This window comes from Alteromonas sp. S167 (assembly GCF_036864375.1).
In the GTDB taxonomy this organism is placed as follows: Bacteria; Pseudomonadota; Gammaproteobacteria; order Enterobacterales; family Alteromonadaceae; genus Alteromonas.
The window spans coordinates 1-57,671 of the sequence record NZ_JAZETR010000009.1; the positions used below are offsets into that span (position 1 = coordinate 1).

Annotated in this window: 47 protein-coding genes (1 of these 47 running past the window's edge); 30 read left to right on the plus strand and 17 right to left on the minus strand. The window is 44.9% G+C overall.

The features are described 5' to 3' along the window. Window positions 1–518 precede the first annotated feature (518 nt). Both V7R35_RS13890 and V7R35_RS13895 read left to right on the plus strand, forming a co-directional pair. Complete coding sequence (locus tag V7R35_RS13890; RefSeq protein WP_334015509.1) at window positions 519–1,052, plus strand: PH domain-containing protein; 534 nt, start codon at window positions 519–521, stop codon at window positions 1,050–1,052. 242 nt (window positions 1,053–1,294) lie between these two features. Then, window positions 1,295–2,296 carry a branched-chain amino acid aminotransferase gene (locus tag V7R35_RS13895; protein ID WP_334015510.1) on the plus strand — a complete coding sequence of 334 codons (1,002 nt, stop codon included), beginning with the start codon at window positions 1,295–1,297 and terminating at the stop codon, window positions 2,294–2,296. A gap of 66 nt (window positions 2,297–2,362) precedes the next feature. Here the strand turns inward: V7R35_RS13895 and gpmA are convergent, their stop codons facing one another. Next, the gene (gpmA, locus tag V7R35_RS13900; protein WP_334015511.1) at window positions 2,363–3,109 is read right to left on the minus strand and encodes a 2,3-diphosphoglycerate-dependent phosphoglycerate mutase; all 747 of its coding nucleotides are present in this window, start codon (window positions 3,107–3,109) and stop codon (window positions 2,363–2,365) included. A 177-nt stretch (window positions 3,110–3,286) separates the two neighbouring features. Further along, window positions 3,287–3,748, minus strand: a complete 462-nt coding sequence (locus tag V7R35_RS13905; protein WP_334015512.1) for a cupin domain-containing protein — start codon at window positions 3,746–3,748, stop codon at window positions 3,287–3,289. Between the two features lie 349 nt (window positions 3,749–4,097). Here V7R35_RS13905 and acnA point away from each other — a divergent pair, with 349 nt between their 5' ends. Continuing rightward, the gene (gene acnA / locus V7R35_RS13910) at window positions 4,098–6,815 is read left to right on the plus strand and encodes an aconitate hydratase AcnA (protein ID WP_334015513.1); all 2,718 of its coding nucleotides are present in this window, start codon (window positions 4,098–4,100) and stop codon (window positions 6,813–6,815) included. Between the two features lie 73 nt (window positions 6,816–6,888). Here acnA and V7R35_RS13915 read toward each other — a convergent pair whose 3' ends face one another. After that, window positions 6,889–7,386, minus strand: a complete 498-nt coding sequence (locus V7R35_RS13915) for a hypothetical protein (protein WP_334015514.1) — start codon at window positions 7,384–7,386, stop codon at window positions 6,889–6,891. A gap of 138 nt (window positions 7,387–7,524) precedes the next feature. Next, entirely contained in the window at window positions 7,525–9,741 is a 2,217-nt protein-coding gene (locus V7R35_RS13920) for a GspE/PulE family protein (RefSeq protein ID WP_334015515.1), read from the minus strand. A gap of 546 nt (window positions 9,742–10,287) precedes the next feature. Here V7R35_RS13920 and rpsJ point away from each other — a divergent pair. The 12 genes from rpsJ (at window position 10,288) to V7R35_RS13980 (ending at window position 16,797) form a co-directional block, all read left to right on the plus strand. Continuing rightward, window positions 10,288–10,599: a 30S ribosomal protein S10 gene (rpsJ, locus tag V7R35_RS13925; protein WP_010179497.1), complete on the plus strand. Its 312-nt coding sequence runs from the start codon at window positions 10,288–10,290 to the stop codon at window positions 10,597–10,599. Window positions 10,600–10,617: 18 nt separating this feature from the next. Continuing rightward, on the plus strand, window positions 10,618–11,256 hold the full coding sequence (gene rplC / locus V7R35_RS13930) for a 50S ribosomal protein L3 (protein WP_131093693.1): 639 nt from the start codon (window positions 10,618–10,620) through the stop codon (window positions 11,254–11,256). 18 nt (window positions 11,257–11,274) lie between these two features. After that, entirely contained in the window at window positions 11,275–11,880 is a 606-nt protein-coding gene (rplD, locus tag V7R35_RS13935) for a 50S ribosomal protein L4 (protein ID WP_012516958.1), read from the plus strand. Then, window positions 11,877–12,176, plus strand: a complete 300-nt coding sequence (rplW, locus tag V7R35_RS13940; RefSeq protein ID WP_012516959.1) for a 50S ribosomal protein L23 — start codon at window positions 11,877–11,879, stop codon at window positions 12,174–12,176. The genes rplD and rplW overlap by 4 nt, the downstream gene beginning before the upstream one ends. A gap of 14 nt (window positions 12,177–12,190) precedes the next feature. Next, entirely contained in the window at window positions 12,191–13,015 is an 825-nt protein-coding gene (gene rplB / locus V7R35_RS13945) for a 50S ribosomal protein L2 (protein WP_334015516.1), read from the plus strand. 15 nt (window positions 13,016–13,030) lie between these two features. After that, window positions 13,031–13,306, plus strand: a complete 276-nt coding sequence (rpsS, locus tag V7R35_RS13950) for a 30S ribosomal protein S19 (RefSeq protein ID WP_012516961.1) — start codon at window positions 13,031–13,033, stop codon at window positions 13,304–13,306. 11 nt (window positions 13,307–13,317) lie between these two features. Next, entirely contained in the window at window positions 13,318–13,650 is a 333-nt protein-coding gene (gene rplV / locus V7R35_RS13955; RefSeq protein WP_071816771.1) for a 50S ribosomal protein L22, read from the plus strand. Between the two features lie 9 nt (window positions 13,651–13,659). Then, window positions 13,660–14,364, plus strand: coding sequence for a 30S ribosomal protein S3 (gene rpsC / locus V7R35_RS13960; protein ID WP_014947978.1), 705 nt, complete (start codon window positions 13,660–13,662; stop codon window positions 14,362–14,364). Between the two features lie 2 nt (window positions 14,365–14,366). After that, entirely contained in the window at window positions 14,367–14,777 is a 411-nt protein-coding gene (gene rplP / locus V7R35_RS13965; protein WP_014997065.1) for a 50S ribosomal protein L16, read from the plus strand. Continuing rightward, complete coding sequence (gene rpmC, locus V7R35_RS13970) at window positions 14,777–14,968, plus strand: 50S ribosomal protein L29 (RefSeq protein ID WP_012516965.1); 192 nt, start codon at window positions 14,777–14,779, stop codon at window positions 14,966–14,968. The genes rplP and rpmC overlap by 1 nt, the downstream gene beginning before the upstream one ends. Next, a complete protein-coding gene (gene rpsQ / locus V7R35_RS13975) occupies window positions 14,968–15,225 on the plus strand; it encodes a 30S ribosomal protein S17 (RefSeq protein ID WP_159627389.1) in 258 nt (85 codons plus the stop codon). The genes rpmC and rpsQ overlap by 1 nt, the downstream gene beginning before the upstream one ends. A gap of 225 nt (window positions 15,226–15,450) precedes the next feature. After that, window positions 15,451–16,797, plus strand: coding sequence for a 3-deoxy-D-manno-octulosonic acid transferase (locus V7R35_RS13980; protein ID WP_334015517.1), 1,347 nt, complete (start codon window positions 15,451–15,453; stop codon window positions 16,795–16,797). A 349-nt stretch (window positions 16,798–17,146) separates the two neighbouring features. On the opposite strand, the gene V7R35_RS13985 is transcribed toward V7R35_RS13980, so the two are convergent. Beyond that, window positions 17,147–18,970, minus strand: coding sequence for a cation:proton antiporter (locus V7R35_RS13985; protein WP_334015518.1), 1,824 nt, complete (start codon window positions 18,968–18,970; stop codon window positions 17,147–17,149). A gap of 227 nt (window positions 18,971–19,197) precedes the next feature. Here V7R35_RS13985 and V7R35_RS13990 point away from each other — a divergent pair, with 227 nt between their 5' ends. Both V7R35_RS13990 and V7R35_RS13995 read left to right on the plus strand, forming a co-directional pair. After that, window positions 19,198–20,046: a hypothetical protein gene (locus V7R35_RS13990; protein WP_334015519.1), complete on the plus strand. Its 849-nt coding sequence runs from the start codon at window positions 19,198–19,200 to the stop codon at window positions 20,044–20,046. 138 nt (window positions 20,047–20,184) lie between these two features. Next, window positions 20,185–20,772, plus strand: a complete 588-nt coding sequence (locus tag V7R35_RS13995; protein WP_334015520.1) for a hypothetical protein — start codon at window positions 20,185–20,187, stop codon at window positions 20,770–20,772. An 8-nt stretch (window positions 20,773–20,780) separates the two neighbouring features. Here V7R35_RS13995 and V7R35_RS14000 read toward each other — a convergent pair whose 3' ends face one another. Both V7R35_RS14000 and V7R35_RS14005 read right to left on the minus strand, forming a co-directional pair. After that, window positions 20,781–22,691, minus strand: a complete 1,911-nt coding sequence (locus V7R35_RS14000; protein WP_334015521.1) for a methyl-accepting chemotaxis protein — start codon at window positions 22,689–22,691, stop codon at window positions 20,781–20,783. Window positions 22,692–22,960: 269 nt separating this feature from the next. Then, window positions 22,961–25,150 carry a M3 family metallopeptidase gene (locus V7R35_RS14005; RefSeq protein ID WP_334015522.1) on the minus strand — a complete coding sequence of 730 codons (2,190 nt, stop codon included), beginning with the start codon at window positions 25,148–25,150 and terminating at the stop codon, window positions 22,961–22,963. 342 nt (window positions 25,151–25,492) lie between these two features. Between V7R35_RS14005 and V7R35_RS14010 the strand changes: the two genes are divergently transcribed. Continuing rightward, entirely contained in the window at window positions 25,493–25,879 is a 387-nt protein-coding gene (locus V7R35_RS14010) for a hypothetical protein (protein WP_334015523.1), read from the plus strand. 122 nt (window positions 25,880–26,001) lie between these two features. On the opposite strand, the gene purU is transcribed toward V7R35_RS14010, so the two are convergent. Together purU and thpR are read right to left on the minus strand one after the other, a co-directional pair. Continuing rightward, window positions 26,002–26,856, minus strand: a complete 855-nt coding sequence (gene purU / locus V7R35_RS14015) for a formyltetrahydrofolate deformylase (RefSeq protein WP_334015524.1) — start codon at window positions 26,854–26,856, stop codon at window positions 26,002–26,004. 115 nt (window positions 26,857–26,971) lie between these two features. Further along, on the minus strand, window positions 26,972–27,601 hold the full coding sequence (thpR, locus tag V7R35_RS14020) for an RNA 2',3'-cyclic phosphodiesterase (RefSeq protein WP_334015525.1): 630 nt from the start codon (window positions 27,599–27,601) through the stop codon (window positions 26,972–26,974). Between the two features lie 232 nt (window positions 27,602–27,833). Here thpR and hrpB point away from each other — a divergent pair, with 232 nt between their 5' ends. Continuing rightward, a complete protein-coding gene (gene hrpB / locus V7R35_RS14025) occupies window positions 27,834–30,437 on the plus strand; it encodes an ATP-dependent helicase HrpB (protein ID WP_334015526.1) in 2,604 nt (867 codons plus the stop codon). A gap of 70 nt (window positions 30,438–30,507) precedes the next feature. On the opposite strand, the gene V7R35_RS14030 is transcribed toward hrpB, so the two are convergent. Then, window positions 30,508–31,764 carry a lytic murein transglycosylase gene (locus V7R35_RS14030; RefSeq protein ID WP_334015527.1) on the minus strand — a complete coding sequence of 419 codons (1,257 nt, stop codon included), beginning with the start codon at window positions 31,762–31,764 and terminating at the stop codon, window positions 30,508–30,510. 229 nt (window positions 31,765–31,993) lie between these two features. On the opposite strand from V7R35_RS14030, the gene mrcB reads away from it, so the two are divergent. Next, window positions 31,994–34,351 (plus strand): penicillin-binding protein 1B, encoded by a 2,358-nt coding sequence (mrcB, locus tag V7R35_RS14035; protein ID WP_334015528.1) that lies wholly within the window; start codon window positions 31,994–31,996, stop codon window positions 34,349–34,351. Window positions 34,352–34,632: 281 nt separating this feature from the next. Here mrcB and V7R35_RS14040 read toward each other — a convergent pair whose 3' ends face one another. Together V7R35_RS14040 and V7R35_RS14045 are read right to left on the minus strand one after the other, a co-directional pair. Beyond that, on the minus strand, window positions 34,633–34,935 hold the full coding sequence (locus V7R35_RS14040; protein ID WP_334015529.1) for a hypothetical protein: 303 nt from the start codon (window positions 34,933–34,935) through the stop codon (window positions 34,633–34,635). A 399-nt stretch (window positions 34,936–35,334) separates the two neighbouring features. After that, window positions 35,335–36,249: a DUF808 domain-containing protein gene (locus V7R35_RS14045; RefSeq protein ID WP_334015530.1), complete on the minus strand. Its 915-nt coding sequence runs from the start codon at window positions 36,247–36,249 to the stop codon at window positions 35,335–35,337. Window positions 36,250–36,321: 72 nt separating this feature from the next. Between V7R35_RS14045 and V7R35_RS14050 the strand changes: the two genes are divergently transcribed. Continuing rightward, a complete protein-coding gene (locus V7R35_RS14050) occupies window positions 36,322–37,041 on the plus strand; it encodes an AraC family transcriptional regulator (RefSeq protein WP_334015531.1) in 720 nt (239 codons plus the stop codon). Window positions 37,042–37,073: 32 nt separating this feature from the next. Here V7R35_RS14050 and V7R35_RS14055 read toward each other — a convergent pair whose 3' ends face one another. Continuing rightward, on the minus strand, window positions 37,074–37,895 hold the full coding sequence (locus V7R35_RS14055; RefSeq protein ID WP_334015532.1) for a hypothetical protein: 822 nt from the start codon (window positions 37,893–37,895) through the stop codon (window positions 37,074–37,076). Between the two features lie 273 nt (window positions 37,896–38,168). Here V7R35_RS14055 and glnK point away from each other — a divergent pair, with 273 nt between their 5' ends. From glnK to V7R35_RS14075, 4 genes are all read left to right on the plus strand, one after another. Then, entirely contained in the window at window positions 38,169–38,507 is a 339-nt protein-coding gene (gene glnK / locus V7R35_RS14060) for a P-II family nitrogen regulator (protein ID WP_012516988.1), read from the plus strand. 33 nt (window positions 38,508–38,540) lie between these two features. Next, entirely contained in the window at window positions 38,541–39,788 is a 1,248-nt protein-coding gene (locus tag V7R35_RS14065) for an ammonium transporter (protein ID WP_334015533.1), read from the plus strand. Window positions 39,789–40,086: 298 nt separating this feature from the next. Further along, complete coding sequence (gene ggt / locus V7R35_RS14070; RefSeq protein WP_334015534.1) at window positions 40,087–41,778, plus strand: gamma-glutamyltransferase; 1,692 nt, start codon at window positions 40,087–40,089, stop codon at window positions 41,776–41,778. A 90-nt stretch (window positions 41,779–41,868) separates the two neighbouring features. Next, the gene (locus V7R35_RS14075; protein WP_334015535.1) at window positions 41,869–42,798 is read left to right on the plus strand and encodes a Dyp-type peroxidase; all 930 of its coding nucleotides are present in this window, start codon (window positions 41,869–41,871) and stop codon (window positions 42,796–42,798) included. Between the two features lie 129 nt (window positions 42,799–42,927). Here the strand turns inward: V7R35_RS14075 and hemL are convergent, their stop codons facing one another. The 3 genes from hemL to V7R35_RS14090 form a co-directional block, all read right to left on the minus strand. After that, a complete protein-coding gene (hemL, locus tag V7R35_RS14080) occupies window positions 42,928–44,208 on the minus strand; it encodes a glutamate-1-semialdehyde 2,1-aminomutase (protein ID WP_334015536.1) in 1,281 nt (426 codons plus the stop codon). Window positions 44,209–44,212: 4 nt separating this feature from the next. Further along, window positions 44,213–45,226 (minus strand): aspartate carbamoyltransferase, encoded by a 1,014-nt coding sequence (locus V7R35_RS14085; protein ID WP_334015537.1) that lies wholly within the window; start codon window positions 45,224–45,226, stop codon window positions 44,213–44,215. 117 nt (window positions 45,227–45,343) lie between these two features. Continuing rightward, entirely contained in the window at window positions 45,344–45,982 is a 639-nt protein-coding gene (locus V7R35_RS14090) for a TetR/AcrR family transcriptional regulator (protein WP_334015538.1), read from the minus strand. 218 nt (window positions 45,983–46,200) lie between these two features. Here V7R35_RS14090 and V7R35_RS14095 point away from each other — a divergent pair, with 218 nt between their 5' ends. The 3 genes from V7R35_RS14095 to V7R35_RS14105 all read left to right on the plus strand — a co-directional run bounded on the left by V7R35_RS14095 (window position 46,201) and on the right by V7R35_RS14105 (window position 51,486). Continuing rightward, window positions 46,201–47,340, plus strand: coding sequence for an efflux RND transporter periplasmic adaptor subunit (locus tag V7R35_RS14095; RefSeq protein WP_334015539.1), 1,140 nt, complete (start codon window positions 46,201–46,203; stop codon window positions 47,338–47,340). Further along, window positions 47,340–50,513 (plus strand): efflux RND transporter permease subunit, encoded by a 3,174-nt coding sequence (locus V7R35_RS14100; RefSeq protein ID WP_334015540.1) that lies wholly within the window; start codon window positions 47,340–47,342, stop codon window positions 50,511–50,513. The genes V7R35_RS14095 and V7R35_RS14100 overlap by 1 nt, the downstream gene beginning before the upstream one ends. Before the next feature lie 274 nt (window positions 50,514–50,787). After that, entirely contained in the window at window positions 50,788–51,486 is a 699-nt protein-coding gene (locus V7R35_RS14105) for a DUF2982 domain-containing protein (RefSeq protein WP_334015541.1), read from the plus strand. A gap of 2 nt (window positions 51,487–51,488) precedes the next feature. Here the strand turns inward: V7R35_RS14105 and V7R35_RS14110 are convergent, their stop codons facing one another. Next, the gene (locus tag V7R35_RS14110; protein WP_334015542.1) at window positions 51,489–54,605 is read right to left on the minus strand and encodes a hybrid sensor histidine kinase/response regulator; all 3,117 of its coding nucleotides are present in this window, start codon (window positions 54,603–54,605) and stop codon (window positions 51,489–51,491) included. Between the two features lie 268 nt (window positions 54,606–54,873). Here V7R35_RS14110 and parC point away from each other — a divergent pair, with 268 nt between their 5' ends. Together parC and V7R35_RS14120 are read left to right on the plus strand one after the other, a co-directional pair. Next, window positions 54,874–57,162 carry a DNA topoisomerase IV subunit A gene (gene parC, locus V7R35_RS14115; RefSeq protein ID WP_334015543.1) on the plus strand — a complete coding sequence of 763 codons (2,289 nt, stop codon included), beginning with the start codon at window positions 54,874–54,876 and terminating at the stop codon, window positions 57,160–57,162. Window positions 57,163–57,307: 145 nt separating this feature from the next. After that, on the plus strand, window positions 57,308–57,671 hold the 5' portion of the coding sequence (locus V7R35_RS14120) for a heme NO-binding domain-containing protein (RefSeq protein WP_334015544.1). 173 nt of this gene lie beyond the right edge of the window; 364 of the gene's 537 nt are visible here — the first part of the coding sequence; it begins with the start codon at window positions 57,308–57,310; the stop codon falls past the right edge of the window.

Consider the following 57,671-nt stretch of genomic DNA (forward strand, 5'->3'; position numbering starts at 1 on the left):
AGCGCCGATGGTAGTGTGGGGTTTCCCCATGTGAGAGTAGGACACTGCCAGGTCCCAATTCTAAAACAAAGAACCCAGCGAAAGCTGGGTTTTTTGTTTTAAGGACTAGCACTAACGTGCTACTCCGCGGTCAGCCATCCCGAAGGGGGCTCCCATGGTCTCGCAGAGCTCGACCGTTCATCACTTGCCGCATGCCATCAGGCATCCGACATGCACCTGCGGTGCAGCGTTCTTCACGCAGTGTGCGTCCAACCCCAAGTGAGAGTAGGACGGGCTGGCCCTCCAGACTGCCAGGTCCCATTTAAAGAAACCCGCCTTACGGCGGGTTTTTTGCTTTCTGCGTTACAAAAAATCTCAATTTCTTATTCAGACAATGCTAGGCATTTCAGGCATAAGCAGAGTAATGTAATAGGTTTTATAAATACGTAAAGTCGTTCGCTATAAATATGCTGACTACACGTAAAGATTAACGATAGCTACCGAGCTACCGAAAAAGCGACTTAAACAAGGAAATTGTTATGTCTGAAAGAATAATACTGAATGCTACTTTTAACCCTGCAGTAAAAACGTACTGGCTTATAAGTCTATTGTTGGTATCTACTATAAGTATTGTGGGTATTCCTTTCTTAATTATCTCTATCCCTATTTTCTTCCTGATCAGTAGTAAAGTGCTTGCTGCTATGTCTGCCATAGTGACCGAAAGAAAAATAGTGGTGAAGCGTGGCGTGTTTAACAAAGAAGAAAAGTCTATTCCTCTAGAGAAAATAACAGATGTTGCTATGGTGCAGGGCCCATTAATGCGAGTGTTTAACTTGTATCGGCTGTCTTTTGAAACTGCAGGGCAATCTGCGCAAGGCGCTTTGGTTTCACTAATTGGCATCAATGACGCAGATACGTTTAGAGAAACTATTTTGGCGCAAAAAGATAAGTTGTTAACAAGTACTAGTGTAGTGCCAGAACAAAACACTGATGAAAGCAGCGATATGAAAGAGTTGATAGAAAGCGTAAAACGTATAGAGCTTTTACTAGAGAAAGCACTAGAGAGTAAATAACACCGTGCAGAGGTAATAATTCTAGAAATATAGATGCACCTGCAACACGGCTTACAGAGTAATGCCTAAAGGCGGATAAAGTTGCCTTACGCATTTTGGTTCTGTTTTCTAAACTGCCGTCAGTATTTCTACACAGTGTTGTTAAATAAAACCGCTAATTCAGTCGACTAACTTTTAGAAAACTGTGTGTTTTTTGGTAAACTACCACGATTAATAAATAGTGAAGTAAATAGGACGAACTAATGGCCGTATTCGGTACAGTATTTATGCCACAAATGGCACTAACTACCTTTGTCAACGATAAGTGGACTGACACCGAATTTGTCAGCGCAGACAGTATTCAGATGCACCCTGGTGCCCATGTACTTCATTATTCAAGTACGTGCTTTGAGGGCTTAAAAGCGTTTAAGCACGAAGATGGCAGTATCAATATTTTTAGAATGGATAAGAATATTGAGCGCTTTGCTCAAAGTAGTCGCCTTCTTAACTTGCCTGAAATAGACAAAGCACAAGTTGAGAAAATGATCATCGATATTGTTGCTAAGTACGCCTCAGAAGTACCTGAACCTCCAGGTTCTATGTATATTCGTCCTACTCATATTGGTACAGAAGCTTCTATTGGTAAGGCTGCAGCTCCTTCTGCAAGCTCAATGTTATATGTATTGTTGTCTCCTGTTGGCGATTACTTTGCGGGCGGCGCTAAGCCACTTCGCTTGTTATTAGATGAAACGGGAATGCGATGTGCCCCTCATATGGGAATGGTAAAAAGTGGCGGTAACTACGCCAGTGCTTTACCTCCTATTCTTAAAGCTCGTGCAGAAGTTCAGGCTGACCAAATTCTATTTTGTCCGAATGGCGATGTTCAAGAAACGGGTGCAGCAAACTTCTTACTTATTGATGGCGATGAGATAATCACCAAAGGTCTAGACTCTACCTTCTTACACGGTGTTACTCGCGCAACGGTTCTTCAAATTGCTAAAGATCACGGCATGAAAGTAAGTGAACGTGATATTACAGTTGATGAACTACTAGAGCGCTCAGCAAAGCCAAATACTGAAGCTGCGCTTTCTGGTACGGCTGCTGTTCTTACTCCGGTAGGTACCTTTATCCATAATGATAAAGAATATCAGGTGGGAAGCGGTGAAGCAGGCCCTGTTACTATGAAATTAAGACAGGCGCTTAATGATATTCAATGGGGTAAAGCTGAAGATACCCACAATTGGTTAGTAAAAGTACCTAACTAGTTAGAAACAATATACGAATAAAAAAGCCTGCGTAAGCAGGCTTTTTTGTTTCTAAACGTGGTTAGCTTATTTTGCTTGCCCTTGTTTGGCCACTGCATCCATCATCGCTTTAATGGCGTCAGCGTCACCCAAATATTCTTTTGAGATAGGCTTCAAGTTTTCATCTAGTTCGTAAACTAGTGGAACACCTGTTGGAATATTAAGGCCTAGTACTTCTTCATCAGACATACCGTCTAAATACTTAACCAATGCACGCAGGCTGTTGCCGTGTGCTGCAATGATCACTCGCTTACCTGCTTGGATATCAGGGCGAATAACGTCATGCCAGTATGGAAGTACACGCTCAATAGTTAGCTTTAAACTTTCTCCACGAGGAAGAATGTCTGCATCAACATGGCTATAACGTGGGTCATGGCCAGGGAAATGCTCGCTGTCATCTTCTACTGCAGGAGGTGGGATATCAAAGCTACGGCGCCAAATTTTAACTTGTTCTTCGCCGTGCTTCGCAGCTGTCTCTGCTTTGTCTAGCCCCGTAAGTGCACCATAGTGACGCTCGTTCAAACGCCAGTGGCGTTCAACGGGCAAATAGTGTTGACCCATTTCTTCTAGCGCTATATTTAGTGTTTTGATAGCACGTAGCAATACAGATGTGTATGCCTGATCGAATGCGAAACCCGCATCTTTAAGTAGCTTACCTGCGGTTTTGGCTTGTGCTACACCAGTGTCGGTCAAGTTAACGTCGTGCCAACCAGTGAATCTGTTCTCAAGATTCCACTGACTTTCTCCATGACGAATAAGTACCAATTTATACATAGTTGGGTTACCTGCGGCGTTAGAGTGAAGGTCTGTTTGTAGCCCGTAAATGGACGTTCAGACGTATATTAAAAAACTTTCCGTATCATCCTTGATTAGGCCGAAAAAATCCAGTTCGACCACTGACAAAAGTGCAGCGGCATAACTGCAAAACACGGTGGGAATTCACAGCATATATTAAATAAATTTGGCAAGATCAGGGTGTGCTATATCTAACCATTGCTTCATAGCGGGTTCTTCAATAAAGCTAAAGTCGGCAAAGTCAAAGCCGGGTGCAACCGTACAGCCTACTAAAGAGTATTCGCCCATACTTTGTGCTGCTTGATAGTTACCGGCATTGACTACCTCTGCATACTCGTTCCCTTGGCCACCAATTCTTCGTTCCCATAACTGTTGTTGATGCAGTTGAAACAATTGAAGTGGTGCTCCTTCGTAATGATTCCATACCTCGTCATGTAAAACGCGATGGAAGCGGCTTACCTTCCCCTTCAAAAGAAGGAAGTAAATGTGGGTTAATGCCGGTCTGGTTTCACCATGTATATATGAAGAGGTCTCATTCTCTGAACGGAATACTTGTCGATAAAAGCCGCCTTCGGGATGCGGGGCTAGGTTATACCTTTTTACAAGAGGGTGGGTCATAGCAACATCTTTATTATTATGGGCGCCCTTTTTACCTCATCCTACTTTGGCTAAATGATTTGCGTGCCAAATAAGTATGTTAAGAGCTGTTCTAGTCAACAGTCAGAATACATTCTGTTAGTTCATTTGAGAATAGTAATGTTGCAATAATGTAAATTGTGAATCAAAACCCAGTATAACGTATTGAGTGCAACCTAAGTGTTTTTAACTATGAGGTAATGTGAACTTTTTTTCATCTGTAGTGCGTACAAATACATCACAATTGCAGCAGTATTAACTACTGCGCGTCTTGCACAGGTAGTGAGTGTAAGAAACAAAAACTGAACAGGCAATAAGGATGGATAGCGCAATGACATACAAGTCTTTTTCGCAGCTTGATGTGGAAGGTAACACTTTCAAAGCAGTTAGTTTCAATGACATTGGCGATAAATACGAATTAAGCAGATTACCTTTTTGTATAAAAGTATTGCTAGAGAACCTAATACGTCACGAAGACGAAGAGTTTGTTAGCAGTGAAGACATCGAACAAGTAGCTAAATGGGATGTCAGTAATCATGCCGACCATGAAGTGTCTTTTGTTCCCGCTCGAGTAATCTTACAAGACTTTACTGGCGTGCCTGCCATTGTAGATTTAGCAGCAATGCGTGATGCGGTTGATAGACTTGGTGGAGATGCCCAAGCCATTAATCCGCTAAACCCTGTTGAGCTGGTAATCGATCACTCTGTAATGGTTGATCATTTTGCAGAAGAAAATGCGCTAGAGAAAAACACAGACATTGAAATTCAGCGAAACAAAGAGCGTTATCAATTTTTAAAGTGGGGGCAGTCGAGCTTCGATAACTTTAAGGTTGTCCCTCCTGGTCGAGGCATTGTCCACCAAGTGAACCTGGAATACTTGGCGCGTTGTGCTTTTACAAAGCAAGAAGGTGATGACACTTTCGTCTACCCCGACACGCTAGTAGGGACCGATTCTCACACAACCATGATTAACGGCCTTGGTGTGCTTGGCTGGGGTGTTGGCGGTATCGAAGCTGAAGCGGCAATGCTAGGTCAGCCTGTTACTATGCTTTTACCTAAAGTGGTTGGATTTAAGCTATCAGGTAAATTGCCAGCAGGCGTTACTGCAACCGACATGGTATTAACCATTACTCAACAGCTTCGCGCGCACGGCGTAGTAGGAAAGTTTGTTGAGTTTTATGGACCGGGACTGAAGCACTTAACCACTGCCGATAGAGCAACCATAGCAAATATGGCACCTGAATACGGTGCGACATGCGGTATTTTTCCTATCGACGATGTAGCTTTAGATTATTTGAAGCTAACAGGACGTGAAGAATCACAAATAAAGTTAGTTGAATCGTATGCTAAGTTCAGTGGTCTATGGCACGACGATACAACCAAAGATGCTGAGTATCACGAAACGCTTGAACTAGATCTTGGCGAAGTTGTACCGTCAATTGCTGGTCCGAAGCGCCCGCAGGATAAAATTGCATTAGACAAAGCAGCCGAAGAATTCAAGACCTGGCATCGTAGCCAAATTGACGTAAAAGTAATGGATGAAGAAGCAGACTTTGTTGCAGAAGGCGGGCTTGGCACAACTGACGAAATTGATGAATCGCACGATTCGTTTGTAGAGTTTAGAGGAAGTAAATTCAATTTAGAGGACGGCGCAATTGTTATCGCAGCGATAACAAGTTGCACAAACACGTCAAATCCATCTGTTCTGGTAGGTGCAGGTTTGCTTGCGAAGAAAGCAGCTGAAAAGGGGTTAACACGCAAGCCATGGGTGAAAACCTCACTAGCCCCCGGCTCGCAAGTGGTAACCCAGTATCTTGAAGATGCGAATTTGATGAAACCTTTAGAAGCACTTGGGTTTAACTTAGTGGGTTACGGCTGTACAACATGTATCGGTAATTCTGGGCCGCTTCCTGATTCAATTACTGACGCCATTCGAAAAGCAAAACTTACTGTTACTTCGGTATTGTCTGGTAATCGTAACTTTGAAGGGCGTATACATCCTGACGTGGCGGCTAACTACCTTGCATCACCGCCTCTCGTGGTTGCTTATGCCCTTGCTGGTAACATGAATATCGATATTACTACTGAACCGTTAGGTAAAGACAGCGACGGTGCGCCGGTTTATCTTAAAGACATCTGGCCAACAGAAGATGAAATTCAGGAGTACATTGCAGAAAACGTTACTGGAGATTTATTTAAGGCTAAATACGCTGACGTATTTAAAGGCAGCGGTGAGTGGAACTCGTTGCAAGTAAGTAAAACATCGGTTTACGACTGGCCTGAATCTACGTATATAAAGCATCCTCCGTTTTTCGAGGTGATGGGTAAAGAGCCACAAGCTCTTTCAGCGATAGACAATGCTCGTTGCTTGGTGAAAGTGGGCGATTCAATTACAACCGACCACATTTCGCCAGCCGGCGCTATTGCTGAAGACAGTCCTGCTGGAGAATACCTAAAAGCGCAGGGTGTTGAGCCTAGTGACTTCAATTCTTACGGTTCACGTCGTGGCAACCATGAGGTTATGATGCGCGGCACCTTTGCCAACGTGAGGCTGCAAAATCAACTGGCGCCCGGCACAAAAGGAAGTGCTACTACCCACTATCCAAGTGGCGACAGCATGTCTATCTTCCATGCAGCAATGCGCTATAAAGACGACGGAGTTCCTGCCGTTGTGATTGGTGGCAAAGAGTATGGTACCGGTTCAAGTAGAGACTGGGCTGCCAAAGGGCCATCACTAATGGGTGTTAGAGCGGTTATGGCTGAAAGTTATGAGCGTATTCACCGTTCAAATCTTATTGGTATGGGTATTCTTCCGTTGCAGTTTAAAGAGGGAGATAGCGCTTCTTCACTCGATTTAAAAGGAAACGAACAATATTCAATTGCCAAAATAGAGCGTGGGCAAAAAGAAGTAGACGTAACAGTGACCACTGATAGCGGTGAGTCGAACACATTTACCATGGATATCCGCATTGATACGTCTAACGAGTTTACCTACTTCGAAAATGGCGGCATTCTGCACTACGTTATTCGAGAGTACTTGAAAAAATAGTGATACAGAATTGAATAACGTTACGAATTGAAAAAGGGGCTTAAGCCCCTTTTTTATAAATTAAAATACACTATTAGTATGTGCGCTTTTCGCACATAACTTGTTTTATATTCGAGCCAACAGCTGCGCGTTTTTCGCATCTAAGATCTTGTGCTTCAGCTCCATATAAGGCGATATGTTCATCCACATAGGGCTGTAGAGCTTTTACGTATTCTTCAGGAAGTGCCTTTTTAATACGTCGATAAGAAAGGTTCCACTCAGCATTGCGCTGTTCAATTGCTACGCTCATCCACAGCCAACCTTCTTCGTAATTGATTGGCACTCCCCAGCCTTGGAAGTACATTTGCGCCAAGTAATATTGCGCCTCTTTATTTCCTAGCTTTGCAGACTCGGTTAACTTTTCGAGTGCCCTTTCATAATCTTTAGCATGTAGTGCACGCATACCTTGTTCAGCAATCAGTAAATATTCAGATTGCCACATGCCGTCAATTGTTTGCTTTTGCTGTGCGTATGCTGCTCCCGACGTCGCAAGACACAGGGCAGCGGTAGCCGCTATGAAGTGTTTTTTCATAGAATCCTTCCTTATAAATGTTCAATCCATTGGTAATGTAGTTTTTAAAGTATGTATGTTCTATCGCAAGGTGTAATGGCGTGTGTCTATCGAAACAGATAGACACATCTGCAAATACACCTTGTGATTCACATAGGTTTAATCGCCCCCAACAATCTGCACTTGCGCTAAGTCGGTATCACCTTTGAGCACTTTGAATATGGCGTCTTGTACCAGCGTACGCATGCCATCATGGGTTGCTTGCTGTTTCATATCAGCTACGCTGGCTTCTTTATACACCAGTGAACGCAACTCTGGCGTCATGCCCAGTAGTTCGTGTACGCCGGTTCGGCCTTTGTACCCCGTGTTGCCGCACTCTTCACATCCTTTGGCTCGATACAGTTCTAGCGAGGGGGGCAAATTCAATTCTGCAAGATGTTCCTTACCGTACTGGCGTTCAATGAAAGCCATATCGGTTTCACTCGCCACGTATTTTTCTTTGCAATTACCGCAAAGGGTTCTAACAAGTCGCTGTGCTAATATTCCCACACATGCATCTGAAAAGTTAACTGGATCTAGGCCCAGGTCTAACAAACGCGTAATGGTTTCAGGTGCAGAGTTTGTGTGAAGTGTAGAGAGCACTAAGTGACCTGTTAACGAGGCCTCGATACCCGCATGGGCGGTTTCTTTATCACGCATCTCACCAATTAATATAATGTCGGGGTCGGCACGAAGGAAGGCGCGAAGCGCATTGGCAAAGGTAAAGCCAATTTTGGGGCTTACTTGTACTTGTTGTAAACCTGGCTGCGTTATCTCAACCGGGTCCTCTGCTGTCCAAATCTTCTTCTCAGGCGTGTTTAAGTAGCCTAAAATGGCGTGCAGCGTTGTGGTTTTACCTGAACCTGTTGGGCCCACAACAAGCAAAATTCCATGCGGCTTCTTTATCATCTCTTCAAGGCGAGAACGATTATTGGGAGCAAGATTCATCTTATCAATCGGCATGGCCCCACCTGACGCCAAAATACGCATCACAACGCCTTCACCAGCCACGGTTGGAATAGTGGCTACACGAACCTCTACTAGCTGGCCGTTCATTCTAAATGCCAGTTTACCGTCTTGCGGAATACGCTTTTCCGCAATGTTCAAATTCGACATTATTTTAATACGGGCTATTACTGCACTGTGATGCGAATTGGGCACCTGATTCATATCGCGACAAACGCCGTCTACACGCATACGTACGCGAGTGGGGGCATTTTTCTCGGGATCTATGTGAATATCAGAGGCATTAAGGCGCTTAGCGTCGTGTAATATACGGCTAACAAGTCGCACAACGGCTGGAGCGTCATCTGATAGTTCGTCAACGTGTTCGTCATTATCTTCAGTGGACGACCCTATCTCGTCAAGGATATCGCTCATTTCACCGGGGCCACCGCCACCGCTGTTTTCGCCTAAATACTGAAGAATAAGATTGGGTAGACTAACCGCTATTTCATAGCTGTCTATGCCCATAGCACTTTCTATTTCCATTAGAAGCGCAGCATTGTTTGGCTCTGCCATCAGCACGATTGGTTTATCGTGAGCATCGGCAATCACAGCCACATAGTTGCGCTTTAAGTATGAAACATTAAGGCGACTTTCATTTTCAAATCTATGGTATTTGTCTGGTAAATAGGGAATAAATGGTACTTGGTAATGTATAGACAGTGAATTACCTATTTCCGACTCAGCTACACGGTGCTCAGATATAATACGTTGTACTACAGTACGTATATCTGATGACGACGATTGTAATTCTTCTAAAGTAGGTTCGTTTAATAAGCCCTTGTGTACCAGAAGGTCGAATGGGTTGTTGGTGCCACCCAATTCAAACCTAAATTTGTCACCTAATATAGAAGCAAGCTCATTACCCAAATTTAGATCGTCGCTATTGAACGGCCCTGCTTCCTTATTAATTATTTGCATGACGCCCATTAGCACGCCCGCATTCATAACAGGAACGCAAAGAATATTCTGTGTTTTAAAATCGTTATCTTTATCGAACTTATCTGCAAACCTAAGGCGCGGATGAATATTGTGAAGCAGTGAAGGATTGTATGGGTCGTCGATAACCACAGACTTTTGTGAAAGTGCAACATAACCCGCGATAGACATTGGGCTAATAGGAACCTTTATCTCAAGGGTTTCTTTACCCGTTTTAAAACGAGCTACTAAATCTTGGTGTTGACGGCGACGCTGGAAAATACTCATTCGTTGGGCGCCAAATAACTCAAGGATAATGGGCTCTAACACGCTGTAGGCTTCTAAAAGCGTTGAATGATTATTAAGAATGCGTTTTATTTGAGAAAATGCCTGTTGGCTATTCAATACTTCCATATTCACTCTATTTAAAGGTTTACACCCATTCCCTAGGTTTTATTCATCGCGGTTCCATACGTTATCACTGCATTCACACCAGTATAGAGAATGTGTAGCGAAACGATATTACAAGTGTCCGTTATAACATGAATTACGCAAGATATCGTATAAAAGCGCATATACAATCGTATAGCTTTAGTAGCAAGACAACCTTGTATCGCCAACTCTCAATATTGAGTAACCGCTACGAATCAGTTGGTGTTATTATACGATGATTAATTACTGAACATTAATAGTCATTCTCTTGTTGCATTAGTCCAGCGTTTCTGTATAATCCGCGCCCACTGCCCAATAAGGGTATGTACTTTTTAGCCGCGACCTCACTGCTTTTAGGGTGGTTGCCGAAGTAACGGATTTATCTTCATAGATTAGCCTGTTGCTAGCGTGCTAGAAAAAAGAACAGGGTTCCAATTGGGAACCATCGGTTTACGCACATCTTTTCTTTCCGGAATTAATGGAAGAGAAAAGGTGAATTTTTTTGTTCTTTCGATTGGAGCTTAATCGATGCCAAATCAAAGAATTCGCATTCGTTTGAAAGCGTTTGATCACAAGTTGATCGATCAGTCTACGGCTGAAATCGTTGAAACTGCGAAACGCACTGGTGCTCAGGTAAGTGGTCCTATTCCTCTACCTACTCGCAAAGAACGCTACACAGTTCTGATTTCTCCGCACGTTAATAAAGACGCGCGTGATCAATATGAAATCCGTACTCACAAGCGTTTGGTAGACATCATCGAGCCAACTGATAAAACAGTTGACGCGTTGATGCGTTTGGACTTGGCTGCTGGCGTTGATGTTCAAATCAGCCTGGGCTAATAAGAGAGGGTTATAACAATGGCGATTGGTCTAGTCGGTCGTAAAGTGGGTATGACTCGCATCTTCACTGAAGATGGTACGTCTATCCCTGTGACTGTTATTGAAGCGACCCCAAACCGCGTTACTCAAGTTCGTACTGAGGAAACTGACGGTTATCGCGCTCTTCAGGTTACTGCTGGAACTAAGAAAGCTAACCGCATCAACAAAGCTGAAGCAGGTCACTTTGCTAAAGCTGGTGTTGAAGCTGGACGCACTCTAGTAGAATTCCGCCTAGAAGACAACGAAGGTGCCGATATTGAAGTAGGCAGTGAAATCACTGTTGAAATCTTTAACGACACTAAAAAGATTGATGTAACTGGTACATCAAAAGGTAAAGGTTTCCAAGGTGCTATCAAACGCTGGAACTTCAGTTCTCAGCGCATGACACACGGTAACTCTTTGTCACACCGTGCTCCTGGTTCAATTGGTCAAAACCAATCACCAGGTAAAGTATTCAAAGGCAAGAAAATGGCTGGTCAGCTTGGTAACAAGCAAGTGACTACTCAGTCTTTGGAAGTAGTACGTGTTGACGTAGAGAACGGCCTTATCCTAGTTAAAGGTGCCGTACCTGGCGCAACTGGCAACGATGTAATCGTTAAGCCAGCTGTTAAAGCGTAACGTCTGGGGAGTGAAGTGATGGAATTAACATTGAAAGACGCGCAAAGCGCTCTTGAAGTATCCGAAGCGACCTTTGGACGTGAATTCAACGAAGCCCTGGTTCACCAGGTAGTTGTAGCTTACGGTGCAGGTGCTCGTCAGGGTACAAAAGCGCAGAAAACTCGCGCTGAAGTTCGTGGTGGCGGTAAGAAGCCATGGCGTCAAAAAGGTACTGGCCGCGCGCGTGCTGGTACAATCCGTAGCCCAATTTGGGTTGGCGGTGGCCGTGCTTTCGCAGCGAAGCCTCGTGACTTTGACCAAAAAGTTAACAAGAAAATGTATCGCGGTGCGATCAAGAGCATCTTGTCTGAACTAATCCGTCAAGACCGTTTGGTTGTTGTAGAGAAGTTCGGTGTTGACGCACCTAAGACTAAAGCTCTTATTTCTGCACTTAACGAATATGAACTAAACGACGTTCTAATCGTTACTCCTGAAGTTGATGAGAACTTGTTCCTAGCGGCACGCAACTTGTACAAAGTTGACGTACGTGACGTAGCAGGCATCGACCCAGTGAGCTTGATTGCATTTGAAAAAGTGCTAATGACTGCTGATGCGGTTAAACAACTTGAGGAGGCGTTAGCATGAAAGAAGAACGTCTACTGAAGGTGCTAGTAGCACCTCACGTTTCAGAAAAGTCTACAATGGCTGCTGAAGCGAACAACACAGTTGTATTTAAAGTAGCTAAAGACGCGAACAAAGCTGAAATCAAAGCAGCAGTTGAAAAACTGTTTGAAGTTGAAGTTGAAGGTGTTCGTACTGTGAACGTTAAGGGTAAAACCAAGCGTCACGGCATGTCTTTCGGTAAGCGCAGCGACTGGAAAAAGGCCTATGTGGTTCTTAAAGAAGGTCAGGACATCGACTTTGTCGGTGGTGCTGAGTAAGAAGGGGATTAGAAATGCCATTATTGAAAGCTAAGCCAACTTCTGCCGGTCGTCGTCACGTTGTTCAGGTCGTTAATCCTGACCTGCACAAAGGTGCACCTTACGCGCCTTTGCTAGAGAAAAACAGCAAGTCTGGTGGTCGTAACAACGGTGGTCGTATCACGACTCGTCACATCGGTGGTGGTCATAAGCAACACTATCGTGTAATCGACTTCAAACGCAACAAAGACGGCATTCCAGCTAAAGTTGAGCGTTTAGAGTACGATCCAAACCGTTCTGCTAACATTGCTCTAGTATTGTACGCAGACGGTGAGCGTCGTTACATTCTAGCTCCTAAGGGTATGAAAGCAGGTGATGCTATCCAGTCTGGTTCGGGCGCTCCGATCAAGTCTGGTAACACTCTACCTATGCGTAACATCCCTGTAGGTACTGTTGTACACGCAATTGAAATGAAGCCTGGCAAGGGTGCTCAAATCGCACGTTCTGCTGGTGCTTACGCTCAGATCCTAGCACGTGACGGAAACTACGTTACCCTACGTCTACGCTCTGGCGAAATGCGTAAAGTTCTTTCTGATTGCCGCGCCACTATTGGTGAAGTTGGCAATGCAGAGCACATGCTTCGTTCACTAGGTAAAGCTGGTGCTACACGCTGGCGTGGTGTTCGTCCTACCGTTCGTGGTGTTGCCATGAACCCGGTTGATCACCCACACGGTGGTGGTGAAGGTCGTACATCAGGCGGTCGTCACCCAGTAACTCCTTGGGGTGTTCCTACTAAAGGTAAGAAAACCCGAAGCAACAAGCGTACTGATAAGCTTATCGTACGTCGTCGTAACAAGTAATAGCGAGGATTCACCATGCCACGTTCTCTCAAGAAAGGTCCTTTTATTGACCTTCACTTGCTGAAGAAGGTAGAGGCTGCAGTGGAAAAGAACGAACGTAAACCAATCAAAACTTGGTCTCGTCGTTCTATGATCATCCCAGATATGATTGGGTTGACCATTGCGGTCCATAACGGTCGACAACATGTACCTGTCATTATTAGTGACGAAATGGTCGGCCACAAGTTGGGCGAATTTGCGCCAACGCGTACTTACCGCGGCCATGTCGCGGATAAGAAAGCTAAACGTTAAGGGGTAGGAAGATGGAAGCATTAGCTAAACACCGTTTTGCCCGCACGTCGGCTCAAAAAGCACGCTTGGTTGCGGATCAAATTCGCGGTATGCACGTTGAGAAAGCTCTAGAGCTACTTACGTACAGCCCGAAGAAAAGCGCAGCGCTAGTAAAGAAAGTATTGGAATCTGCGATTGCTAACGCAGAGCACAACGAAGGCGCAGACATCGACGAATTACGCGTGTCTAAAGTGTTCGTTGACGAAGGTCCAACTATGAAACGTATCAAGCCACGTGCTAAAGGCCGTGCTGATCGTATCTTCAAGCGCAGCAGTCACATCACTGTGGTTGTAGCGGATAACTAGGAGTAGATAATGGGACAGAAGGTACATCCTACAGGTATACGCCTGGGTATCAGCAAACCATGGACATCTACCTGGTACGCTAATACTGCAGACTATGCAGACAACCTGTATAACGATCATCAGGTACGTCAGTATCTGACTAAACAACTTAAGAACGCTTCACTTTCTAAAATCGTGATCGAGCGTCCTGCTAAGAGCATCCGTGTGACTATTCACACTGCTCGTCCAGGCGTTGTAATCGGTAAGAAAGGCGAAGACGTAGAGAAGTTGCGTAACTACGTATCTAAGCTAGCCGGTGTGCCAGCTCAGATCAACATCGCTGAAGTACGTAAGCCAGAGCTAGATGGCCAGCTAGTAGCTGATAGCATCTCTAGCCAGCTAGAGCGTCGTGTTATGTTCCGTCGTGCTATGAAGCGTGCGGTTCAAAACGCAATGCGTCTAGGCGCGAAAGGTATCAAAGTTGAAGTTAGCGGCCGTTTGGGCGGTGCAGAGATTGCACGTTCTGAATGGTACCGTGAAGGTCGCGTTCCTCTGCACACTTTCCGTGCGGACATCGATTACGCAACCTCTGAAGCGTCAACTACTTACGGTATCATCGGCGTTAAAGTATGGATCTTCAAAGGTGAAGTTCTAGGTGGTCTACCTACAACTCAAGAGCAAGCACCAGCTGCTCAACCTAAGAAGAAAGGCCGCAACGCTAAGCGAGAGGGCTAATCATGTTACAACCAAAACGCATGAAGTTCCGTAAGATGCACAAAGGCCGCAACCGCGGCTTAGCAGCGGGTAATACTGTTGCCTTTGGTACTTACGGCCTTAAAGCAGTTGGCCGTGGTCGTATGACTGCACGCCAAATCGAAGCAGCGCGTCGTGCTATGACTCGTCACGTTAAGCGTCAAGGTAAAATTTGGATTCGAGTTTTCCCTGACAAGCCAATTACTGAGAAGCCTCTTGAAGTGCGTCAAGGTAAAGGTAAAGGTAACGTTGAGTACTGGGTATGCCAAATTCAGCCTGGTCGTGTTCTTTACGAGATGGAAGGTGTTCCTGAAGCTCTAGCACGCGAAGCGTTTGAATTGGCAGCGGCTAAACTGCCATTTAAAACAACCTTTGTAACTCGGACGGTGATGTAATGAAAGCGACTGAACTGAAAGACAAAAGCGTAGAAGAGCTGAACGCAGAGTTGATTAACCTGCTACGCGAACAGTTCAACCTGCGCATGCAGCACACAACAGGCCAGCTTGAAAAAACTGACCAGTTGAGAAAAGTACGTCGTAACATCGCGCGTGTTAAAACCATTCTGACTCAAAAGGCTGATGCGTAATGACTGAGCAAAAAATTCGTACAGTACAAGGTCGTGTGGTTAGCAACAAGATGGATAAAACCATTACTGTTGTAGTTGAACGTTTTGTTAAGCACCCTATCTACGGGAAGTTCATCAAGCGCTCTACTAAGCTTCACGCCCACGACGAAAACAACGTGTGCAACCAAGGTGACGTAGTAACAGTACGTGAATGTCGCCCATTGTCTAAGAACAAAACTTGGACTCTAGTAGACGTTGTTGAGAAAGCTGGCGTTTAATCGCTAACTTTTTTTAAAGTCTTAAAAAAGCCGCTTTCGAGCGGCTTTTTTGTATGTGTTATCCACCTGAATACTGCTTATCAGTACTGAGCTGCGTGTTTATATAAAAAACATAGGTGTACTAAGCACGGTATTCTTTTATCCTGTAACTATTTGAAGTCTGCGTGTCGACGCCTATATCGTTATTCAACGCTCAATAGTAAATAGAGAACCCAAGGACGCTATATGTCTGATGCTGAACGTTTCAGCTATAAACCATCACTATCAGAAGAAGCATGCCGTTGGCTGTATTCATTGCTTCTCGTGGTACTTATTCCTTTGGTTTATTTTCAGCTTGCTGCAAAAAGTAAGAAAGAAAAGTCGGCGCATAAGTCGCGCTTTCTTGAAAGAATAGGCTTTGTACCTCGTTCAAATGAAAAGAGCGGGTACTTGTTTCACTGTGTTTCTGTTGGTGAGGTTGTAGCGGCGTCTTGTTTAATAAAGCGTATCATGGCGCTTAATCCTTCCACTGCTATTACGATTACCACAACCACCGCAACGGGCTCAGCGCGTGTGAAGGCCATTTTTGGCGATAGCGTACAACATTTTTATTTACCCTTTGACTTACCTTTCTCTATGAACCGCCTGTTAAGGCGCGTACAGCCAAAAGCGGTGTTTATTACTGAAGTAGAATTATGGCCGAATTTAATTCACGCGTGCTGGAAAAAGCATATTCCATCTATCGTGATTAATGCGCGAATGACAGAACGCTCTGCTAAGCGCTATAACAAGATAAGTAAGCTATTTATGCCGATGCTTTCGAAGGTTAGTCATGTGTGTGCTCAAGGCCAGCGTGATTACAATAACTACAAATTGCTTGGCATAAATGAAGACAAACTTACGCTTACAAACAATATTAAATTCGACCAGGCAGCATCGGTTCAAGATACAGGTCAAAATACACAGCCAGGCTTTTTAGGGCTTTCATCTACCGCTAGACCTATATTTGTTGCAGGAAGCACTCACGAGGGTGAAGAGACCGTCGTAATAGAAACGCTAATAGCATTATTAAACGATGATTCGCTGTCATTCACAGCGTCAACGTCGCCGTTAGTTATCATAGTACCTCGCCACCCAGAGCGTTTTGCTCATGTTGAAAAAATACTGGAAGGCACGCCATTACGTTTTATCAAAAGCTCTGATGCTATCAGCGTAGCTGACGATACAAACATTGTGCTACTTAATGAAATGGGCAAATTGAACAGCGCTTACAGCGTGGCGACGTATGCTTTTGTAGGTGGCTCTATTGCTAATAAAGGGGGGCACAATGCACTTGAGCCCGCTGCTTTTTCATTACCCATCATGATGGGTCCTAATAGGTATAACAACCCTGTAATTTGCGAACACCTCTCTGAGTGTGGTGCACTTTCAATTGTGACTAATGCGGCCGATATGACAGCATGCTTAAAGCATTGGATCCAAAATTCTTCAGCGGCAGTTAAGGCGGGTAGTGCAGGGAAAGAGGTGTTACAACAGAACAGCGGTGCTATTGATGTAACGCTTAAATGCATAAGCAAGTACGTCACTATATAAAAGCAATCTGCATAGAAAAGATAGAGACTAATTGATTACCAATTGCAGTATGATTGCGCTGACAGCCCACTTTAGTTGTGTGAAATGTAAACCCTAAAATGGTGCGTTAAACATAATGAAGTGCACCACAAAGATATAGTCACCGCTTAAGATGCTTCTAATTCTTCTTCGCTTATAAAGTAAGTCTATGAAAGATAAAGCTTTTGAAAAACTGGTTCACTGTTTGCTATGTATGTCATCGACAGTGTGAATTCCGTAAAACAAAAACAGCAACGCTATAGTTAATAGCACGGTGTCGCATGTTCTCCAGGGAGAGGCCTCCTGCCATTGGGCAGGAGGTTTTCTTACTTTATGCCTTATCTACTCTTTCTTTACTCTCTGAGTTTTGCTCGGGTGCTATTAAGCTAATCACGCGCCAACCTGCTTTAGGCTCAATGCTATTGCCATTGATAAACGTGAAGCTTTTTCCTTCGCTGTTAATGGCAATAAGGGGGGTTGCACGTTCACCATATTGGCTAATGTATTGTTCGTAGCTAAACTCTTCAGACAGCCTTGTGGTTTTAACTGCTGCACCACGTGAAATGGCTGACGCTAAAAACGCGTACGTTACTCCTTCGTCAAACAGTGTTAATTTTTTAGCGTACTGTTCACTTACTTGGTGGCTAGGTCGAGTAGACTGCTCGTTATTGGTTAATGCCCACACTTTTTCCTTATCAAGCGTGTATTCAAAGTGATAGGCAATAAGCGGGTTTAATTGCTTATAGGGTGACATGATAAGCACGGTGCCAAACGACGCGATATCCAAGTTTCTTGCTGCGTGGTCAGACATTGGGTTTCCGAAATAAACTGGAATTTTCATCATTCTAGCTTCGCGAATAGCATCCCAGTTTGTATCTGCAATGGTAACGTCTAACTTTTGATTCATCATTTCACACGCTAGTGCGCGATTGAACTTACTTCCTCCAAAAATTAAATAGCCTGTGGGAGCTGGCGCACGTACTTTAAGTATCTGTGCTACTGAACGCGAGGTCAGGCTTTGTACCACTACTGTTGCAATGATGACCATAAACACCATTGGCACAATAATACCTGCACCTTCGTAACCAATTTCCTCTAGCTTTAAAGAAAAAAGTGCTGATACGGCGGCCGCTACAATACCTCTTGGTGCTATCCAGCTCAGCAGCGCAAGCTCATTAAGTTTAAGGCCAGTGCCAATAGAAGACGCTAACACTGATAACGGGCGCGCTACAAACATAACTGCAGCAAGTACAATAACCGAGCCCCAGCCCACATCAATGACCGACTGCAGATTAAGCCTTGTGGCGAGCAAAATGAATAAGCCAGAAATTAACAGTACACTTAGGGTTTCTTTAAACTCTAATATGTCTTCAACTTCCACGTCTTTCATGTTGGCCAGCACCATGCCAGTAATGGTTACCGCAAGTAGACCGGATTCGTGTGCAACGTAATTGGAAGCGGCAAATACGCCTAAAATGATGGTTAAGACTGCAGTGTTTAAAAGGTAATGAGGGATCCAACCCCTTCGTATTGAAAGCCCTAATAAATAACCAGACGCCAAACCCAACACCGAGCCAATACCAATAGTTTTACCGAACGCGATGATTGTATGTGTAATAGCGTTGTCTTGAGAAGCGACGATAAATTCAAATACCAATACCGCTAGCAATGCACCGATGGGGTCGATAACAATACCTTCCCAGCGCAAGATGCTGGCTAAATTGGACTTGGGTCTCACGGTACGAAGCATGGGGACAATTACCGTAGGGCCGGTAACTGTAACGATGGCACCGAACAAGAATGAAAGCTGCCATGTAAGGTCAAGACTAAAGTGCGCTGCGGTAGCGGCAACAATCCAGGTAACTACAACGCCAATTGAGCACAAATTTCTCACCATATTGCCGTGGCCAGCAATGTCGCTGAATTTTAGCGTAAGTGCTCCTTCAAACAAGATAATAGCTACCGACAGTGACACCACTGGAAACAGTAAATTGCCAAACAGTGCATCTGCATTTAATACGCCAAATACTGGACCTACAATAATGCCCACGATAAGCAGTGGTAGAATTGCAGGAAGCCTAATCTTGTAGGCCAAATACTGACAACCAATGGAAAGTAGGCCAACAGCTACAAGGGATAGAAGCGGGTCTGACAAAATGACATCCTTAAAGTGTTTAGTGGTATTGCATCGTCCGTAAAGCTAAATAACTGTGATAAAAAGACTTTATGCTACAAATTATTAAATAACTATACGTAGACGTCTTCAGTTTAGACCAACAAGCCGAATTGCGCTTTTAAAGTGTCTACTGTGGACGCAAGGTCTGATACTATTCTGGTTAGCGTTATTTATTTTGTCTTTTTTCTTTTTGGGGAGCGTAACGTTTGCGCCATTTTATAAATGTTTCTTTGATATGCTTTGTAGCAATTTGCCTTTCGGCGTGCAGCAGTATTTACAAAGAATCATCTAAAAACGCCACTATTTCTAAGGTTGCTGAGCTTGCAAGTGAACTTGAGGAAACTTCCGGGCTTTATTGCTCTACCAACACACTCCTTTCTATTAACGATTCAGGCAATACCCCAGTTGTTTTCACGTTAGATTATGAAGGTAATATAATTCATCGCACCCAGTTGGCGGTTACCAATAAAGACTGGGAAGCAGTTACCGCAGATGAACACGCTTTATACGTTGCAGATGTAGGCAACAATAAGGGCAAACGTGACGTGGTAGAAATATACAAAGTACAACGTGATAACGTTAACAGCATTAAAGCACTTAACATTCGGTACCAAGGGAACGACGTCACCAGTAATATTCCGTATGCACACGACTTTGATGCTGAAGCAATGATAAAAACAGGCAACGGATTATTGCTATTTTCTAAAAGCTGGCGTTCGTTTGTAACGAAGATCTACAAGGTTGACGAGACTAGTGCACAACAAACGCTTTCTGCTTTCGCAACCATTGAAGGGTTACCAGGTGTGGTAACAGGGGCCGATTTCGATAGTACCCGTAATCAGTATGTTGTGGTTGGGTATCGTTCAGATCCGTTTGGAAATTTTGCGGCATTTCTTGCAACAACTTCTGCACAATTTGAAGTGCTTAATTTGTGGCCGTTAGAAGACTACAAGCAGGTTGAAGGCGTGTGTGCAGACACTAAAGGCAACTATTGGTTTAGTGAAGAAGCTATCGATTCTCGCCCTGCATCACTGTCGAAAATGGTAATAAATTAAATTTTTTGATTATTTAATTAGTTAGTTATTTTTTGCACTCTATTCGTCATTAGGCTAATACCCAACTTCGTACTTTCCTGTCTATACTCAAACGAAGGTTAAACGAACGCGTTATTTTAAACGCTAGGGGCAGCAGAAGTGCAACGACTCACCAAGCCATTGGTAGTGCTGTGTTTGGGCGCTAGTCTACTTACGTCATATGCTGCAACAGCATCTGTGATTGAAAAAGCCGAGCAGTGGCTAAACAGTTACAGCGGCCATGATAATCCTTTCTCGTTAACCCTCACCAAAAACAAAATTCAGTTTAAAGGATGTAAGCAAAAGCAATATCAGCTGGCCTTTAGCCAACAATTTACCAGCCAGTTCAACTTAGAAGCTGTGGTTTATTACAACAAGGGGCGATTAGATGATGGTGTTCTATCTCAGCGCGTGAGAAGCCATGAATTTGAGGTGGTAAGCTGGTGGGACAGAGGAGACTATCGCGTTGGCCTTAGTCACAAAGTACGGCCACGACACGAAATGCGTGTTCCTATTGCAGGTGCAATTCAATTACCTACGAGTACTACTGCGGGGGTGTACGTTGAAGTACCGTTTAATGATAACAGTCATATTCTTACTATAGGTGCACTGCAAGAATCATGGGATTCAGACAGTGCTTCGGCCACATTACCATGGCGCACAAGCACTGATAATCAACTCACGTTTCAATACGCCGTCGCTTTTTAAACGATATATTACAATTTAAAACGGCTTACTTCGGTAGACAGTTCGTGGGCCAATTCGTCTAGCCTGTCACTCACGTTCACCAGCAGTTGTGTAGCGTTCAATGTCTCTTCACTTGATGCACTAATATCGTTAATATTTCGGCTTAGGTCTTCTACCACAGTAGTCTGCTCTTCAGTTGCGGTAGCAACTTGAGTGTTCACGTCATTAATATGTGATATTTCTTCAGCTATGTCTTGCAGCAGGCGGTCAATTTCATTGGTTGCAGCTACAACATCATCTGTACGCTCTCTACTCGACTCCATTTGTGATACCGCTGTTTTTGAGTCTTGCTGAAACTTATCAATTTTAACCTGAATTTCGTCAGTTGCTTGTGCAGCGCGCTGAGCAAGCGTGCGTACTTCGTCCGCCACAACAGAGAAGCCTCTTCCATGGTCGCCAGCGCGAGCAGCTTCAATAGCGGCATTTAGCGCAAGTAAATTAGTTTGCTCTGAAATACCTCTAATGGTATCTAGTATGCCGCCTATCGCCGAGGTATGGGCATCAAGTGACTGAATGACGTTACTTACGTCTTCAATTTGCCCCGAAAGTCCAGTAATAGCATGCACGGCACGCTGCGTTACTTTTCGACCGTGTGCAGAGTTAGATGTTGCAGTATTCGCGTTCTGTGCTGCTTGTGTTGCAGACTGGGCAACCTCGTGTACAGTGCTTCCCATCTGGGTAAGTGCAGCTGCCGCTTGCAGCGTTTGATCGCGCTGGCTCTTGGTTGAAAGCTCAGTTTGATGAGATTGCTGTGCAAGGTCTTGCGAAGACGCCTTTAATGCATGGCTGGTTTTGGCCACTTGAGAAATGGTGCCGTGTAGATGGTCAATAAAACTATTAAAGCCCTCTACAAGACGTGCAATTTCTTTTTGTTCAGGCATGGGAATACGTGAGCGCAAGTCACCCTGTCCTTGTCCCAACTGTTGGAAAACATCAGCCAGTGATTCTAAAGGACGAGTGAGTGTGCCGGCTAGCCATATTCCAATCAGTGCAAAGCCGCCAGCGATAGCAACCGACCACAGAATAATCTGTCGACTGCCAGCATTTATAGAGGCATAAAGCTCGCTTTCGGGTACCTGCGCAATTACATACCAACCTGCTTTTTCGACATACGTACTCGCAAAGAGCAGTGTGCCTTCGTCATGTTCGCTCGTGGTCATGGCAAAGTCTTGTTTGGTTAATAACCTGCCGGCCGCTTTGTTGTCACTCAAAGTGCTTAGTTTAGCTTTGCCCAGCAGATTTGTATCAGGGTGGGCAATGATAGTACCGCTGCCATCAACCAAGTAAACGATGCCGCTTTCTGCAATTTTCACTTTGTTAATGATGCCAAGTAGTTCGTCAACAGATTTAGCAACACCCGACATACCTCTGCCATTAAGCTGCTGGTAATTAGCGAATAAGCGATAACCTTGTCCAGGTTCGTTATAAAGACTTAACGAGATAGGTTGACCGCTGTCTTTGTAAGCGAAAAACCAGCCGTCGAATTCATCGTTTTTTAAAACCCGCAAAAAGCCGTCTTGGTTCCAATATTTGTAAGTCTGTCTATCAACGAACGAGGCAACCGTTAAATCGTTAAATGCCACTACATCGTTCAAAAAGTTCAGTAGTCGCTGTTCTCCGTCCTTGTTTGCTCCCTCAGAAGACCAAGCAAGTATGTCTGGGTTTGACGCGATACCGTGGGCGACCGTAAGCATCACACTTGCTTCTCGGTCAACGCGGTTTCCAATTTGCTGTAATAAAGAGGGGAGTTGCTGTGTCTCAACGTTCTCTTTTACCAAATCGTGAGCGATCCATTGGCTAATCGAGCCCACCAAGATAGAAGCGGCAAGCACCGCAATCATTAAAGATATAATTAGTTTTTGTTTAATACTGAAAGTCATTACTTTCGACCACGTAAGTTAATGCTGAAAAATGACGTGGCATTGCAGGCACCGCAACGTCTCATAGTGTTATTTATCATCGGATGAAATGTGCGCGATTTCATTATTATTGTTATCTGCGCAGTCTAGTTATCGACCTAAACATATTAAAGTTTAGACTTTTGAGTAATAGATCGTGAGCTTTGAATTGTGCGTTAAAATTGACTGTTAGGTCAATAAAAAAGCCACTCTAAGAGAGTGGCTTTAACATAAGTGAATAGTTTTACGTACTATTCTTCGGTGCTGCTGGGAATAGGAAAGCCTCGATCTCGCATTAAGGCATCCACTTCTGCATCTCTGCCGCGGAACTTGCGGTATGCTTCAGCAGGATCCATTGCATTACGCACAGCAAACAAATACTTCACTAAGCGGTCGCCAACTTCTTTATCGTAAAATCCGCCAGGCGCTTCCATAAATGCTTCAGCAGCATCAGCAGTAAGTACCTCTGCCCACATGTAGCCGTAGTACGCTGCGGCATAACCCTCACCAGAGAAGACATGACCAAAGTGCGGAGAACGATGACGCATCACAATCTCTTCAGGCATGCCCAGCTTGGTAAGCTCGTCACGTTCAAAGGCATCTGGCTCAATTTTACTAGGGTCCGTAGTATGGTACTTAAGGTCCATAATGGCTGAAGCCATATATTCAGTAGTTTTGAAGCCTTCGTTGAATGTCGACGCTTTCTTAATTTTTTCTACTAATTCTGCTGGAATCGGCTCACCAGTTTCATGGTGTACCAAGAACTGATTAATCACCTCATCGGTAGTTAACCAACGCTCAAGCAGTTGTGACTGGAACTCGGTGTAGTCGCGTACGCCTGAATGAGATGATGGGTATTTAACGTCAGAAGCTAAGAAGTGAAGCGCATGGCCGAACTCGTGGAAATACGTTTCTGCATCGTCAAATGAAATAAGTGTAGCTTCGCCCTCTGCACCTTTCACAAAATTCGAGTTGTTTGACGACAGCACCGTTTTCTTGCCATCAAAGGTCGTGTACGAGCGATACGTTGTTGCCCATGCACCAGAACGCTTACCTTTACGCGAGAACGGGTCTAAATACCATAGGCCGATATGTTCGCCGCTGTCTTTGTCGGTAACTTCCCATACTTTCACATCGTCATGGAAAACAGGTACTTTGCCTTCTTCAACAGGTGTGAAGTTAAAGTTGAACAAGCGACCTGCAACATAGAACATTGCTTCACGAAGCTTATCTAGTTGAAGGTATTGCTTAACTTCGTTTGAATCTAGGTCGTACTTGGCTTGGCGTACCTTTTCTGCGTAAAAGCGATAGTCCCATGGCGCAATAGTGATATCTGCACCTTCGGCATCAGCAATAGCCTGCATGTCTGCCACTTCTTCCTCAACGCGGGCAATGGCTGCAGGCCACACCTTCATCATTAGATCCATGGCGTTTTCTGGATTCTTCGCCATACGATCTTCTAAGCGCCACTGGGCGTAGTTTTCGTAGCCTAGAAGTTCAACACGCTCGTCGCGCAACGTTAGAATACGCTTAATAATGGCATTGTTGTCGAAGTCGTCTGCGTTGTCACCACGGTTGTAGTATGTGCGCCATACTTTTTCGCGTAGTTCACGGTTGGTTGAATAAGTTAAGAACGGGTCCATCGAAGAACGAGTGTTAGTAATCGCATACTTACCAGACTCACCACGTGATTCAGCGGCAGCCTTCGCGGCTTTTACAAAAGAGTCAGGAAGCCCGTCAAGCTGGTCTTCAGTGATGTAAGTCACGTAGTTCTCTTCATCCGCAAGAATATTCGATGAAAACTTCGTATGCAGCGTGGCGAGTTCTTTATTAATTTCAGCGTAGCGTTTCTTTGCTTCATCATCGAGCGTAGCGCCATTGCGTGCGAAACCGTTGTAGGTCATCCACGTAATACGCTGTTCTTCAGCTGTTAAGTTCTTTAGCTCTTCCGACTCATAAACCGCTTTTACGCGTTCGAAAAGCTTTTCGTTTTGTGTAATTTGGGTGAAAAATGCCGACATTTTAGGCGACATTTCTGCTTGGATTTCGCGGAACTCGGGGCTAGATTTGTTTGCACTCCAAATACCGTAATAAGTGAATACTCGGCCAAGCTCTGCGCCAGCGCGTTCCATTTCTACAATTACGTTTTCAAATGTAGGCGGCGCTTCGTTGTTTGCAATTGCTTCAATTTCTTTCATGTTAAGCGCCATTGCTTGTTCAAGCGCAGGCTTCAAATCTTTAAGGTTCATTTTGTCGAAGGCAGGTACGCCGCCGTATGGCCCTTTAAACTCTTGCAACAGTACGTTTTCAAATTGTGCTTGTTCAGATACCGCTTCTTTCTGCATTTCTGTGCTGGTGCTTTCTGGTGCTTTTTGTTCTGAGCAGGCACCTAGTGCTACCACTACCGCCATTGCGGTGAGTGATGATTTAAATTTACCCATGAGTTTTCCTGTCTATTTTTATCTTAACGTTTTTTGACAAATATCATCTTAAGGTAATGTAAATGTAAGTTAAATGCTCTTTAACGTTAATGTATGCATTACAACGGCATATACAGCTAAATGGCGTTTTCAGTAAAGCTACATATCAATGACAAGGTTCTGGCCTCTCTTTTAAATTAAACTGCATGACTTTGGAACAGTATTGAAAGTGAAACCGCTTTGTGATGTATTTGGATTTAACAGAACACAATATGGATATTGAAAGTTATGCAGGGAAGGTCCCCAAATATAAAGGTGACAAAAAGGCTAAATAAGGCTTTGTTCTGGTGTACGCCAGGGATTATGTCGCTTCTCTTTATCGCTAACATATATCGCAGCGATGGCCAATCGAGCGCGGTATCGGCGTTAATTATCGTTATTGGTATAGCCTTTTGGGGGTATTCAAGAAGTGCCTACTATATAAGAAAACACCCTATTGAAACGCTTATTCACAATGACGGTGAATATATTGTGTTTCATCAAATGTACAAGTTGCATGAAGGGTCTATTAAGCTTAAATGCGACAGCATTTATGCGTTTAACTTTGGCTATCACTACTTAGGCGTAATAGTAGGAAACAACGGTAAAGGGTTCGACTTTCAATACCCGCACAAATCTGAAGTGATTAAAGCAAGGTTGCGCGAAGTGATGGGTGAGGAAAGATTCAACCAAGCGAAGATAAATGTGTGAAGTACCTGTAATTCGTAAAAAGCCCAGTACTTACAAAATACCGGGCTTGTAAGATGAAAAACGTGAGGTGCTTGCCCCTTTAAGCAATAATGGCTTTTGCAAATATCGCTAGGCCAATCTTACTAAGCAAATACCACGGTTTTATTTCTGTGAATAATAACGCGGTCTTCCAAATGGTAGCGTACGCCGTGGGCAAGTGCGGTAACTTCACAATCTTTACCTTTTCGCACCATATCTGCCGCACTGTCACTATGACTTATACGTTTAACGCTTTGTTCAATTATAGGGCCTTCATCTAAGTCTTTCGTTACGTAATGGCAGGTTGCACCAATAAGTTTCACGCCGCGATCGTAGGCTTGCTGATACGGCTTAGCGCCAGCAAAACTAGGCAAGAAGCTGTGATGTATATTAATGGCTTTCCCTTCTAGTTCTTGGCACAGCGAGTCTGGAAGAATCTGCATAAAGCGCGCAAGTACAGTGAGGTCTATTTTGTACTCTTGCAGCAACGTGCTTATTTGGGCAAAAGCAGCTTCTTTTCCCAACGCTTTAAAATCAACCCAGTGGAATGGCACTTTATACCAGTCGGCAAACTGCTTCATTTGCGGGTGGTTGCCAATAATAACCGGAATATCACAGTGTAGTTCGCCTGTATGCCAGCGGTGTAACAGGTCAACTAAACAGTGAGACTCTAGGCTTGCTAAAAGCGCAACGCGTTGTTTTTTTGCAGAGTCACTTAACTTCCAATTCATTTGATATTCGTTAGCAAGCGGCGTGAACGCATCAACAAAACTTTGATGGTCTAGTTTTAACGAATCGGTACTAATTTCGTGTCGCATGAAGAAACGGCCAGTCTGAAGATCGGTGTGATGACTGGCTTCAACGATAGTGGCGTTGTGATCGGCTAAGAACTGGGAAACACTGGCGACAAGCCCTATTTGGTCGGGGCAGTCGATAACTAATCTAAATGTTTGTTGCATGAAAATTTTGATAATCGAAAAACGGTCTATCTTTGTACCGCTGCCATTAAAAGAAGTAAAGGCAAATAAGGCGCGCCAGGTCAGGCTAAAAAAGCATAAGTCATTCTAGGGCGTGTTACTCGTCCGTAATACCGCGTCTAAGCTTTTCTCTTACCGACATACTATGCTTTAGCGCCCAGGAATGACGAATAGGGTAGGTCACCCCTTGTGGTGTCGACACCGACTCGAAGAGATGAAACGCCGACGCATGTACTTCAACGCTCGGACTGTATAACGGCAATGGTAGTGCCGCGGTGGCTTTTCTCACCATGGTTACATGAGGCTTGTAAGGCTTGTTCTCTACTTGAATGCTGGCGCGGCGCGCTGCCTTTCTAGATGCTTTTGCCAGCAACATCAAAGGCTCAGGTGGATTATCTGGTGCGCTAAACAAGATTTTTGGCCCATTCCATACACCCGTACTGTCAAGAGTCAGGCTGAAAGGCTCTGCTACAAGGTTGTCTAGCTCGTAAATTAACGCTTCGTGCTGACGATGTGTAATGCTGCCAAGAAAGCACAGCGTTATATGATAGTTCGCCGCTGGTACAGCGTAGGGCTGCGTAGAGCCTTGAGGACCACCGTTAGAGAAACCTTTCGCGGAAGATGGTGTTATTTGACGAGGCATGACTTCGGGCAGAGCTTGCTGGCGCCAACTGTCTAGTGCCAGCTTTTCTGTTGCGCTTAAATCCAAACCAATAAAACACCGCATATCACACCTTTTTAAATCGAATGTCGAAAGCCAAATTACAGCAATAACATATGTTCAGAAGGCAAGCGTTTAGCACGTGCCTTTACGTTACGGTTATATCTTACCTTGGTTAATAGGCAATGCGATCAGTTCTGTATTTTAACTTCTCGTACTGTGCTGGTGATGCGAGCAAACATATATACGATAAAAACAGGTACAATAGTGCCAAGATTAGCGCACCAATATTGTCTTTATGTTACAGATGTTTTCCCACCTTCCTGCATTTGAGTTAGTAGAGCCGTTGCAGCACGCCATAGCAAACAGCAATGTTGTGGTGGGTGCGCCGCCTGGAGCCGGTAAGTCGACAATATTACCGCTAGCGTTACTGCAAGCAGATATAGATGGAAAAGTACTGCTTATGCAGCCAAGAAGAGTGGTGGTAAGAAATTTAGCCGACTTTCTTGCAAAACAACTTGGTGAACAGGTGGGGCAAACGGTGGGTTACCGCATTAAGGGAGAATCAAAAACTTCCGCGTCAACCAAGCTTGAAATAATTACAGAAGGCATTCTTAGCCGAATGATACAGCAAGACCCAGAACTAACGGGTATTGGTGCCATTGTTTTCGACGAGTTTCACGAACGCAGTATTCACAGCGACTTTGGGCTGGCCCTTGCGTTAGAAGTACAAGCGGGATTGCGTGACGATTTACGATTAGTCGTTATGTCGGCTACGTTAGATATAGAACCACTGAACGAGTTAATGCAGCAACACAGCGTGTTGCCTACTCAGAATTTGAATTCTGAGGGGCGTACTTTTCCTGTAGAAGTGCGTTATACCAACGATGTACTTGCCCGAGATGTTAATGCAAAAGTCACCGACATAATAAAGCGCTCAGTTGTGCAAGACGACGGCGATATTTTGGTTTTCCTGCCAGGCAGAGGCAGTATTTACAGCGTTGCAAGCAATATAGAAGCACTAGTAAAAAGCGAAGATATTGCGCTTCATTTTTTATATGGTGCTTTGAGTAAAGAGGCGCAACAAAACGCTATAAGCACAGACGTAAATGGGCGACGCAAGATTATTCTTTCCACCAATATTGCCGAAACCAGCTTAACCATTGAAGGGGTTAAAGTGGTTATCGATAGTCTGTGGGAAAACAGTGCTCAGTATCATGCATCAAGCGATATCACTCAGCTAACACAGCAGCGTATTTCTCAAGCAAGCGCAACACAGCGTATGGGACGTGCGGGACGAGTGAGCGAAGGCGTGTGTTACAGGCTTTGCAGCAAGGAGAGCTTCGAGCGACTAGCTAAACACGGCCTTGCGCAAATAGAAAAAGAAGACTTAAGCGACTTTTTATTAAGCACTTATACGTGGGGAAGCACGCCCAATTCATTGGCACTTCTTACAAAGCCATCAAGTGCACAGCTAAATGCTGCTCGCGATAAACTTAACCGCATTGGCGCGGTAAGCTGTGTATCTGATAAAGCAAATTCACCGCTGTCTACCGTTACGCCTTATGGAAGAGCGCTGTCTGGGTTACCTTGTCAAGTGCATCTTGCACACCTTCTTCTGTCGGTAAAAAATGGCATTAGCGGGTTAACTGATGAATTAAACCGACAATTAAAGCTAGCAGCGCCAGTTGTTGTGGCGCTTAGTGAAGGCCAAGTGCAGTTAAAACAAAGCGCCTCTTCTAGCCACACAATGGTGGCAGATGTCTTGTTGCGCTGTTCGGCAAATGAGCGAAATACAATTTTACGGCAGGCACAACGATATGCACGGTATGTTGGGCTGCAAAAAACGGATATTGATCTGTCTTCAATAGACGAGCAAGCTTTGGGGCTGTGTATTGCCATTGCGTATCCAATGCAGGTGGCGTACTTAAAGAATAGTAACGCCGCAGTGCTCAACTACAAGTTGGCCAGCGGTAAAGGCGCAGAGCTATCAATTCAGACGAACAACTCAAGCGCGCTCACATGGCTTGCTGTGCTTGATGGGCAGCTTATTAATAGTAATGTTGCTATAAGACAAGCGCAGCCTGTTCAAGAAGATGTATTACAGCGTGTGTTCAAGCATGCGTTTACCGAGTCTTTTAAGGTGATGATAAACACTGAAACGGGACAATTAGAGGCACGCAGTGTATATGGGTTTTATGGCATTGTATTGAGAAGTGCGCCAATTACGGCGCAAGAAAAAGCGAAAAACAAGGCGTTTATTAAGTCTGCGACGGTAAATGCATGGCTGGCCTATTTACAGAAACTTCCTATCCAGCAGTGGCCGTTGTCAGATGTCGATTGGCAATGGTGGAATCGCGTTGCCCTTGCAGGTCAAATAAACCTTCCCCAAGAAAAAGCATTCGATGAGCCCGAACGTTGGCCGCGATCATTAAAAGCGCTTTTAGAATTGTCGATTGAAAGCGTAAACGAAGCGTTAGCGGTCTGTACGTCGATAAAAGCGCTTAATGCGATTGCGTGGAACACGCTATTAAACAATGCGTTATCGTGGCCCCAGCAAGATGCACTAGCTCAACTGTTGCCCACCGCAGTTACCATCCCTACGGGTAGACAGGCAAAGCTAGATTACCGCGCAAATGGCGATGTAGTGCTGGCGGTAAAAATGACAGAAATGTATTCACAGGCTGCGCCGTTAACGGTGGCTAATGGCAAGGTGCCTGTGATATGTGAATTACTCTCACCTGCGGGTCGTCCACTGCAAACTACCAGTAATTTACAGGCCTTTTGGCAGGGCAGTTACAAAGAAATACAAAAAGAAATGAAAGGGCGCTACCCCAAACATTTTTGGCCTGACGACCCATCAACGGCGTCGCCAACAGCCAAAACTAAGAAGAATATGTAGTCAGAAGAAGCACTTTTTAAGGTTACAGTAGTTTGCAAGGCGCCCTTTATTGAGCGCCTTTAGCTAATTGCTAGGTACGCTTTTTCTCAAGCGGGACCTCTAGCGCTGCCATTAGCGCAAGGCCAGGAAAACCATCAGCAATCATGTTATTCGCAATTTGGTAGTTGCGAATACCTTCGCGTGTGGCAGGGCCAATAATGCCGTCGGGTTTGCCAACATCGAAGCCCAAAGCATTCAGTTTACTTTGAAGCGTGATAATGTCGTTGCGGCTATATGCCGGCAGGTCTGGCAATGCAGCTTTGATACCTGACGCGCCTGCAATGCGGTCGGCCAGAACGCCAACAGCAATGGCATAAAACTCTGAATTGTTCCAACGCATGATTACGCGGAAATTTTTATAAGCAATAAACGCGGGCCCTTCATGGCCTGCTGGCACAATAACATAGGCACTGGTATCGCCTTCGCCTAATGCGCTACCGTTTGCTTTCTTGATGCCTTTCTCATTCCATTCAGACAATGGCTGACGATTCTTGTAGCCTGACAGTTGGAAGTTAAAGTCGTTGGGTAATTGTACTTCTCGGCCCCATCTATAGCCTGCTTCCCAGCCCAAATTGGCTAGAAAATTGGCCGCCGAAGATAACGCATCTTCTTCGCTAGCCCATAGGTTTATTTGACCGTCGCCATCACCGTCAATGGCATAGTGTGTGTACGCCGACGGCATAAATTGCGTGTGTCCCATGGCGCCTGCCCACGACCCAATCATTTCTTCACGGGTAAGTTTTTCGCGTTCCATCAACTTAACAGCCACTAAAAACTCTTGAGTGAAATATTGGCTTCTACGTTTGTCGCAAGCAAGTGTAGCAAGCGAATCTAGTACCGGCATTTTCCCTTTATAGCTGCCAAAGTTAGTTTCAAGACCCCAGAAGGCAAGAAGGTAATGTGGGGGCACACCATATTTGTCGCTTAGTTTATGCAGCAAATCTTTGTGCTTTGCATACATTTCTTTGCCTTTATCGGTGCGCCACTGTGTTACGCGTTTACTGAAGTAACCGGGGAACGTTTGCACAAACTCAGGTTGGCTTCTATCTAGTTCGATAACTCGGTCTTGGTGAACTAACGAGGGAAAAAGCGTGTCTATGGTAGTCTGGCTTACTCCTTCTTCTTTGGCTTTGTTAGCCAAATCGGCTGTGCAGTTGGCGAAGTTATCGTTAGCGTTAACAGATGTTGCTGAAAGCACAGTTAAGATAAAAGCGGCAGAGGCGCGCAGACTAATTTTAGAGCGCGTAAAACCAGAGAAAAAAGAAGACTGAAAAGAAGCTAAGCGCATAGTACTATTCCTTTGTTGCGTATAGGCATGCTATCGCATTGTGACTGTTAAACGCGAGTAAAATTCAATGTGTAAAGTAAACAACTGATGCGTACTGCTGTATTAATTAGGCAATTCGGTTGTTGGCAGGTAAGCCCAATGGTAATGTTTATCGCTCTTAAGGGTAGTACTTTCATCTGTTTTCAGTGATTAACAGTAAGTTATCACTTTTTCTTCATGGCGTATTTTTGTGGCAAAAAAACAATCAAACAAAGCATCACCTTCAAAGCGTAATTCTAAACAACCTGCAGCGAATAAAACCGCGGGAAAGCGCGCATGGTTTTTTAAACTTTTCTTGCGCTTGTGCTTAATTGGGTTTGTTGTTTTAGGAGCATATGCATTCTACTTAGACGCGCAAATAAAGCATTCATTTTCGGGGAATAAATGGGAAGTGCCAGCGCAAATTTTTGCTCGTCCGTTAGAGCTTAGTAAGGGCGAAGAAATTACGCCTCAAGAAGTTATCGACGAACTCAACTTACTTGGCTATCGAAAAGTTGCGTTTGCTAATAGTAGTGGCGAATACAGCTACCAAAACCGCGTGCTGAATGTTCAGCGAAGAGCGTTTCAATTTCCTGAAGGGGCCGAGCCATTAAGACATTTGGTTATTACCTGGAGTGGTGCCCGCATTGGCGAGATATATGATAAATCGGAAGATCGCCCCTACGGCTCAGTGAAGTTAGAGCCGTGGTTGGTAACCCGCATGACTAGCGGCTCTCATGAAGACAGAATGTTGGTATCGCTAGACACTATTCCCGACATGCTGCCACGGGCATTAACCTTGGTGGAAGATAGGAACTTTTATAACCATCACGGTGTAGCACCGCTTTCTATTATTCGGGCTTTAATGGCAAATATTGCCGCCGGCCGTACTGTGCAAGGTGGTAGTACGCTAACCCAGCAGTTAGTGAAAAACATGTTCTTAACTCGCGAGCGTTCTATTGTTCGAAAAGCCAAAGAAGCGCTAATGGCGGTAATTATTGACGCGCGTTACAGCAAGTCTGAAATTATTGAAGCCTATTTAAATGAAGTGTTTTTGGGCCAAAATGGCGATATGGCTGTGCACGGTTTTGGATTGGCGAGTTACTTCTATTTCGACCGCCCTGCCAACGAGCTAAGCACGCCAGAAATTGCAACGTTGGTTGCAATTATAAAGGGGCCTTCATACTACAACCCTCGTAAATATGCTGAGCGCACCAAGGAAAGACGTGATTTGGTGTTGCGAATGTTGTTCGACGAAAACGAAATAAATCGTGAGCAATATGAGCGTTATATAAACATGCCTTTAGGGCTTGCAAGCGGCGCAAGCTTAGCAAGCGGAAAACACCCAGCCTTTATGGAGCGAGTACGCAAAGAGCTAAATGAAATTCTTGCAGAGCCAAGTTTGCGCGACTCGGGGGTTAAGGTATTTACAACCCTCGATATAGTAGCGCAGCGCCGTGCAGAAAAAGCACTTGCTGGTACATTAAATGGACTACAAAAAGACCGAAAGGCCGCCTTGCAAGGCGCAATGGTAGTTACTGACAGTAGCAGCGGTGAAGTAAGGGCGATTGTAGGTGGTAAAGACTATGCGTTTAAAGGCTTCAATCGTGCATTGGATGCCAAGCGGCCTATTGGCTCGCTAATAAAGCCGGCAGTTTACTTAACGGCACTTGAAGATCCTACTCAGTTCAACTTAGCTACCCCTTTGATGGATGAGCCTATTACTTTAGAAAGTAAAAATGGACAGCAGTGGTCGCCTAAAAATTATGACAAAACTTTTAGAGGGCAGGTGCCGCTTCTACAAGGGCTAACTGAATCTTTAAATGTACCTACTGTTAATTTGGGTATGCAGGTTGGCTTAGATGCTATTGCTGACACGTTGGCGCGCTTAGGCGTAAATACCCCAGTGGAGAAAGTGCCTTCGTTAACGCTAGGCGCCTTTGAGCTTACTCCTTTCGTCACCAATCAGATGTATCAAACACTATCTAACAACGGGCGTTACGTACCTTTACACACGGTTACCTCTGTGGTGACAGCGGAGAACGCGTTATTGTGGAAGAAAGCTGAATTTTATTCTCAACGTACCGACGAAGCTGCTACCTATTTATTAAATTATGCGCTCTACAAAGTAACCACAGATGGCACTGCCAAGCGCGTTGGTGCAAACTTTGGGCGTGTGAATATGGCAGGAAAAACGGGTACAACCGATGACTACCGCGATAGCTGGTTTAGTGGCTTCGATAGAAACAACGTGGTAACGGTGTGGGTTGGTAACGACGATAATCAGCCGGTTAACTTAACCGGAGCCGGTGGTGCGCTGCCCGTGTTTATCAATTACATGAAGTCTCAAGCGCCGAAGTCATTGTCACGCCGTTTTCCTGAAGGTCTTGGCATAGCACACTTTGATGCTAAAAGTGGTGCAGTAGTAGTGGCTGGATGTGCTGGCAGCTTAAGCGTTCCCGCCATTCTTGATGTGCTTCCCCCGGCACAGCAAGACTGCGCAGGCAAGCCAGTTCAAGAGAAACGTAAGCAGAAAAAGAAAAGCTGGTGGGAGCGAATTTTTGGATAAAAAAACTCCAGTAAGAAGATAGAAAACACCATCACTTGGCAATAACTGCGTGCTTTCTATCTCCCTCTGGAGCGAAGTGCCCAGGGAAGGCAAGGGAACAAATTGTGGTGCCGCAAAGCGGCTAAAAACGTAACGCGAAGGTCAACACGCTCTAGCAATCTTAATGACCTTTTTGCAAGAACATGCGTGCTGTTGAAAAAAGCAAGGCACTAACCATAAAGGCGATAAACGGGCCAAGCACTAACATAAACAGTGTACCGGCGGTTAACATAGCAAGCTCCTTATGCGTCGTTGTCGTCTGCGTTCTTATCTTCGACTTCTGGCTCAATAGACGTAATCGTGATTTCCGCAATCAGTGTGTTGTCGTCGGCTTTTGGCTCAAATGTGTGGCTAGCAGTAAGCACGTCGTACGTTACGCCTAAAGACAAATCTTGTTTAACACTATAAACCGCACTTTCAACAATCATATCTGTGTAAGCTTCAACGCTGTGGTTGGCTTCTGCCATTGCCGATGCGCTGAATGCGCCAGTAGCCAATACAGCAGATAATTTAAGTGCAGTGAAAAGTTTGCGACCGAAAAGCATAATAATCTCCAAAAAGTAAAGTTAGACACTGCACTGAAACATACTGCGTGGCAGCTATCGTGTTGCTAAGGGTTTCGATATTAAGTCGTTATCAATTAACAATTAGTTTATAGCGAGGGATGTGCCACTTTTTGGAATTGTTGTAAGTGTTTGAATTTTAATGGTTATTAATTTATGAAAAAGATCTTTTAAGAATGCCAAAGAAACAAGAAAACTAAAATTTAGCGTTTTTGAAACCAAGTTGGTCAAAAACACTAATTAGAATTTTTTGGGGGATTTGGGTTTGTTTTGGCGCTTTTAAGAGGAAAGGGCTAAGAGGAAAGGCTTAAGAGGTCAGTGTTAATAGAAAAAGATAGAAAGCGCCCAAATGCGCTCTCTATCTAAAGGGACTTGAAATAATTACTTTCTTAATTTGGAAACTAAGGCGAATACGAGCGCGATAATACTGCCGGCAACAACACCTACCATGCCATCAGCAAGAATAGACATCACCAATGCGGCATTTGGCGCAGCACTTACGAACAAGTCTGTTATTACATGCATAAAGCCAATGCTGTGAGTTAATATACCGCCACCTACTAAAAACATGGCCACGGTGCCCACAACCGCCAATGTTTTCATTAATGCTGGTGCTGTAACAAGTAGCGCCCTTCCAATAAAACGCTGCAGTCCGTTCATACTTCCAGTAAGCGACTTGCGAAGCATATAAAGACCGACGTCATCCATTTTTACCAAGCCTGCCACAAGTCCGTATACTCCAACGGTAATCGCAAGGCTAAGCGCAACCAAAACACCTATTTGCGTAGTTAGAGAAGCATCGCTTACTGTGCCAAGCGCAATAACAATGATTTCTGCCGATAAAATAAAATCGGTTCTTATAGCGCCTTTTATCTTGTCTTTTTCGAAGGCAACCATATCAACGTCTTCTTGAGTAAGTGCCTCAATACGAGCTTCTCGTGCCTGAACCTCATCTTCGTGGGGTAAATACTTGTGCAGCAGCTTTTCAGCACCTTCAAAACAAAGGTACAGGCCACCTAGCACCAACAGCACGGTTATTAATGCTGGAACAAATGCACTTATTGCTAAAGCGGCCGGCACTAAAATAGCTTTATTGAGTAACGAGCCCTTAGCCACGGCCCAAACCACAGGTAACTCGCGATCTGCTTTTACACCTTGAACTTGATCTGCGTTCACCGCTAGGTCATCACCCAGCACGCCAGCGGTTTTTTGTGCTGCTACCTTCGACATAGTAGCAATATCGTCCATTAATGTTGCGATATCGTCGAGTAGGGCAAGTAAATTGGCTGCGGCCACGTTAATATCCTTGTATCGTTAGTTAGGTAAAGCAAAGCATACGCTGAGCAGTTTATCGTTGGCAATAATGACATGAATACATCTGATTTCGCATCACTTTCTATTCGCTCTTATACAAAGGCTATGTGTAGTCACGCGCACGACCATTTCCAGCTTGTGCTTCCAATAAATGGGCACATAGAAATAACCCTGGACGACTACAGTGGCAGCGTTGGTGTGGGGGAAGGAATTTGTATTTCACCAACACAGCAGCACAGTTTTAGAGCCAATGAGCTTTCGAAGTTTGTTGTTGCTGATATGTACGATGTTCCCGAACAACTAAAAAATGCCCACAACCCTATTTTTCAAGTTGACCATTCGCTACAGTCTTTTTTGCATTTTATTGAAGTACATCTATCGTATGCAGAGCGCACCGCCCAGCAAGAAACATCACGTTTGTTTTGGGCGCTGTTAGCACAGGCGAAGGCTGGAATTGCGAACGATAAACGCATTACGCCAGTACTTTCTCACATTCACAATGACTTGTCTGAAGCTCACACAATTTCATCGCTTGCAGCTATTGCCTGTATGGGACAAACTCAATTCAAAGTGCGCTTCAAAGCCTCTACCGGTATGAGCTTACGAGATTATTTAGTGCATGCAAGAATGGAAAAAGCTCGTGCGTTATTACGAAACACAGATACACCCATTTTAGACGTTGCCTTGGCGACAGGTTACGACGACGTTACGTCCTTTTCGCGACGCTTTAAGATGACATTTGGTCAGTCGCCTGGTGTGTATAAAAGAAAATAGCACATACCTTTTTGTATTGTCTCATTATGCGCCTATTGCCCTTCTTTGGGCGTTTTTTGTACTCTGGCATCAATAAAACGATTATGGTCGTCCATTTTGGTGCACGTTAACGTACCGCCAGCCATTCCACTTAAAAACGTTATAACCTTGTTAGTTGTGCTAGCGCAGTTCACGTTTTTCACTGGGCGAGGTGGTATTAAAGGCTCCGGCTCTCCTTTTCTTGTATCGACTAAGTCTGGGCTTTGTTTTTTACTTTGATACGCAGAAGACTCTTGTTGGGCCACGCCTCGTAGTTGCTGTCGATTATAGCCATCAAAATAGTTGGCTACTGCTTCCTTAGGGGAAAGCGTTAAGCGACCCGCTCTTTGATTTGGGGTTGTTGGTGTTGCCTGACTCGCGGGAGGCGGCACCTTGGAAGCAGCAGGCGGAGGTTCATTAACGTCGTTGGCTTGTTTAATTATTGGCGCTACTGCATCTGAAACAGGCTTTTCATCAACAACTTGCTGCTTAGGTGTAGGTTTTTCTGCCTCCGATGGTGTCTCTAATTGTGGCGTGTCGCTTTTAACATTGTTAGGCGTACTTTCAGAAGGTAATTGAGGTTTGGGTATTTGGGGGAAATAGAGCGTAGCTTGCACTGGTGCAGGTAATGGCTTTGATTCAGCAGGCTCTCTTTCAACAAGATGCCACTGCCCTGCAACAATTATTATGGCTACCCCTAAAAAATGAACGAAAAAAGACGAGAACAATGCCCGCCATCCGAATGCAGGTCGAGTAGCGCTATCAGAACTTAATCCGCCGTTATCGTTGGTATCGAAACGGTTTGGGGCGTAAAAGTTGTCAGAAATAGTCGTCATAGTTATCAACAGACCCTTACCCCTAACAAATAGTTCCATCCTAATTTCATCGCACTTTTTAGTTTACTGAACGTGCGAGCAGGCTTTTCCGCGCCATCATTGGGCAAAAACAAGTCATTGCACCATGTTGGTGCGTTATTTCGTGCGCAATGTCTGGTTTCTATGACTATATATATGATTTTGTTGAATAATTATTTGTGGCATAGCTCTTGGTTTATCTCTTGTAAATCACGCGATTTATCGAATAACAACACATAAAACTGGGAGCAACACATGAAACTAGTCACAGCTATCATCAAGCCGTTCAAGCTAGATGATGTTCGTGAAGCCATTTCAGAAATCGGTATCGACGGCTTGACCGTTACCGAAGTAAAAGGCTTTGGACGTCAAAAAGGACACACTGAACTTTACCGCGGCGCTGAATATCAGGTGGATTTTCTACCAAAAGTCAAACTGGAAATTGCTGTTCAGGATGATCAGGTAGAACGCCTGGTTGAAGCCATCGTTGGCGCAGCCAAAACAGGCAAAATTGGAGACGGCAAGGTGTTTGTATATGACCTTGAACATGCCGTTCGTATTCGAACTGGTGAGTCGGATAGCGACGCGCTGTAAGCCACAACGATATATTTTGCGGAGAAAACCATAATGGAAATCACTTTTGAACTTGGGTATGCGCTAGATACCTTTTATTTTCTAGTTTGCGGCGCATTGGTAATGTGGATGGCTGCAGGCTTCGCGATGCTTGAAGCAGGTCTTGTTCGAGCAAAGAATACCACTGAAATTCTAACTAAAAACGTAGCGTTATTCGCGATTGCATGCACCATGTATATGGTGTGTGGCTACGGCATAATGTATGGCGGCGGCGATTGGGGTCCTTTCCTAAGCGGCATTATGGCTGATGGCGCAACTGGCGTTGCTGAAGAGCCAGCAACCTATGCACCTTCTGCAGACTTCTTCTTCCAAGTAGTATTTGTTGCAACGGCAATGTCTATTGTATCTGGTGCGGTGGCTGAGCGTATGAAGCTTTGGGCATTCCTTGCATTCGCTGTTGTTATGACAGGTTTTATCTACCCAATGGAAGGCGCTTGGACATGGGGCGGTGAAGCAGTATTCGGTATGTATACGCTAGGCGACCTTGGTTTCTCTGACTTCGCAGGTTCAGGTATTGTTCACATGGCTGGTGCAGCAGCTGCACTTGCTGGTGTACTAGTACTTGGCGCTCGTAAAGGTAAATATACTGCTGACGGTAAAGTAAATGCTATCCCAGGTGCTAACTTACCGCTAGCAACACTAGGTACATTCATTCTTTGGATGGGCTGGTTTGGTTTCAACGGCGGTTCTGTACTAGCTACTGCTACAGTAGAAAGTGCAAACTCGGTTGCCATTGTATTTATGAACACTAACGCTGCCGCTGCGGGTGGTTCAATTGCTGCGCTTATCGTTGCACGCATTCTGTTTGGTAAAGCCGACCTTACAATGGTACTAAATGGCGCGCTAGCAGGCCTAGTTGCTATCACAGCAGAGCCTTCTACACCTACACCGCTTCAAGCTACGCTGTTTGGCGGCCTTGGCGGTATATTGGTAGTACTTTCAATTGTTGGTCTTGATAAGCTTAAGATTGATGATCCTGTAGGTGCAATCTCTGTTCACGGCGTAGTAGGTCTACTTGGTCTTATCCTTGTTCCTTTCACTAACGACGGTTCAAGCATTACAGGTCAGCTAATTGGCGCAGCAACAATCTTCGTTTGGGTATTCGTAGTTAGCTTAATTGTATGGCTTGTACTTAAAGCCGTTATGGGTATTCGCGTAAGTGAAGAAGAAGAGTTCGACGGCGTTGATATGAGTGAATGTGGTTTGGAAGCATACCCAGACTTCACTAGCAGCCGCTCTTAACAGAGTCTTGATTAGGCAATGTAAAACAATAATTTTAATGCCTTAATTACTTCGCTTAAGCCCCGCAATCGCGGGGCTTTTTTCATTTGTCTTATTTTTATTCCACTTTTCAGCGTGCTGTGCGTATTATGACAATATTGCTACATCATGGCGTTGAAATAGCCTTAGTCTGATGCAAATGCAATGTGGATGTTGTCTGAACAAAGCAGGCCAAGCCAAAAAAATCTAAGTTGCTTGAGTTAGGCTTTTTAGCACCATCCTCCTTGCTGTCGGCAAATGATTTCTTGAAGGGAAAAATATGCGAAATACTGTGCGTTTACTTTTAGCTGCTTTAGCATTTACTAGTGTGTCAGCCGCCGCTTACGATCGAATTACCGGAAAGCCTTTTGCCAGTCGTTCTGAAGTTATTGCTAAAAACGGAATGGCAGCCACCAGTCAGCCGCTTGCTACACAAGTTGCGCTAGATATTTTAAAACAAGGCGGAACCGCAGTAGACGCAGCTATTGCAGCTAATGCCATGCTAGGGCTTGTCGAGCCTACGGGGTGCGGCGTAGGCGGTGATTTATTTGCAATAGTGTGGGACGCCAAACAAAAGAAGCTGTTTGGGCTTAACGCATCAGGCCGCTCGCCGCGCCAACTCACTAAAGAGGTGTTTGCAGAGCGCGGATTAAACAAAATTCCCAAATTTGGCCCATTGCCAGTATCGGTACCTGGCGCAGTAGACGGTTGGTTTTCGCTTCATGAGAAATTCGGAAAGCTGCCCATGTCTACCTTACTCACACCTTCGATAGAGTACGCAAGAAACGGTTTTCCGGTATCAGAGCTTATTGCCTACTACTGGGGAATGAATAACGCACGTATTGGTCACTATGATGGCTTTGCAGATACTTTTTTAATTGACGGTAAGCTTCCGCAAAAGGGTGATGTGTTTAAAAACCCAGGCCTTGCTGTTACGTATGAAAAGATTGCTACGGGTGGCCGTGATGCGTTTTACAAAGGCGATATTGCACGCACTATCGACGCCTACATGCAGGCGCAAGGCGGCTTTCTTTCCTATCAAGATTTATCGTCGCACACGTCTGAGTGGGTTGAGCCCGTATCGGCTAATTATCGTGGCTATGACGTTTGGGAGCTTCCACCTAACGGTCAAGGTATAGCGGCACTACAAATACTTAACGTATTAGAGCGTTACGATATTGAAGGTATGGGGTTTAACTCTGCAGACTATATTCATACGTTCGTTGAAGCGAAAAAACTGGCGTTTGAAGATCGTGCTAAGTTTTATGCCGATCCAGACTTTAATGATATTCCTGTAGACTGGTTAATATCGAAAGAGTACGCAAAGCAGCGCCAACAGCTTATTGATAACGACAAAGCAGCTACGCGAGTTGATTCAGGTAAATACGAGGGCGATACCATTTACCTCACCGTTGCCGATAAAGAGGGCAATATGGTGTCGCTTATTCAAAGCAATTACCGCGGTATGGGATCGGGAATGACGCCGCCAGGCCTTGGTTTTATTCTGCAAAATAGAGGCGAAATGTTTACCTTGGAAGAAGGACATTTTAATGAATATCGCCCGGGCAAACGTCCTTTCCATACCATTATACCCGCTTTTGTTACCAGAAATGGTGAGCCAGTAATGAGCTTTGGTGTAATGGGAGGCGGTACTCAGCCTCAAATGCATGCGCAAATCATCGTTAATATTTTAGATTTTGGCATGAACTTACAAGAAGCCGGTGATGCTCCACGCATTTTGCATAGTGGCTCAAGTAGCCCAACCGGTGAACTGATGATGGATGGTGGCTACGTAAGCTTAGAGTCTGGCTTTAGTGAGACTGTTCAGCGAGAGCTGATGGAGCGAGGCCATAAACTACAACGGGTAGTCGGCGCCTTTGGCGGGTATCAAGCGATAGCGTGGGATAAGCAAAAAGGCGTGTATTTTGGTGCATCGGAAAGTCGAAAAGATGGACAAGCTGCCGGCTATTAAGCACACTATGAGAAACATCTACATGCGGTAAAAGGTGGTACCGTATAATGGTAGATATGCCGAGCAAGTAAAAAATTAAAAAGAGCTGCAATGACACAACCACAAAAAGGCATCTGCGCTGAGCCTAATTTGCATGCACAATACTTAATGCTGAACGTTATTGATGACGACAGTGAGGCTGTGCGAGCAAAGCTATCGCGCGTGCTAGACATTTTTGAGCATTTTGAAAATGAGCACTATGAAGCTATGGTAACCGGTGTTATTGCTATTGGTACGGGATATTGGAACGAAGTATATCCAGGCCTTATCCCCGTTGAACTTACCCCTTTTCCTGACATGCAGTGCGAAGACAGAAGCGCGCCTACCATGCCATGCGATATCTTTATTCAAATACGCGCCGATCGACTAGATATCTGTCACGCTGTTGGTATCGAGGTGATGGATTTACTTCGTATTCACGTTGAGCTGGTAGAGCAAATACGCGGTTTTCGTTATTTGGACGGAAGAGACTTAAACGGCTTTCTTTATGCTGCGGATAATCCTCGAGGCATGAAGCGTAGGAAAGTTGCCATCATAGGGCAAGACGACCCAGATTTTGAGGGCGGCAGTTATTTACATGTTCAGCGTTTTCGCCACGATTTACGCCGTTGGAACAGTTTGTCTGTCCGTCAAAAAGAGCAGGTAATGGGCACAACGCAAGAGCATAACCTAGTGAGTAACGAGCAGTCTGCGTCGTCTCATAATGTACGTGCTAGTAGCGCTACTCCTGATAGCGACGAGCCAAGGCTTATTAAGCAAGGGATGCCTTATGGTGATATGGCTTCACAGGGGCTAATGTTTGTAAGTTGCAGTGCTAGCGCAAGACCGTTTAAAGATATGCTACATAGTCAAATTTACGGAAACGGTGAGGGCGACTACGACCGCTGGTTAGATTTTACCAGCGCAGAAACCGGCGCTGCGTTTTTTGCCCCTTCGATTAGCTTTATAAGACAGCAGGCTAAGCTATTACAGAGTGAATAGGTAAAAGCCAGAAAATAACTGTCTTAAACAGCACTAATTAAAACGTTCCTTCAAACAAAAAAAGCCCCGATGATCGGGGCTTTTTAGTATGTATTGTATGGCTACAGCTAAATCTGCACTTGCACACTTTTAAAGCGTGCTAAACACCTTGTCAGCAGCCGCTAGTGTTTTCTCAATCACACTGGCGTCATGGGCTTTTGATACAAACCCTGCTTCATAAGATGCAGGAGCAAGATATACGCCTTCGTTTAGCATGCCGTGGTAGAACTTATTAAATTGCGCCGTGTTACAGTTAATTGCCTGCTTGTAGTTCGTTACCTTTTCTACATCGGTAAAGAAAATACCGAACATGCTACCGGCAACGTTCGTGGTAAGCGGCACGCCGTACTTGTCGGCAATGGCCTGGAAGCCGTCTACCAAGTTCTGTGTATTTTCAAAAATTGAATCGTACAAACCTGGCTGCTGGATTTCTTCCATTGCTGCAAGGCCGGCTGCCATGGCTACTGGGTTGCCTGATAGTGTACCCGCTTGATATACAGGTCCTGTAGGCGCGATGTGCGTGATAATGTCTTTTCTACCACCAAAACAGCCTACTGGCATACCGCCACCAATGACTTTACCTAAGCAGGTAAGGTCTGGTTTAACGTTATAGCGCTCTTGCGCACCACCGCGCGAAACACGAAAGCCAGTCATTACTTCGTCGAAAATAAGTACGCTTCCATATTCATCACATATAGCACGAAGCCCTTCTAAGAAGCCGTCTACAGGTGGTATACAGTTCATGTTTCCAGCTACAGGCTCAACAATAATACAAGCAATGTCGTCGCCGTGCGCTTCGAAAATCTGCTTAACGCTGTCGATGTTGTTGTACTCAACAGTAAGCGTATGCTCAGCGACATTTTCTGGAACACCTGGCGAGCTTGGTACGCCAAGCGTAAGGGCGCCAGAACCCGCTTTAACTAGTAAAGAATCGGCATGGCCGTGATAGCAGCCCTCAAACTTCATAATTTTGTTGCGGCTGGTGTAGCCACGTGCAAGGCGAATAGCCGACATGGTGGCCTCAGTGCCCGAGTTAACCATACGTACCATTTCCATTGATGGTACTAGCTTGCTTACGGTTTCAGCCATGATAACTTCGGCTTCAGTAGGGGCACCAAACGACAAACCGTTGTGCGATGCTGCAATAACAGCTTCGCGAATTTTAGCGTTGTTGTGACCCAATACCATCGGGCCCCACGACTGGATATAGTCGATGTATTGCTTTCCGTCAGCGTCCCACATATACGCGCCATCTGCTTTGGTGATAAAGCGAGGTGTACCACCAACGGCCTTAAAGGCACGGACAGGTGAGTTAACGCCACCGGGGATAGTTTGTTGCGCGCGGGCAAATAATGCTTCAGATTTTTGCATGTAATTACTTACTCTTATTGCTGTACCAAACCACGTCGCGTTCGTATTTCGACACCAAGTGATCAACACCCAGCGTTAAAGCGAACAGTGCCATTCGAACCAGCACTCCGTTGTCTGTTTGCCTAAAAATGGCAAGGTTTGGATTAAGGTTTAGATCGTTATCCAATTCGTTGGCTTCCATACGCGAATCTCTTGGAAGTGGATGCATGATAACGGTCTTTGATTGGAAGTGTTTGGTGTAAATTGAGTGATTTAATCTGAATTTACCGCGATACTTATTCGCTTCTTCCTGTGATGGGAAACGCTCTTCTTGAATGCGAGTTTGATAACAAATGTCTGCATCCATATTACCTTCTAGCGTATTGGTAATAGTGAGCTTATGCCCTGCATTTTCGATAGCATCGATAATAGGCTGCGGCATGGCTAGTTCTTTAGGTGAGATAAGTGTAAAGCGAATATCTTTAAACAAGCAAAGTAATCGCGATAACGAATGAACGGTCCTACCGTAGCGCAAGTCGCCAATCATCGCGATGTGCAGGCCATCTATGCCTCTGCCGTTATACTCAAGTTCACGCTTGATGGTAAATAGGTCTAGCAGCGCTTGTGTAGGGTGCTCATTCGCGCCGTCGCCGCCATTAATAACAGGTACGCGGCTGCCTTCGGCAAACTCTGCCACCGAGCCAGCGGCAGGGTGACGCATGGCAATGATATCTGAATATCCACTTAGCACACGAGCGGTATCGTATAGCGATTCGCCCTTTGCAAGGGCCGAACTCGACATGCCTGTGGTTTCCCGAACCTCGCCGCCAAGCAAGTTAAAGGCAGTACCAAAGCTTACACGAGTACGTGTACTGGGTTCAAAGAAAAGGTTACCTAAAATAGCACCTTCCAGCACGGTGGTGCGTTTTTGGCGTTTAGCATAAGGCTGCATGGAATCGGCAACTGAGAAGACTCTCTCAATGGCCTCGCGATCGAATTGATTAACCGAAAGAATGTGGTTACCGGTAAAGTCAGACATGCGCTACTCAATCATCAACGAAAACGGCGCTAGTTTATAATACCAACTGGTATAAGTCATTAACTGTGCATACGTGCAAAGGCTATTCGCGAATATGTGGATAAAGCTTAACGAATGTTACTGAAGGTAATAGTCAAATAGCAGACAGGTTTTCTTCGCTGCTTTTGAAACATGTAACTCTATCTCGCTTTCGGTCATTGGCTTGCGAATGCCACACAGCATCATGGTGTGTAACTCGCTTTTAAGTAATGCACAGAAATCTAATGCTAACTCGTGGGCTTGCTCACTGGTTAACTTACCTGCGCCACACTGCTCTACCACGTCCTTCAAAGTAATTACTGATGCCTGCGGCCCAGCTTCATAAAACAGTTTCGCCACATGCGTATTGTTTACCGCTTCAGCAATGATAACCCGAAACATAGCAACCGCTTCTTGGTCTTGAATAAGGCGTACAAACTGTGCACCTACTTTTTTTAGACCTTCATACAGCGACAAAGTACCGTCAGTTATGTCGATAAGTTGCTCGGCATCAAGCTGATACGACCGACACTTAGAGGTAATGGCTGCCTGAAACAGCGCGTCTTTGCTGTCGAAGTGTGAATAAACGGTTTGTTTTGAAACCCCAGACGCCTTAGCAACCGTATCCATGGATGTTTTAGAAAAACCATCGTGTAGGAATAGGTGCGAGGCGGCATTAAGCACTAATAAGTACTTTTCTTCACTTTTAGGGCGACCTTGTTTTCTAGGCGTTGTCACTGTTTTTCTCACAAATTTAACAAAAAATAAATACCAAACTGGACGGTCTAGTATTAATATACTAGCATAGCACATAACGTGAACAATAGTACGTTAATGTCGCTTAATACACGTAAGCGTAGGGTGTACCTCGCAGTATCAATGTTAAACGTGATTGATAACCCTGCTTAAAAGGCTGATTAGCAGCGACTTTCAAGGCTGCACATAAAGGAAACACTATGACTGCTGCGCAGAATTCTTCAATTAATGGCAAAGCGAAACTTATTATCTGTATTGCTGCTTTTGTCACAGTGTTAGTGGTTCTACTTGCCACAGCTGGTTTAGGGAACGCAACTCAAACGCCAGAAGCGCGAGTGCCGATGACCGTATCTACTGGCACAGTAAAAATTCAACAAGGCTTTGAAACACCCATAAACGTGTTTGGGCTTATCGAATCTCCCCGCGCGACATTGCTTTCCTTTGACACAGGCGGCCAAATTCTACAAATGATGGTGGAAGAAGGTGATGTAGTATCGAAAGGCGATGTACTGGCGCAGCAAGACATCGCGCGTTTAGAGGCAAGACAGCAAGAGTTAAAGGCGTCTCTAGCACGCGCAAATGCCGACCTTGCGCTTGCCAAGGTGAATAACCAACGAACTATTTCCTTAGTTGAGAAAAAGCTTGAATCTGCACAGCGTTTAGACGAAGCAGAGGCGGCGCTAAATGTAGCCGTTGCTAGGGTTAATGAAACAGCGGCGGCAATTCAGTCACTTTCAGTCGAAATAGACAAAGCACAGCTAATTGCACCTTTTGACGGTATTGTAGACGAGCGCTTGTTCGACGAAGGTACAGTAGTAATGGCGGGCAGCCCAGTACTTGGTATTACCAGCACAGATGATTACCAAGCACGCTTCGCTATCCCCGCAGATGTAATAGACCAGTTCAAGGTAAACGAATCGGTTTTGATGCAAGTGGGTCAATATGAAGTGAACGGTACTGTGCTACAGCGCTTACCAACACGTAATGTACAAACTCGTACTATCGATATATTGGTTACGCTTAACAGCAGCAGCCGTGTTCGCCCAGGCGATATGGCTACGCTCTCTGGCGCTCGTAACCACACCGAAACCGGCGCGTGGTTGCCTGTAAATGCCTTAAGCAACGGATTAAGAGGCTTATGGCGAGTATTCGTACTTTCTGACGGTAAAGAAACAGAAATAGAAGCCAGAGTGGTTGAGGTGGTATATACCGACGGGCGTAATGCATTTGTGCGTGGCGCACTTAAAAACGGCGATGTTTATGTAAATGAAGGTACACATAAATTAGCACCGGGGCAGGTTGTGTCGCTGTCTAGTAAAAAGCAGCCTGAGGTGCGTTAATGAACTCGCTTGATATACATGGCATGGAAGGCGAGAAAGCCTATCCTTGGTACACATTATTCTATCGACGTGGCCACCTACTGGTGTTAAGCCTAGTTATTCTGATCACAGCTGGTCTATCTGCCCTAGGCTCTCTTCCCCGATTAGAAGACCCGCGAATTGACACACGTAACGCCCTTATCATCACCTCTTACCCGGGCGCATCAGCAGAGCGAGTGGAAGCACTTGTCAGTGATGTGCTTGAAGACAGGCTTCGAGAGATTTATGAAATTAAAGAAGTGAAATCGACCTCTCGCGCCGGTATTTCTGTGGTTTCTATCGAAACGCAAGATTGGGTAAACAACAGCAGTAATGAAGAGCTATTTAGCGAAATACGTGATGTTATTGGCGCGGCCGCTGAGTCATTCCCAGAGGGCGCTATGGCCCCCGTTTTCGACGAAAAGCGAGGTGCGACAGCATTTACACTGCTTTTATCACTTCGTGCTACTTACCCCGATACCACGCCTATTACGCTGACTGCGCGTTTAGCTCAAGAGCTTACCGATAGGCTTCGTAATGTAAATGGCACCGAGTTAGTGCGCGTTTATGGCGAACCGCAAGAAGAAATAAGCGTTAACATCGACCCAGTTAAATTAGCGGCAACGGGTCTTAACCTACAACAGGTAAGTAGCCTTATTAGTCGCGCCGATCCCAAGCTGCCTGCAGGCGTGTTAAACAGCGAGCAAAATGACCTTCGTTTCACGGTAGGAGAGGGGTTGAACGGCGTTAACATGATTGCCTCTATTCCTTTAGTGAATCAACAGGGGCGATACCTGCGCGTGGAAGACATTGCAACGGTGACACGCGGTTATGCCACACCGCGAAATGAAATTGCATTTTTAAATGGTGAAGAGTCCATATTTGTTGCGGCACGTATGCAAACATCGTTGCGTTCAGATGTGTGGACTACGAATGCATTAAAGGTGGTTGACGAATTTAACGCTGACTTTAAAGGCACGCTAACCGCTACCGTTGCTTTTGAACAGAACGAATATACTGCATCGCGCTTATCTGAGCTGTCGATGAATTTGTTAATGGGCTGCGCAGTAGTTATGTTTGTTATCTTATTATTTATGGGCTTTAAAGCAGCATGGATAGTAGGACTAGCGCTTCCGCTTTGTGCAGCATTTGCGTTGTTTAGCTTAAGCTTTTACAACGAGCAAATTCATCAAATGTCGATATTCGGTATGATTATCGCCATCGGTCTACTTATTGATAACGCCATCGTTATTACCGATGAAATAAGAATAAACCTTCAAGATCCTAATCTCACGCGCGTGGGTGCAATGGCGAAAAGCGTGTCGCATTTATTTGCCCCGCTATTAGCATCAACACTGACTACCATATTAGGCTTTATGCCCATTTTCTTACTTGATGGCAATATCGGCGACTTTGTTGGCCCAATTGCCATCAGCGTAGTTATGGCACTCATTGGATCGTTGTTTATCTCGCTAACTATTATTGCCGCCCTGGCTGCCCGCTTTTTACCAAAACACGATAGTGCAGCCGTAACCGCTAATACCGAAAAAACGTCATCGTGGTGGCAGGTTGGTATACAGGCGCCTTCTCTTAGTTTGGCCTTTAGCAAGCAGCTAGGTCGCTGGATTAAGCAGCCCATACTTGTTTTACCAGTAATCATCGTATTGTGCTTGTCTGGATTTGTACTTTCATCAACACTTGCAAACGTGTTTTTCCCAAGTGCAGACAGAGACCAGTTTGAGGTTTATTTATGGACTAAAGAAGGTACAAGCATTGATAGCACAACGCAGTACGTCAAGCGTATCGACCAAGCTATTCGCGCGGAGGAAAGCGTTACACAAGTAAGTTGGTTGGTTGGCGGTTCGGCACCTTCGGTGTATTACAACCAAGTTATGACGCGAGACAATACGCCATACTTTGCCAATGCCGTAGTAAATACCGACACCGTGGAAAATGCCGCGGCATTGATAGGGAAGCTGCAGCGCGATTTGGATATTGCCTATCCAGAGGTGCAAATTGTCGTGCGTTCATTTGGTCAAGGGCCACCGATAGCAGCACCTGTAGAAGTAGAGATTTTTGGCCCTGACTTGAACATCCTAAACGACCTTGGCGACAAGGTGCGTATGCTGATGTCTGAAGTCGATGGTATTTCGCAATCTACGGCCAGTGTTTCAATGGGTGAGCCAGAACTGAAAGTGAATGCAGATAGCGATAACCTGTCCTATCTAGGGTTGACACTTACCGAGCTTGCCAGCCAAATGCAGGTAAATTTCTCTGGTGTAACGGGTGGTTCAGTGCTGGAAAGTACCGAAGAAATCCCGGTAAGAGTGCGCCTTAATGAAGCATTTAGACAAAACTTAGCGGGCGTTGACGCCATGCCTATTCCGGTTGCTACCGATAGTGCGATGTCTTGGTCGCCTCTTGCGGCAGTAACTTCGTTAACCCTTCAGCCAGCAACAAGCAGTATAACGCGCCTAGATGGCGAAAGGCTTAACCGCATTCAAGCGTTTTTATTACCGGGCGTACCCGCGGTAGATGCCAGTAATCAGTTGCGAGAACTACTTGAAAGCCGGCTAGATTTGCCTAAGGGTTACCGTATACATTTGGCGGGTGATGCTGATGAGCAGCAGCAGGCACTGGGTAAACTAGCCACCTATGCACCGGTGTTACTTGTATTAATGGTTACCACGCTCATTCTCACCTTTACCAGTTTGCGTATGGCGGGTGTTATAGGGCTGGTGGCTATTTTATCTGTAGGGCTAGGTATGTTTAGCCTATGGATCTCTGGTCTTCCGGTTGGGTTTAACCCGCTACTTGGCTGTGCAGGTTTAATTGGTGTGGCCATTAATGGCTCCATTGTTGTTATTGCGGCTATTAACGCTAACCCCAAAGCTAAGCAGGGCGATACAAAAGCCATTGTTGAAGAAACCATGAGCTGCAGTCGTCACATTCTTTCCACTACCTTTACCACTGTGGGCGGTTTAATCCCGCTGCTACTATTCAGTGAAGGTAGTTTTTGGCCGCCACTGGCTGTTGTGTTAGCAGGTGGCGTTGGCTTCTCTGTCATCTTATCCTTGGTATTTACACCTACTATCGTTGCAGCGTTTCAACGTTACCGCTTTAAAGACAACTATGCTCAAAGCGAACTAGCATAATCACAATGCTTTTTTGGCAGTGCATTTGTTGCCAAAAAAGCACTTCGACATCATCGGTATTATAAGTAAACTGTGCACCCGTTTAATGCGTAAAACGGTAAGTAGGTAGGTGAATTACAGCCTGTTTTATCGTATCTACACACCGTAAGGCGCAGAATATCTGAGTGATTTATGGGTAATTTTATTAAACGCTGGTGGCATACAGACTGTGTTAAGTGTAGGCGAGTTCGTCTTTATGTACTGTGGGCCGCAATTATGATGGTGGTGTATTTTTATGTCTGGCGCTAACGCAGATTCTATTTTCATTCGAGCAGCATCAAAAAGTAACGGTATCACTAGTGTTGTGCTTGGTGTGCTGGGGTTAGTTGTATCGGCACTCTGGCTAAGTTTTTTACCCGAGTGGTTATTTCTGGCGGGCATCTTTATTACCAGTGCAGCCTTAGTATGCTTATTAATTGGCTATTTCAAAATAAGAGAGCCTGAATACAGCCTTGAAATTGCAAAAGACTACATTACTTATCGCCATCGCTTGGGAAGCTGGCGAATTCATTGGGACAATTTACAGCGAGCCGACTGTCCTCGTGTTCGTCACGGCCTTGAGCATGTACCGCTACAAACTATTGGCTTTAAAATAAAAAACTATACCGATTTTTTAAATACCATTTCACCGCGTTTAGCTACGCATTTGCTCATGGAGCAACGTCCGCTTTTAATGCAGGGAGAGGATGAGAACTGCGCGTCTGGCAGCTGCTATCAACAGTCTATGTTTGATGACAAACATTATGTGATGGACGACGGCACAACCATAAAAGGTATTAAAGCCATGCTAGCGCATCGTATGGTTGAGCTTAGGAAACGTCTAGGCTTTGATATTTTTATCTCTAGCTCTGAGCTAGACCGCGATGCCGATGAGTTTGCTGCGTTAATTATGAAATGCCAAGCAACTAGAAACGCAGCACCAGAGTCAAACTAGCGTTAATGCTGCGCACTCTCTCGTACAATTTTATTACCTTCCTCAATTAGCGAAGGCAAAAACTCCTCCACTAGAGGGTGCTGACCGAGTTTTAAGGCAGTTTCAGTCTCGTTGGCTAAATGCTGCATTTTTGGTAGGCCGGTATAGCAACATGCGCCATGCAGTTTGTGTACTTCTAACTTCAGCGCGTTGTAATCTTGCGCTTCCCACTGCTTGGTCAATGTTTCTAATGTTTCTGGCAGTAGCTGAATAAAGCTTGTCAGCAATTCTTTTGCGGCGTCTTCATTCTGATTAGCTCGCTTTAGGGCAAGCGGCCAATCTATCGATGCTACCTCAAGTTCTGCAGGCTCAATATGAACACACCACGATTTAATCAAATCGATTAGCTTTTCTGCCTCAATGGGTTTTGGTATGTAATCATCCATACCTGAAGCAAGTAAGCGTTCCTGTTCTTCTTTAAAAGCATGAGCGGTAACCGCAATAATGGGCGTGCCCATGTTAAGCGGAGACTTACGAATCTCTCGTGTGGCCTGCAAGCCGTCCATGCCTGGCATCTGCACGTCCATCAAGATCAGGTCGAATTCTTGTGTCTGGCATCGGTTAACCGCATCTTGGCCACTAATAGTAGTGGTGAGTGTAACTGGAGAACTATCGAGCCATGTTTGCAGTAGTTTTAAGTTCATCTCCATATCGTCAACGGCCAGTATCTTAGCTTTGGGCAGCAACGCGACCTTTTCATGGAATGCACTTTGCACCGGTGCAGACTGGTTATGAACTATGCTGTCGAGCTTTGCTACTGTCATTGGCATTCTTACTTGCGAATGAAAGTATTGAGACAGTCGTGGGTATTGCGTAAAAGGCTCTGGTCCTGAGTACCATAAAACACGCTTTTGCGCTGAGAACGTTATAAAGCGTTTTAGTAAGGCATCGCGCTTAGACATTTTACTTACTGGTATGGTTGCCATTAAAAAGTCATACTGCTGTTTCAACGACTGAAGAAACTCAAGTGATTCCACTGACGTTACCTTTGCGCCTAGTGCTTTGAGTATTTTTGCGCTGGCACGACGGGTTGCAGGTATAGGGTCGAACAAAACCACGGTTTTGTTTAACCAATCGTCGTTTGATGAGGGCGAGTACTTTTGGCTTAGCCTGTTCATTCGCATGCTTACGCTAAATGTAGAGCCTTGCCCTAAAATACTCTTAAGCGTTACTTCGCCCTTCATCAACCGGACCAACTCACGACTAATCACAAGGCCTAGTCCAGTTCCCTGGTAGTTTCTATTTAGCGCATCATCTACTTGAGAAAAGGCGTTGAATAGCTTTTTCCTATCTTGACGACTAATGCCTCTACCAGTGTCCTCCACAACTACAGTAAGTTCGTGCATGCCGTGGTCGAGTGAGTGCCCACTTACTGCTAATGTTATAGAACCAGATGATGTGAATTTAAGCGCATTGCTTAAAAGGTTATTCAGCACCTGCTTTATCCTAAACACGTCACCAATGAGTTTTTCAGGTAACGGGTCGAGGTCGAAGATAAATTCTATGCGTTTGCTGTGCGCCGATTTCGCCATAATCGTTACCATTTCCTCAAACAGTTTGTTTGGCGCAAATGGTTGATTATTGATTTGTAGTTTTCCGGCCTCAATTTTCGAGAAATCGAGTACATCGTTCACAATGGTAAGCAGGTTGTCAGCTGCAGTGTTAACAATGCGAACTTGTTCTTGTTGGTCGGTAGGTAGGGACGCATTGTTAAGCTCTTTACTAAAGCCTAGGATAGCGTTTAGTGGTGTACGAATTTCATGGCTCATGTTCGCCAAGAATTGAGATTTTACGTTACTGGCTTTAATAGCGTCTTTACGAGCAATATCTAAGCGCGCATTTTGCTCTTCGATTAGCTCCATGTTATTGCGTAAATCGTTGGTAGCTTGCTCTACTTCATTCTCAAGTTGGCTACGACTTTTTTCCATCAAGGCGAAAGAGAAAAGCCCTGCCTCAAGGAATACACCCACTTGAAAGCAATAGGTGGTAAAGTCGTTTGAAGGTAAAACGCCCATAAGGCTAAGCATGCCCACAATGGCGCCTGTGGCGAGCATGGTCCATGCAAAGATAAAGTAACGAGCTGGTTTAAATCGGTTTATAAAAGCCTCAAACCCAGCGTATATGTAGCTTAAAATAGCAATAAGCCCAACACCATAAACTAGGTTGTTTTTCCAGATAGGGGGGAGTAAATCAACAAAACAGACAAGCCCTGTAATCCCTTGGCAAACGAGCAGGAACTTTATAACGGGGTGTGATGTTGGTGCATTTTGTTCGGTTTCTAGGAACGTCATAGCAAATAAGCCAGAGCTAATGCCGATAATGACAAAGATAAGCTCAGAGTGGCCGACTAGCCAAGCTGGGATACCTTGTGTAAACACTAAATGCGTATGCCCGCCCCATACAAACTGCCATATAATCACCGCAGCAATATATCCAACATAGGCCACAAGGCTTTTTTCTTTTACACCGAAATAAAGGGCTAGGTTGTACACCGCCAATATAAGCAGGCCACCATAAAATAGCCCCCACAGTAAGCTATCCATTTGAAAATAACTGCTGTGAACGGGCTCAGCCTGCACTTTCAATGGTGTGATAAGGCTTGATGAATGGCTTTCTACTCGAATAAACACATCAACAGGCGCGCTGTCTTTTAACTGTGCCCGCAATGTGGGCACTCTAAAACGCTGTTCTTTTTGGGCCTTACCCTGATGACTTTGCTTAATGACGTTGCCGTTTTGCACAAGGTAAAAATCGACACTGTCTAGTTGGCTAAAGTTAATTGAGAACACCCAGTTCTCTTCATTCGACACATTAGCTACCGAAGTAAGCAGCCACAGACCATTGTTTCTAAATCCAAAGTTCGGATTGTCATACGGATACATGAGGAAATCGTTGCGACGGCGAGAGACATCGCTAATGGTAAGCTGGTAATCGGTTTCGTACAGATAGTAAAAAGAATCTGATAAATCAACCGTGCGCGTTTCATCGTAAAGCTGTTCTATTTGTTGTGCTTGCGCGCCCGGCGTTTTGATAAAACCGGCAAAACAAAGCAATAGAAAAAGTGCGCGAATGAAAGGCATTGTCGTCTGTACTTCTTAATTATTTTTATCATTAAACCATTGTCTTAACAGAATGACAAAATCTAGCGCTTTCTGCATTAAATTGGGCTTCCACTCGTATCAAATTCACAGTTTTGTTTTCAAGCATTGCACACACATGCGGTTTACCCCACAATAAGGTTTATGCGCAAAGCTGTGTACTATCGCAGAGCATCGTTATAAGGGCAGATAAGCCAACTAGGTGAAAACTGCCGCGTGCACCAAGACTAATAACAAAACGAAAAATATCATGAGTGACGAGATCATCATTAATCGCGATGGGGTAGAGCAACTTCCTCTTCGACGCTTCACCGAAGACGCTTATCTAAATTATTCCATGTACGTCATCATGGACCGTGCGTTACCGCACATTGCCGACGGTTTAAAGCCGGTTCAGCGCCGTATTATTTACGCTATGTCTGATCTTGGTTTAAGCGCCAACGCCAAATATAAAAAATCTGCCAGAACGGTAGGTGACGTTTTAGGTAAATTTCACCCACATGGCGACTCGGCATGTTATGAGGCCATGGTACTGATGGCGCAGCCATTTTCGTATCGATACCCACTGGTTGATGGCCAGGGCAACTGGGGGGCGCCAGACGACCCTAAGTCTTTTGCTGCAATGCGTTATACCGAAGCAAAGCTGTCGCGCTTCTCTGAAGTTCTGCTTAATGAACTTGGTCAGGGTACAGTAGACTGGGTACCAAACTTTGACGGTACACTGAATGAACCTAGCGTGTTACCTGCTCGTTTACCGCACATACTGTTAAATGGCGTAACTGGCATTGCCGTGGGCATGGCTACCGATATCCCACCGCACAACGTAAGAGAGCTTGCGAACGCTTGTGCAATGCTGCTGGATAACAGCAAAGCCGATTTACAGAATGTGTTAGAGCACGTTAATGGCCCCGACTATCCTACTGAAGCTGAGATAATTACGCCCAAGTCAGATATCCATAAACTGTATGAAACGGGTCGTGGCTCAATAAAGATGCGCGCTGTTTACACTGAAGAAAACGGCGATGTGGTGATTACTGCACTTCCTCACCAGGCTTCTGGTGCAAAAATACTAGAGCAAATTGCAGCGCAAATGCAGGCGAAGAAGCTGCCTATGGTAAGTGATTTACGCGATGAATCAGACCATGAAAACCCAACTCGCTTAATTATAACGCCGCGCTCTAATCGCGTTGACGTAACGCAGTTAATGCAGCACTTATTTGCTACTACCGATCTTGAGAAAAACTATCGTGTTAACTTAAACATGATTGGCCTTGATGGCCGTCCTCAAGTAAAAGATTTGCGCACTATCCTAGCCGAGTGGCTAGAGTACAGAAAAGATACCGTCACTAGACGTTTACAGTACCGTTTAGACAAAGTACTTGCGCGTTTACACATTCTAGAAGGCTTATTGATTGCCTTTTTGAATATTGACGAAGTTATTGAAATTATCCGCACCTACGACAAGCCAAAGCCTGAGCTTATGTCGCGTTTTGGTCTAAGTGATACGCAAGCCGAAGCTATCCTAGAATTAAAACTTCGCCATTTAGCCAAGCTTGAAGAAATGAAGATTAAAGGCGAGCAGGACGAGCTAGCTGAAGAAAGAGATAAACTCCAGCAGTTGCTAGGCTCTGACCGTCGTTTGAAAACATTAATTAAAAAAGAAATATTGGCCGATGCTGAGAAATACGGCGACGATAGACGTTCTCCAATTGTTGAGCGTGGCGAAGCTAAGGCGCTGTCGGAAAAAGAATTAGTACCTGCTGAATCGGTCACCGTTGTGCTTTCTGAAAAAGGCTGGGCGCGTTGTGCCAAAGGTCACGATATTGATGCACAAGGTTTAAGTTATAAAGCGGGTGACGGTTACTTATCAAGTGCTGAAGGTAAGAGTAATCAACCTGCTGTATTTATGGATACATCGGGACGTACCTTCGCCTGTGATGCGCATGGTCTTCCTTCTGCTCGTAGTCAGGGAGAGCCGTTAACAGGGCGCTTTAGTATTGTAGGCGGAGAGTCGTTCGAGCACGTGTTAATGGCACAAGATGAGAGCAAATTCTTAGTTGGCTCAGATGCGGGCTATGGGTTTGTTGGCACATTTAAAGACATGGTAAGTAAAAACAAAGCCGGTAAGGCTTATCTTTCGCTACCAACGGCTGCGAAAGTAATGAAACCGACTTTGGTGAATAATCCTGATGCAGACTGGTGTTTGAGTATTTCAAACGAAGGCCGCATGCTCATGTTCCCGTTACGTGACCTCCCAAGTCTAGGTAAAGGAAAGGGCAATAAGTTAATTAACATTCCTTCGGCCAAAGCACAGTCTCGAGAGGAATATGTGAAAGTGCTTGCCGTTGTGCCAGACGGCGCGTCGATAAAAGTGTCGGCGGGCAAACGAAGCATGACGCTGTCAGCCGATGACCTTACTCATTATCAAGGCGAGCGCGGAAGGCGCGGAAACAAACTGCCAAGAGGGCTTCAGCGCGTCGATACGGTAGAGGTTGTAGAAGCTGAACCCGTTGAGCAAACCAGCAATGAAAGTGAATAAACTGGGCGAGTAACCCATCTGTTATTATCACGAAAAATACGACTAAAAGCGTGCAAGTTATTGCACGCTTTTTTGTTATAAAGTCTAGGTTGTTCTTACGCTTACCTGAGCTACACTTTTAAAAGTAATCGCTTGAGGTAGTGTTATGCTGGGAATTGTATTTACATCGTTAATCGACATGCTAGAAGAGAAGGTGTCACCAGAATTCGCTGATGATGTCATTGTTGAAGCACAGCTTGAAAATGATGGCGCATATACAGCTATAGGTTATTACCCGTTTGAAGACATGCAGCGATTGCTGACTGTATTGGTAGATAAAACGGGGAAGTCAGCCAACGAGTTGTTGTACGACTTCGGCATTTTCCTGTTTGGTAAATTGGGCTCGGCTCACGGTGATGTATTAGCAAATACCAGCGGTATATTAGACATGCTGGCGCACCTAGATGACGATATTCATGTTCAAGTGAAAAAGCTCTATCCCGATGCAGACCTCCCTCGGTTTTCTGTAC

Bases quoted from the DNA above. Each gene is read 5' to 3' on its own strand.
- V7R35_RS13890 (WP_334015509.1), top strand. From the start codon at position 519: ATGTCTGAAAGAATAATACTGAATGCTACTTTTAACCCTGCAGTAAAA.
- V7R35_RS13895 (WP_334015510.1), top strand. From the start codon at position 1,295: ATGGCCGTATTCGGTACAGTATTTATGCCACAAATGGCACTAACTACC.
- gpmA (WP_334015511.1), bottom strand. From the start codon at position 3,109: ATGTATAAATTGGTACTTATTCGTCATGGAGAAAGTCAGTGGAATCTT.
- V7R35_RS13905 (WP_334015512.1), bottom strand. From the start codon at position 3,748: ATGACCCACCCTCTTGTAAAAAGGTATAACCTAGCCCCGCATCCCGAA.
- acnA (WP_334015513.1), top strand. From the start codon at position 4,098: ATGACATACAAGTCTTTTTCGCAGCTTGATGTGGAAGGTAACACTTTC.
- V7R35_RS13915 (WP_334015514.1), bottom strand. From the start codon at position 7,386: ATGAAAAAACACTTCATAGCGGCTACCGCTGCCCTGTGTCTTGCGACG.
- V7R35_RS13920 (WP_334015515.1), bottom strand. From the start codon at position 9,741: ATGGAAGTATTGAATAGCCAACAGGCATTTTCTCAAATAAAACGCATT.
- rpsJ (WP_010179497.1), top strand. From the start codon at position 10,288: ATGCCAAATCAAAGAATTCGCATTCGTTTGAAAGCGTTTGATCACAAG.
- rplC (WP_131093693.1), top strand. From the start codon at position 10,618: ATGGCGATTGGTCTAGTCGGTCGTAAAGTGGGTATGACTCGCATCTTC.
- rplD (WP_012516958.1), top strand. From the start codon at position 11,275: ATGGAATTAACATTGAAAGACGCGCAAAGCGCTCTTGAAGTATCCGAA.
- rplW (WP_012516959.1), top strand. From the start codon at position 11,877: ATGAAAGAAGAACGTCTACTGAAGGTGCTAGTAGCACCTCACGTTTCA.
- rplB (WP_334015516.1), top strand. From the start codon at position 12,191: ATGCCATTATTGAAAGCTAAGCCAACTTCTGCCGGTCGTCGTCACGTT.
- rpsS (WP_012516961.1), top strand. From the start codon at position 13,031: ATGCCACGTTCTCTCAAGAAAGGTCCTTTTATTGACCTTCACTTGCTG.
- rplV (WP_071816771.1), top strand. From the start codon at position 13,318: ATGGAAGCATTAGCTAAACACCGTTTTGCCCGCACGTCGGCTCAAAAA.
- rpsC (WP_014947978.1), top strand. From the start codon at position 13,660: ATGGGACAGAAGGTACATCCTACAGGTATACGCCTGGGTATCAGCAAA.
- rplP (WP_014997065.1), top strand. From the start codon at position 14,367: ATGTTACAACCAAAACGCATGAAGTTCCGTAAGATGCACAAAGGCCGC.
- rpmC (WP_012516965.1), top strand. From the start codon at position 14,777: ATGAAAGCGACTGAACTGAAAGACAAAAGCGTAGAAGAGCTGAACGCA.
- rpsQ (WP_159627389.1), top strand. From the start codon at position 14,968: ATGACTGAGCAAAAAATTCGTACAGTACAAGGTCGTGTGGTTAGCAAC.
- V7R35_RS13980 (WP_334015517.1), top strand. From the start codon at position 15,451: ATGTCTGATGCTGAACGTTTCAGCTATAAACCATCACTATCAGAAGAA.
- V7R35_RS14000 (WP_334015521.1), bottom strand. From the start codon at position 22,691: ATGACTTTCAGTATTAAACAAAAACTAATTATATCTTTAATGATTGCG.
- V7R35_RS14005 (WP_334015522.1), bottom strand. From the start codon at position 25,150: ATGGGTAAATTTAAATCATCACTCACCGCAATGGCGGTAGTGGTAGCA.
- V7R35_RS14010 (WP_334015523.1), top strand. From the start codon at position 25,493: ATGTCGCTTCTCTTTATCGCTAACATATATCGCAGCGATGGCCAATCG.
- purU (WP_334015524.1), bottom strand. From the start codon at position 26,856: ATGCAACAAACATTTAGATTAGTTATCGACTGCCCCGACCAAATAGGG.
- thpR (WP_334015525.1), bottom strand. From the start codon at position 27,601: ATGCGGTGTTTTATTGGTTTGGATTTAAGCGCAACAGAAAAGCTGGCA.
- hrpB (WP_334015526.1), top strand. From the start codon at position 27,834: ATGTTACAGATGTTTTCCCACCTTCCTGCATTTGAGTTAGTAGAGCCG.
- V7R35_RS14030 (WP_334015527.1), bottom strand. From the start codon at position 31,764: ATGCGCTTAGCTTCTTTTCAGTCTTCTTTTTTCTCTGGTTTTACGCGC.
- V7R35_RS14040 (WP_334015529.1), bottom strand. From the start codon at position 34,935: ATGCTTTTCGGTCGCAAACTTTTCACTGCACTTAAATTATCTGCTGTA.
- V7R35_RS14050 (WP_334015531.1), top strand. From the start codon at position 36,322: ATGAATACATCTGATTTCGCATCACTTTCTATTCGCTCTTATACAAAG.
- V7R35_RS14055 (WP_334015532.1), bottom strand. From the start codon at position 37,895: ATGACGACTATTTCTGACAACTTTTACGCCCCAAACCGTTTCGATACC.
- glnK (WP_012516988.1), top strand. From the start codon at position 38,169: ATGAAACTAGTCACAGCTATCATCAAGCCGTTCAAGCTAGATGATGTT.
- V7R35_RS14065 (WP_334015533.1), top strand. From the start codon at position 38,541: ATGGAAATCACTTTTGAACTTGGGTATGCGCTAGATACCTTTTATTTT.
- ggt (WP_334015534.1), top strand. From the start codon at position 40,087: ATGCGAAATACTGTGCGTTTACTTTTAGCTGCTTTAGCATTTACTAGT.
- V7R35_RS14075 (WP_334015535.1), top strand. From the start codon at position 41,869: ATGACACAACCACAAAAAGGCATCTGCGCTGAGCCTAATTTGCATGCA.
- hemL (WP_334015536.1), bottom strand. From the start codon at position 44,208: ATGCAAAAATCTGAAGCATTATTTGCCCGCGCGCAACAAACTATCCCC.
- V7R35_RS14085 (WP_334015537.1), bottom strand. From the start codon at position 45,226: ATGTCTGACTTTACCGGTAACCACATTCTTTCGGTTAATCAATTCGAT.
- V7R35_RS14095 (WP_334015539.1), top strand. From the start codon at position 46,201: ATGACTGCTGCGCAGAATTCTTCAATTAATGGCAAAGCGAAACTTATT.
- V7R35_RS14100 (WP_334015540.1), top strand. From the start codon at position 47,340: ATGAACTCGCTTGATATACATGGCATGGAAGGCGAGAAAGCCTATCCT.
- V7R35_RS14105 (WP_334015541.1), top strand. From the start codon at position 50,788: ATGTCTGGCGCTAACGCAGATTCTATTTTCATTCGAGCAGCATCAAAA.
- V7R35_RS14110 (WP_334015542.1), bottom strand. From the start codon at position 54,605: ATGCCTTTCATTCGCGCACTTTTTCTATTGCTTTGTTTTGCCGGTTTT.
- parC (WP_334015543.1), top strand. From the start codon at position 54,874: ATGAGTGACGAGATCATCATTAATCGCGATGGGGTAGAGCAACTTCCT.